Annotated in this window: 58 protein-coding genes, 1 tRNA gene, 1 pseudogene and 1 riboswitch (1 of these 61 cut by a window edge); of the genes and pseudogenes, 42 read left to right on the plus strand and 18 right to left on the minus strand. The window is 40.7% G+C overall.

From position 1 onward, the window contains the following. Positions 1-370 precede the first annotated feature (370 nt). On the plus strand, positions 371-1285 hold the full coding sequence (locus tag ACXIUD_RS06765) for a hypothetical protein (protein WP_458051864.1): 915 nt from the start codon (positions 371-373) through the stop codon (positions 1283-1285). A gap of 377 nt (positions 1286-1662) precedes the next feature. Here the strand turns inward: ACXIUD_RS06765 and ACXIUD_RS06770 are convergent. The 3 genes from ACXIUD_RS06770 to ACXIUD_RS06780 all read right to left on the minus strand — a co-directional run bounded on the left by ACXIUD_RS06770 (position 1663) and on the right by ACXIUD_RS06780 (position 2979). Next, positions 1663-1746 (minus strand) — tRNA-Leu (locus tag ACXIUD_RS06770). 160 nt (positions 1747-1906) lie between these two features. After that, on the minus strand, positions 1907-2209 hold the full coding sequence (locus ACXIUD_RS06775) for a putative quinol monooxygenase (protein ID WP_458051865.1): 303 nt from the start codon (positions 2207-2209) through the stop codon (positions 1907-1909). Continuing rightward, positions 2209-2979: an SAM hydrolase/SAM-dependent halogenase family protein gene (locus ACXIUD_RS06780; RefSeq protein WP_458051866.1), complete on the minus strand. Its 771-nt coding sequence runs from the start codon at positions 2977-2979 to the stop codon at positions 2209-2211. The genes ACXIUD_RS06775 and ACXIUD_RS06780 overlap by 1 nt, the downstream gene beginning before the upstream one ends. A gap of 104 nt (positions 2980-3083) precedes the next feature. Between ACXIUD_RS06780 and ACXIUD_RS06785 the strand changes: the two genes are divergently transcribed. The 14 genes from ACXIUD_RS06785 to ACXIUD_RS06850 all read left to right on the plus strand — a co-directional run bounded on the left by ACXIUD_RS06785 (position 3084) and on the right by ACXIUD_RS06850 (position 15257). Continuing rightward, entirely contained in the window at positions 3084-4085 is a 1002-nt protein-coding gene (locus ACXIUD_RS06785) for a PhoH family protein (protein ID WP_458051867.1), read from the plus strand. Then, positions 4042-4479, plus strand: coding sequence for a GNAT family N-acetyltransferase (locus tag ACXIUD_RS06790; RefSeq protein ID WP_458051868.1), 438 nt, complete (start codon positions 4042-4044; stop codon positions 4477-4479). The genes ACXIUD_RS06785 and ACXIUD_RS06790 overlap by 44 nt, the downstream gene beginning before the upstream one ends. Before the next feature lie 25 nt (positions 4480-4504). Then, positions 4505-5035, plus strand: coding sequence for a DUF3575 domain-containing protein (locus tag ACXIUD_RS06795; RefSeq protein ID WP_458051869.1), 531 nt, complete (start codon positions 4505-4507; stop codon positions 5033-5035). A gap of 84 nt (positions 5036-5119) precedes the next feature. Beyond that, positions 5120-7078: a ComEC/Rec2 family competence protein gene (locus tag ACXIUD_RS06800; RefSeq protein ID WP_458051870.1), complete on the plus strand. Its 1959-nt coding sequence runs from the start codon at positions 5120-5122 to the stop codon at positions 7076-7078. Positions 7079-7124: 46 nt separating this feature from the next. Next, a complete protein-coding gene (locus ACXIUD_RS06805; protein WP_458051871.1) occupies positions 7125-7901 on the plus strand; it encodes an enoyl-CoA hydratase/isomerase family protein in 777 nt (258 codons plus the stop codon). A gap of 1 nt (position 7902) precedes the next feature. Then, positions 7903-9813, plus strand: a complete 1911-nt coding sequence (locus ACXIUD_RS06810) for a RecQ family ATP-dependent DNA helicase (protein WP_458051872.1) — start codon at positions 7903-7905, stop codon at positions 9811-9813. Next, a complete protein-coding gene (locus ACXIUD_RS06815) occupies positions 9813-10412 on the plus strand; it encodes a hypothetical protein (protein ID WP_458051873.1) in 600 nt (199 codons plus the stop codon). The genes ACXIUD_RS06810 and ACXIUD_RS06815 overlap by 1 nt, the downstream gene beginning before the upstream one ends. Beyond that, positions 10409-10960, plus strand: coding sequence for an NUDIX hydrolase (locus ACXIUD_RS06820; RefSeq protein ID WP_458051874.1), 552 nt, complete (start codon positions 10409-10411; stop codon positions 10958-10960). The genes ACXIUD_RS06815 and ACXIUD_RS06820 overlap by 4 nt, the downstream gene beginning before the upstream one ends. 1 nt (position 10961) lies before the next feature. After that, positions 10962-11408 (plus strand): acyl-CoA thioesterase, encoded by a 447-nt coding sequence (locus ACXIUD_RS06825; protein ID WP_458051875.1) that lies wholly within the window; start codon positions 10962-10964, stop codon positions 11406-11408. A 45-nt stretch (positions 11409-11453) separates the two neighbouring features. Next, positions 11454-12164 carry a tetratricopeptide repeat protein gene (locus ACXIUD_RS06830; protein ID WP_458051876.1) on the plus strand — a complete coding sequence of 237 codons (711 nt, stop codon included), beginning with the start codon at positions 11454-11456 and terminating at the stop codon, positions 12162-12164. Next, entirely contained in the window at positions 12164-13150 is a 987-nt protein-coding gene (locus ACXIUD_RS06835; protein WP_458051877.1) for an L-threonylcarbamoyladenylate synthase, read from the plus strand. The genes ACXIUD_RS06830 and ACXIUD_RS06835 overlap by 1 nt, the downstream gene beginning before the upstream one ends. Before the next feature lie 27 nt (positions 13151-13177). Further along, positions 13178-14377, plus strand: coding sequence for a phosphoglycerate kinase (locus ACXIUD_RS06840; RefSeq protein ID WP_458051878.1), 1200 nt, complete (start codon positions 13178-13180; stop codon positions 14375-14377). 188 nt (positions 14378-14565) lie between these two features. Next, on the plus strand, positions 14566-14847 hold the full coding sequence (locus ACXIUD_RS06845; RefSeq protein WP_458051879.1) for a hypothetical protein: 282 nt from the start codon (positions 14566-14568) through the stop codon (positions 14845-14847). 17 nt (positions 14848-14864) lie between these two features. Continuing rightward, positions 14865-15257, plus strand: a complete 393-nt coding sequence (locus ACXIUD_RS06850; protein ID WP_458051880.1) for a hypothetical protein — start codon at positions 14865-14867, stop codon at positions 15255-15257. Positions 15258-15446: 189 nt separating this feature from the next. Here the strand turns inward: ACXIUD_RS06850 and ACXIUD_RS06855 are convergent, their stop codons facing one another. Together ACXIUD_RS06855 and ACXIUD_RS06860 are read right to left on the minus strand one after the other, a co-directional pair. After that, positions 15447-16502 (minus strand): YncE family protein, encoded by a 1056-nt coding sequence (locus ACXIUD_RS06855; RefSeq protein WP_458051881.1) that lies wholly within the window; start codon positions 16500-16502, stop codon positions 15447-15449. Next, positions 16499-18391, minus strand: a complete 1893-nt coding sequence (locus ACXIUD_RS06860; protein ID WP_458051882.1) for a TonB-dependent receptor — start codon at positions 18389-18391, stop codon at positions 16499-16501. Before ACXIUD_RS06860 ends, ACXIUD_RS06855 begins: the two co-directional genes overlap by 4 nt. Positions 18392-18552: 161 nt before the next feature. Beyond that, positions 18553-18768, minus strand: a riboswitch (cobalamin riboswitch). Positions 18769-18882: 114 nt separating this feature from the next. Here ACXIUD_RS06860 and ACXIUD_RS06865 point away from each other — a divergent pair. From ACXIUD_RS06865 to ACXIUD_RS06875, 3 genes are read left to right on the plus strand one after another with little or no spacing between them, the layout of a single operon-like run. Further along, a complete protein-coding gene (locus ACXIUD_RS06865; RefSeq protein ID WP_458051883.1) occupies positions 18883-20025 on the plus strand; it encodes an ABC transporter substrate-binding protein in 1143 nt (380 codons plus the stop codon). After that, positions 20022-21050 carry an iron chelate uptake ABC transporter family permease subunit gene (locus tag ACXIUD_RS06870; protein WP_458051884.1) on the plus strand — a complete coding sequence of 343 codons (1029 nt, stop codon included), beginning with the start codon at positions 20022-20024 and terminating at the stop codon, positions 21048-21050. Before ACXIUD_RS06865 ends, ACXIUD_RS06870 begins: the two co-directional genes overlap by 4 nt. 13 nt (positions 21051-21063) lie before the next feature. Beyond that, positions 21064-22068: an ABC transporter ATP-binding protein gene (locus ACXIUD_RS06875; protein WP_458051885.1), complete on the plus strand. Its 1005-nt coding sequence runs from the start codon at positions 21064-21066 to the stop codon at positions 22066-22068. 437 nt (positions 22069-22505) lie between these two features. On the opposite strand, the gene rlmB is transcribed toward ACXIUD_RS06875, so the two are convergent. Together rlmB and ACXIUD_RS06885 are read right to left on the minus strand one after the other, a co-directional pair. Beyond that, complete coding sequence (rlmB, locus tag ACXIUD_RS06880; RefSeq protein WP_458051886.1) at positions 22506-23279, minus strand: 23S rRNA (guanosine(2251)-2'-O)-methyltransferase RlmB; 774 nt, start codon at positions 23277-23279, stop codon at positions 22506-22508. Then, positions 23252-24502: a GWxTD domain-containing protein gene (locus ACXIUD_RS06885; protein WP_458051887.1), complete on the minus strand. Its 1251-nt coding sequence runs from the start codon at positions 24500-24502 to the stop codon at positions 23252-23254. The genes rlmB and ACXIUD_RS06885 overlap by 28 nt, the downstream gene beginning before the upstream one ends. Before the next feature lie 73 nt (positions 24503-24575). On the opposite strand from ACXIUD_RS06885, the gene ACXIUD_RS06890 reads away from it, so the two are divergent. Beyond that, positions 24576-25355, plus strand: a complete 780-nt coding sequence (locus ACXIUD_RS06890) for a class I SAM-dependent methyltransferase (protein ID WP_458051888.1) — start codon at positions 24576-24578, stop codon at positions 25353-25355. Between the two features lie 114 nt (positions 25356-25469). On the opposite strand, the gene ACXIUD_RS06895 is transcribed toward ACXIUD_RS06890, so the two are convergent. Next, complete coding sequence (locus ACXIUD_RS06895) at positions 25470-28451, minus strand: glycosyltransferase family 117 protein (RefSeq protein ID WP_458051889.1); 2982 nt, start codon at positions 28449-28451, stop codon at positions 25470-25472. A gap of 128 nt (positions 28452-28579) precedes the next feature. Between ACXIUD_RS06895 and trxA the strand changes: the two genes are divergently transcribed. From trxA to ACXIUD_RS06920, 5 genes are all read left to right on the plus strand, one after another. Beyond that, the gene (trxA, locus tag ACXIUD_RS06900) at positions 28580-28924 is read left to right on the plus strand and encodes a thioredoxin (protein ID WP_458051924.1); all 345 of its coding nucleotides are present in this window, start codon (positions 28580-28582) and stop codon (positions 28922-28924) included. An 88-nt stretch (positions 28925-29012) separates the two neighbouring features. Next, the gene (locus ACXIUD_RS06905) at positions 29013-30434 is read left to right on the plus strand and encodes an MBL fold metallo-hydrolase (RefSeq protein ID WP_458051890.1); all 1422 of its coding nucleotides are present in this window, start codon (positions 29013-29015) and stop codon (positions 30432-30434) included. Between the two features lie 136 nt (positions 30435-30570). Next, complete coding sequence (locus ACXIUD_RS06910; protein ID WP_458051891.1) at positions 30571-31953, plus strand: OprD family outer membrane porin; 1383 nt, start codon at positions 30571-30573, stop codon at positions 31951-31953. 312 nt (positions 31954-32265) lie between these two features. Next, positions 32266-32847: a YeeE/YedE family protein gene (locus tag ACXIUD_RS06915; protein WP_458051892.1), complete on the plus strand. Its 582-nt coding sequence runs from the start codon at positions 32266-32268 to the stop codon at positions 32845-32847. 12 nt (positions 32848-32859) lie between these two features. Then, positions 32860-33348, plus strand: a complete 489-nt coding sequence (locus ACXIUD_RS06920) for a DUF6691 family protein (RefSeq protein ID WP_458051893.1) — start codon at positions 32860-32862, stop codon at positions 33346-33348. Positions 33349-33549: 201 nt separating this feature from the next. Here ACXIUD_RS06920 and ACXIUD_RS06925 read toward each other — a convergent pair whose 3' ends face one another. Next, entirely contained in the window at positions 33550-33678 is a 129-nt protein-coding gene (locus ACXIUD_RS06925; protein WP_458051894.1) for a hypothetical protein, read from the minus strand. 68 nt (positions 33679-33746) lie between these two features. Here ACXIUD_RS06925 and ACXIUD_RS06930 point away from each other — a divergent pair, with 68 nt between their 5' ends. Together ACXIUD_RS06930 and ACXIUD_RS06935 are read left to right on the plus strand one after the other, a co-directional pair. Then, positions 33747-34892, plus strand: coding sequence for an MFS transporter (locus tag ACXIUD_RS06930; RefSeq protein ID WP_458051895.1), 1146 nt, complete (start codon positions 33747-33749; stop codon positions 34890-34892). A 712-nt stretch (positions 34893-35604) separates the two neighbouring features. Next, complete coding sequence (locus ACXIUD_RS06935; protein WP_458051896.1) at positions 35605-36066, plus strand: GNAT family N-acetyltransferase; 462 nt, start codon at positions 35605-35607, stop codon at positions 36064-36066. A gap of 182 nt (positions 36067-36248) precedes the next feature. Here the strand turns inward: ACXIUD_RS06935 and ACXIUD_RS06940 are convergent, their stop codons facing one another. Together ACXIUD_RS06940 and ACXIUD_RS06945 are read right to left on the minus strand one after the other, a co-directional pair. Then, positions 36249-38093, minus strand: a complete 1845-nt coding sequence (locus ACXIUD_RS06940; protein WP_458051897.1) for a cystathionine beta-synthase — start codon at positions 38091-38093, stop codon at positions 36249-36251. Positions 38094-38110: 17 nt separating this feature from the next. Beyond that, entirely contained in the window at positions 38111-38335 is a 225-nt protein-coding gene (locus ACXIUD_RS06945) for a hypothetical protein (RefSeq protein ID WP_458051898.1), read from the minus strand. 213 nt (positions 38336-38548) lie between these two features. Here ACXIUD_RS06945 and ACXIUD_RS06950 point away from each other — a divergent pair, with 213 nt between their 5' ends. Continuing rightward, positions 38549-38845: a nucleotidyltransferase family protein gene (locus tag ACXIUD_RS06950; protein WP_458051899.1), complete on the plus strand. Its 297-nt coding sequence runs from the start codon at positions 38549-38551 to the stop codon at positions 38843-38845. Next, on the plus strand, positions 38838-39176 hold the full coding sequence (locus ACXIUD_RS06955) for a HepT-like ribonuclease domain-containing protein (protein WP_458051900.1): 339 nt from the start codon (positions 38838-38840) through the stop codon (positions 39174-39176). The genes ACXIUD_RS06950 and ACXIUD_RS06955 overlap by 8 nt, the downstream gene beginning before the upstream one ends. 949 nt (positions 39177-40125) lie before the next feature. Here the strand turns inward: ACXIUD_RS06955 and ACXIUD_RS06960 are convergent. Next, positions 40126-40722 (minus strand): outer membrane beta-barrel protein, encoded by a 597-nt coding sequence (locus ACXIUD_RS06960; RefSeq protein ID WP_458051901.1) that lies wholly within the window; start codon positions 40720-40722, stop codon positions 40126-40128. Between the two features lie 379 nt (positions 40723-41101). Between ACXIUD_RS06960 and uraH the strand changes: the two are divergent. From uraH to ACXIUD_RS06975, 3 genes and pseudogenes are all read left to right on the plus strand, one after another. Further along, positions 41102-41428, plus strand: a pseudogene (gene uraH / locus ACXIUD_RS06965) (hydroxyisourate hydrolase); the annotation flags it as partial. An 866-nt stretch (positions 41429-42294) separates the two neighbouring features. After that, positions 42295-42456 carry a hypothetical protein gene (locus tag ACXIUD_RS06970; protein WP_458051902.1) on the plus strand — a complete coding sequence of 54 codons (162 nt, stop codon included), beginning with the start codon at positions 42295-42297 and terminating at the stop codon, positions 42454-42456. Between the two features lie 544 nt (positions 42457-43000). Next, positions 43001-43183, plus strand: coding sequence for a hypothetical protein (locus ACXIUD_RS06975; RefSeq protein ID WP_458051903.1), 183 nt, complete (start codon positions 43001-43003; stop codon positions 43181-43183). Positions 43184-43415: 232 nt separating this feature from the next. Here ACXIUD_RS06975 and ACXIUD_RS06980 read toward each other — a convergent pair whose 3' ends face one another. Together ACXIUD_RS06980 and ACXIUD_RS06985 are read right to left on the minus strand one after the other, a co-directional pair. Next, positions 43416-45359, minus strand: a complete 1944-nt coding sequence (locus ACXIUD_RS06980; RefSeq protein ID WP_458051904.1) for a DUF2075 domain-containing protein — start codon at positions 45357-45359, stop codon at positions 43416-43418. 11 nt (positions 45360-45370) lie between these two features. Beyond that, a complete protein-coding gene (locus ACXIUD_RS06985; RefSeq protein WP_458051905.1) occupies positions 45371-45577 on the minus strand; it encodes a helix-turn-helix domain-containing protein in 207 nt (68 codons plus the stop codon). Between the two features lie 94 nt (positions 45578-45671). Between ACXIUD_RS06985 and ACXIUD_RS06990 the strand changes: the two genes are divergently transcribed. Both ACXIUD_RS06990 and ACXIUD_RS06995 read left to right on the plus strand, forming a co-directional pair. After that, positions 45672-46235 (plus strand): hypothetical protein, encoded by a 564-nt coding sequence (locus ACXIUD_RS06990; protein ID WP_458051906.1) that lies wholly within the window; start codon positions 45672-45674, stop codon positions 46233-46235. A 115-nt stretch (positions 46236-46350) separates the two neighbouring features. Beyond that, positions 46351-46560 (plus strand): STAS-like domain-containing protein, encoded by a 210-nt coding sequence (locus tag ACXIUD_RS06995; RefSeq protein WP_458051907.1) that lies wholly within the window; start codon positions 46351-46353, stop codon positions 46558-46560. On the opposite strand, the gene ACXIUD_RS07000 is transcribed toward ACXIUD_RS06995, so the two are convergent. Then, entirely contained in the window at positions 46557-46763 is a 207-nt protein-coding gene (locus tag ACXIUD_RS07000) for a helix-turn-helix domain-containing protein (RefSeq protein WP_458051908.1), read from the minus strand. The two genes, ACXIUD_RS06995 and ACXIUD_RS07000, sit on opposite strands and share 4 nt — an antisense overlap. A gap of 89 nt (positions 46764-46852) precedes the next feature. Here ACXIUD_RS07000 and ACXIUD_RS07005 point away from each other — a divergent pair, with 89 nt between their 5' ends. The 3 genes from ACXIUD_RS07005 to ACXIUD_RS07015 are packed head-to-tail and all read left to right on the plus strand — an operon-like array spanning position 46853 to position 48139. Next, positions 46853-47470: a hypothetical protein gene (locus ACXIUD_RS07005; protein ID WP_458051909.1), complete on the plus strand. Its 618-nt coding sequence runs from the start codon at positions 46853-46855 to the stop codon at positions 47468-47470. 36 nt (positions 47471-47506) lie between these two features. Further along, complete coding sequence (locus ACXIUD_RS07010) at positions 47507-47947, plus strand: hypothetical protein (RefSeq protein WP_458051910.1); 441 nt, start codon at positions 47507-47509, stop codon at positions 47945-47947. A 48-nt stretch (positions 47948-47995) separates the two neighbouring features. Then, complete coding sequence (locus ACXIUD_RS07015; protein ID WP_458051911.1) at positions 47996-48139, plus strand: hypothetical protein; 144 nt, start codon at positions 47996-47998, stop codon at positions 48137-48139. 5 nt (positions 48140-48144) lie between these two features. Here ACXIUD_RS07015 and ACXIUD_RS07020 read toward each other — a convergent pair whose 3' ends face one another. Together ACXIUD_RS07020 and ACXIUD_RS07025 are read right to left on the minus strand one after the other, a co-directional pair. Then, entirely contained in the window at positions 48145-48282 is a 138-nt protein-coding gene (locus tag ACXIUD_RS07020) for a DUF559 domain-containing protein (protein ID WP_458051912.1), read from the minus strand. Positions 48283-48333: 51 nt separating this feature from the next. Continuing rightward, positions 48334-49677: an amidohydrolase gene (locus tag ACXIUD_RS07025; protein ID WP_458051913.1), complete on the minus strand. Its 1344-nt coding sequence runs from the start codon at positions 49675-49677 to the stop codon at positions 48334-48336. Positions 49678-49896: 219 nt separating this feature from the next. Between ACXIUD_RS07025 and ACXIUD_RS07030 the strand changes: the two genes are divergently transcribed. Then, positions 49897-50313 carry a hypothetical protein gene (locus tag ACXIUD_RS07030; RefSeq protein WP_458051914.1) on the plus strand — a complete coding sequence of 139 codons (417 nt, stop codon included), beginning with the start codon at positions 49897-49899 and terminating at the stop codon, positions 50311-50313. A 3-nt stretch (positions 50314-50316) separates the two neighbouring features. On the opposite strand, the gene ACXIUD_RS07035 is transcribed toward ACXIUD_RS07030, so the two are convergent. Further along, the gene (locus tag ACXIUD_RS07035) at positions 50317-52176 is read right to left on the minus strand and encodes a carboxypeptidase regulatory-like domain-containing protein (protein ID WP_458051915.1); all 1860 of its coding nucleotides are present in this window, start codon (positions 52174-52176) and stop codon (positions 50317-50319) included. 92 nt (positions 52177-52268) lie between these two features. Here ACXIUD_RS07035 and ACXIUD_RS07040 point away from each other — a divergent pair, with 92 nt between their 5' ends. The 5 genes from ACXIUD_RS07040 to ACXIUD_RS07060 all read left to right on the plus strand — a co-directional run. After that, positions 52269-53648, plus strand: a complete 1380-nt coding sequence (locus ACXIUD_RS07040) for a hypothetical protein (RefSeq protein ID WP_458051916.1) — start codon at positions 52269-52271, stop codon at positions 53646-53648. Positions 53649-53776: 128 nt separating this feature from the next. Further along, on the plus strand, positions 53777-54499 hold the full coding sequence (locus ACXIUD_RS07045; protein ID WP_458051917.1) for a head GIN domain-containing protein: 723 nt from the start codon (positions 53777-53779) through the stop codon (positions 54497-54499). Between the two features lie 739 nt (positions 54500-55238). Then, positions 55239-55619: a HEPN domain-containing protein gene (locus ACXIUD_RS07050; RefSeq protein WP_458051918.1), complete on the plus strand. Its 381-nt coding sequence runs from the start codon at positions 55239-55241 to the stop codon at positions 55617-55619. Continuing rightward, positions 55598-55921, plus strand: coding sequence for a nucleotidyltransferase domain-containing protein (locus tag ACXIUD_RS07055; RefSeq protein WP_458051919.1), 324 nt, complete (start codon positions 55598-55600; stop codon positions 55919-55921). Before ACXIUD_RS07050 ends, ACXIUD_RS07055 begins: the two co-directional genes overlap by 22 nt. Before the next feature lie 387 nt (positions 55922-56308). Next, positions 56309-56953, plus strand: the 5' portion of a protein-coding gene (locus ACXIUD_RS07060) for an RluA family pseudouridine synthase (protein ID WP_458051920.1). 66 nt of this gene lie beyond the right edge of the window; 645 of the gene's 711 nt are visible here — the first part of the coding sequence; the start codon lies at positions 56309-56311; its stop codon lies off the right edge, out of view.

The raw sequence follows: 56953 nt of genomic DNA on the forward strand, positions 1-56953 counted from the left end.
TTAAAAGCCTCCTATTCCATTCCAAAAAAATAACTTTTGACGGGGGTCAGTTTACATCACCAGCCGGGGGTCGATTTGCATCACCAGCAAGGGGTCAATTTAAATCGTCAACAAGGGGTCAAATTCATCATTTTTTGCACTCATGCAAAGCAATCATTCATAGTAATTCAAATAAGGATAAGTACTTTCTTATGCCGGTTACGAATGAGGAACTTTTCGAATACAAGCCACTTGAAGAAAGCCCTTTCTTGCCTAGCGCTGGACTCCAAGGCTTAGAGGTTAGTTTTAAGGGGAATTGGAGGAACTTATCATTGAAGTTTGAGTTCCTCAAAGAATTTATATCAATCGAAGCAGGAAGGGGAGGTTGGGTATGGTAGATGATTTGAAGTTTGAAATACCTTTTGATCCACCACTGGAATTCAGGGAAAAAGTTTCTTATCCATTTGAGCATGTTGGCTTGATATTCAGCCCAGAGTTTAATAGAAATGGAGACGTTATCCATTATGCTGCCCAATTAAAGAACCTTTTTATTAAGATGACTGCTAGTAAGTTAATTGTAATGAACTCTTGGCATAAGTTTTATAAGGGTAATAATTATTCGGAATTCATCTGGGATGAGTTACAAGAATGTATGCGAGTTTTGGAAGGTTATTTTGGAGAGTATTTCTGGGATTCCCGAATCACCAAAATGACTGTAGGGTTGAATTTTAATTGCGATGTAGCAAAATTTGTTGATAGTTTGATTTCTTATAAGGGCAAGCCCATGGAGCCAATGCGGCCAAGAGACAGTAGAAAGATATATGGGAAAAGGTTTGTTTCCAGTTATTTCAATTTGAAGGTATATGATAAACAATTTGAGGTCTTAAAGGATAACCGTATTCATATTCCTCCAACATTGAGGGTGGAAAAAGAAATGAAGCTTACCTATTTCCAAAAGCGGAAGCAAAATCCGATTCTGATTTTCTCCCCTAGAGACTTGAAGGAGCCAACAGTTCTGGATTACATTAGATTCGAATTGCAGGAAACCATATTTTCGTTTGGATTTGATTATGGGATTGATCCTATGATGACGAAGGATTTTAAGGATGCGTCTGTTGTAATCTTTATGAGTAATCCCGAGTTTCAAAAAGTCCTCAAGAAAAAGTCTAATTACAGGACTTCTAAGAGTTATGAGGCCAGGATGGAAGAATTGCGGTCTGAATTTGAATTCGAAAATTTAAGAGAAATTCTCATTGGGATGGTGGAGGAAAAAATAAAGGGCTATGAAGAATGTCTATGGCATTAAAATCCATGTATTTTTTACATGGATTTTTTTGTTTAAAAAGGCTGTAGAAATTACACTGTTTTTTTTGATCAAAGAAGAAGTTGAAATAACAGATTCGCAACTTGTAGTATAGCAGAGAAAGGTTGTATTTTTTGCAATTCCAAAGGGCTTGGAATAATTACAGTTTAGTAGGTGAAAAAGTGAGGATAAAATGTTTTTGAGGTTTTAAGTTTTGAGAAGATATTTTTAGAGTAAATTGATTGGACTAGTGGTATGTGGTTTCGTCATCTTTGAACCGTTAAAAATTGGAGGATTTGGAGGTTTGAAAATTTGGTTTGCCAATGGTTTGCCAAAAAATGAAAAAACCCCTTCAAAATTGCTTCTGAAGGGGTTTGTTGTACCCAGGGCCGGAGTCGAACCGGCACGAGTGTAACCTCATTGGTGTTTGAGACCAACGCGTCTACCAATTCCGCCACCTGGGCATGGTGTTGCAAGCGGATTTTAACCTTTCCAAGTTTTCTTGACAGATCAATTTAATGATTTGTCGGCGGACAGGTCCGCCACCTGGGCATTTCAATTATCCGCGTTCCTTGCTGAACGGGATGCAAATATGAATACTATTTTTTTTTCCTGCAAGCCCCCTCAAGGTAGTTCCACAATTTTTTTTGAAGAAAATGCAGTGGGCTTGCCTGCAAACAGGGTTTTGGTAAATCCCCAGACTCCTTTAAATAATTCAGAATCACGATATTGATTCAAGGCCTCTTCAGATTCCCAATGACTGTAAGTCATGAAAATATTTTTAAAATTTTCATCTTGCCACAGCTCTAAATGATGGCAACCGGGAAAATTCCTGATTTTTTCCTTGTTGGCGTGAAAATTTTCCAAAAAAGCAGGGATGTGCTCTTCCTCAAATTCCATGCGGACTACTCGAATCAATAACTCCATTAGTTTTCAAAATTTATATAAATGGGAGAGTCTACCCGCAAACCTAGTAACTCCGCCCCATGTCCTTGATTGATGCCGATTTCCATGATACCCAAACTATTGAACAGCACAAAGCAATCTCCGTTGTCAACCTCCTCGTAAGAATGGTTGATCGTGGTCGCTTCTTCTCTTCCAAAGCGGATAGTGAATCGCCCAGGATTGAGCAGGTCAAATACTTCCTTAGGAATATTGGTCAACATATTACCGTAATTGTCGATTTGAAGCACATGGCCCACAATTTCTTGTTTGGTAGCTTTAAACTGTCGTCCAATCATGCGCTTGATTGAGCGTAAAGGCCCGCCAAAATCATGGATGGCAGCCCCACTGGCAACTTTTGCTGCAATAGGCGCCAATAAATCTTTGGTAGGGAATGTTGTGCCTTGTACATGGGCATCTGTCAGTTGCACGACAATCCCCGGCTCCTGTTCGGATAGTAGGCTCAATACCCCATTATTGGGCCCAATGAAAATATGCTCCTCATGTTTGATAGCGATAAAGCCATCTTTTCGCACGTCCGTAGCATTGAGAGCAAGCAGGTGAACCGTGCCCTTTGGAAAGTCTTTATATACCGATTTCAATAAAAATGCTGCCTGGGCCGTGTTGTAAGGCTCAATTTGATGGCTAATATCCACAATGGACAACTGAGGGTTGATTGATAACATCTTCGCTTTGACAGCAGGTACGTAAAAATCACGTTCTCCAAAATCTGAGGTGAATGTTATCAGCGCCATAAGTGCAAGTCTATTAAATTTTTCTATTTTTGTGATAGGTGTGAACAAAATTAGGAATTTATTCTTTACACCATAGATAGAATTCATTAATCAAATACAACATATTGGTAGAGAAAGTAATTACGTTGGAAAACATTCCGCTTCTTGATTTTTTGGGAGCAGGAAATGAAAATATCAAACAGATTTCGGATGCATTTCCCCAAAGTAAAATTATTTCAAGGGGCAATGAAATCCGCATACAAGGTCGAGCACCAGAAATTCTTAGAATCAACGATCTTTTGAATATGCTTTTTCAGCATTTTCACCGCTTTGGGCACTTGAGCCCTGATAATGTGAAAGAGTATCTAGCCTTGGAAAACGCCCCTTTTCAAAATGATGAGGTGAATGATGTAATTGTCTATGGTAATAAGGGTCTAGTTGTCAAGCCAAAATCCGCCAATCAACGAAAATTGGTAGATGCAGCCTTCAAAAATGACCTTGTTTTTGCTTTAGGGCCTGCTGGTACTGGAAAGACATACATTGCAGTAGCATTAGCTGTAAGAGCGTTAAAAAACCGAGAGGTTAAGCGAATTATCATTACCAGACCTGCTGTGGAAGCTGGGGAGAATCTAGGTTTTCTGCCTGGAGATTTACAGGAGAAATTAGATCCATACTTGAGACCTATATATGATGCGCTGAGTGATATGGTACCAGCGGAGAAATTGAAGTATTATCAGGAAACCCGTGTCATTGAAATTGCCCCTCTAGCGTATATGCGGGGAAGGACTTTGCACGATGCCTTTGTATTATTAGACGAAGCCCAAAACACCACCAGCGAGCAGATCAAAATGTTTTTGACCAGAATGGGACCTAATTCGAAGGTGATCATTACGGGAGACCAAACACAGGTAGATTTGCCCAATAGACAAAAATCTGGCTTGAAAGAGGCCTTGAGAATATTGAAAGATGTGAAGGGTATCGGGATTGTGAATTTGAGTGGGAAGGATGTCATCCGACACAAATTGGTAAAATCCATTATTGAGGCTTACGATAGAGAAGAAGCTGAAAAATTAGAAAAAAAAGATGCCTATAACAGTAGAAAAGGTCCAGACGCAGGGACAGTTTGACATCATCTTTGATATTCGAAAAAAGGTATTCGTCATAGAGCAAGAAGTAGATCCTGCGGTGGAATATGACGAGTTTGAAAAGTCGTCCACGCACTTCCTAGCCAACATGGACGATGCGCCTGCGGGAACAGCCCGATGGAGATATACGGACAAGGGTGTGAAATTGGAGCGGTTTGCCGTATTGAAAGAAATGCGCAGAAAAGGCATTGGGCTAGCCTTGGTCAAAGCAGTACTGGAGGACATTGCCGCTCAGCCAGAAGCCAAAGGCAAAAAACTCTACATGCACGCGCAATTGGATGCCATACCTTTATACGCCAAGTTTGGATTTAAGCAAGTTGGCGAACTATTTGAGGAATGTAGCATACTTCATTATAAAATGGAACTATATTTGTAAGGTTTAAATTTTAAAATTCATGAATATGAAAAAGATTTTCTTGATGCTGCTTGCTGCTCTTTTTATTCAGCAAGGTGTTTACGCGCAAAGCATGAATGATCATGCTACCAATGAGGTAAGACTTAACTTTCTTAATTTGATTGCACTTGGAAAGGTGGAATTGGGTTATGAATATTTCTTGGCAAAAGATCAGTCCATAGGTGTAGAACTGCATTTCAATGATCGATTTGCTTATAGAACAACCAATGCAGAAAGAAACTTTAGCGCTACCTCCTTTCAATTATCGTATCAGTTTTATTTTGCGGGCGAAGATGATCATCGCTTGTTCTTATTCCCTTTCTTCAAATATAGATTTGGTGAATTCTCTGAACCAGCTGGAGTTACCAATTTGAATAGCGGATTCATTGGATTAGGTGGAGGTTACAAGTGGGCCTTTAATGATAAGTTTGCTTTTGGACCTTTTGCGAGTATCGCTAGGGGATTCAGTGAGGAAGTAGCGGATCGATTTAGCCCTATTGAATTCAATTTTGGATTCACAGTAGGCTTAAGATTTTAAAATAAACGTTTAATATCGGCGAGAAAAGAGGGATCATTTCCCTCTTTTTTGTTTTCTAGTTAAATTTCAGAAAGCATTGAGCCTATGAAATTTGCAGAGTATCCTTTTGTGCGCTATTTACCTTTTTTTCTGGGAGGAATTCTCCTGCATCCTCGGATACCTGTCGTGCTACTGACGTATATTTCATATACGTTGATTGGCTTGGGGCTAATCTTGGTTTGTTTGGTGATCATTAACCGTTACCGCAGTTTTTATCGGTTCAAGTTGATCATTCCCTTGTTGGCGTATACACAATTGCTGCTTTTTGGGATGTATGTAAAATCCCAGCAACAGGAAAGGTTCAAACAACAACAGGAACTTTCATTGGATGGGATGACAGGCTACGCAGCCATCGTGTTGGAACATGAACAACAAAAACCCAACTCCAAGCTCAATAGGATTCGGGCCAAGGAATTATTTTATTCAGATACTGCCATTCGGACTGATGTGGAGGTGTTGCTTTACCACCGAAGGGAACATCCTCTGAAGCCTGGGGATTTGATATGGGTACCACAGGCTTTTCAGCGAATTGAAGGACCTCGGAATCCTGCTGAATTCAACTATCAAGCGTTTATGGGTAGGCAAGGGGTGTTTTACCGACAGTTTCTTTTTCAAGAAATTGCCATAATCGGCCAACTGCAGGTACAGCCTGTCGAAAACTTCTTCCAAACTTTGAGATTCAGGGTTCAAGCAGCCTTTCATGCACATTTTCAAAATACCCAAGCCAGACAAATAGCCAATGCATTGCTATTGGGGCAAAAAAAAGACTTGGATAAAGAGGTTTCTGAGGCCTATGCCACAGCGGGAGCAATGCATATTTTGGCGGTTTCGGGATTGCATGTAGGGATTATATATGGGTTTTTCTTTTTACTATGGAAGCCATACCGGCTGGCTGCAGGAAAACGAGTATTGTTTTTATCTTTTGTCATTGCCTTGATTTGGTGTTATGCCTTGTTGACGGGGATGTCACCTTCAGTGATGCGCTCGGCTACTATGTTCACCATCATAGCTTTGGCACAAATGAAGTCAAGAAGTCCTTCCATTTTCAACGCCATAGCTTTATCTGCTTTTTTATTGCTGCTTTTTGATCCCAATCTCTTGTTTTCAGTGGGGTTTCAATTATCCTACATTGCATTATTGGGAATTTTATTGATACAGCCCTTACTGGTAAATCTTTGGATACCCTCTCTGAGATCAGTGGAGTATATCTGGCAGATTACCACCGTGGGCATCGCCGCGCAAGTTGCGACCTTTCCGATTTCAGCGTATTACTTTGGAATTTTCCCTACTTACTTCATGCTTTCAAACCTGATTGCTATACCGGGGGCCTTTTTGATTATGTCAGTGGGAGTGCCATATATGCTGCTTTCGGAGATTCCATTGATTGCTGATGCCTTAGGCTGGTTGACAGAGCACCTGATACGTTTGATGAATGCCCTGATTGGTGCCATTCAGTGGTTGCCTGCTTCCCGGCTGGAAGTGGATTGGTCTTTGCCATTAACTTGGTTTTATCTAATTGCTATGGTTCTTCTCTTGATACTTTCTTATCATCCTCAAAAACTGACAGCATTTTTGTTACTTGGGCTAGGAACTGCTTTTGTGGCTTGGACTTGGATCGAAGGAATGCAGCAAGTAAAGCAAGATCCGTATCTTATTTCATATGATTTGAATAAGGGTAAGGTAATAGATGTCTTTGTTCAAGGAAGGAGGTATAGCTATGAGGATGCGAGTGAAGAAGAGTTGGCTTTCAAAGTAGAGCCTTTTAGAAAAAGCTTGGGAGCAAAGGAATCTTTTCCATTGCAACTCATACACAAAGAAGGTCAAAACTTTCTCCTTGTGCCTGGTTTTGGGTTGCTTGCGAAAGATAGTTTGCATACGCTTGCTGAGCAAAGTTGGCAATTTGATGGGGTGAAATGGAAAACTTTCAAACCATTTGCAGAAGAGCGGATGAATTCAGGGGCTGTGAAAGTTAAATTTGCAACTCCTGTTGAAAATCTTAGGTAGTGTATACCTATTTCTAGTATTTTGTGAAAACTATTAAATAAAAAACATGAACCAACCCATCTTAACCCAAGTACATGAACGAATAGGAACCATCATTTTGAACCGTGCGGATAAGCGAAACGCATTGAATTCAGAAATGGTGGAGGCTATGAAGGCCGCCCTCTTAAGTTTTTCCACAGATCCAAATGTTAAAGTTGTCATCATCAAAGCGGAAGGCTCTGCTTTTTGTGCTGGGGCAGATTTGGGATATTTGCAGCAACTCCAATCCAATACCTATGATGAGAATTTGGAAGATAGCCGAAATCTCAAAGAGCTGTTTTATCAAATCTATACCTTTCCCAAAGTGGTCATTGCCCAGATCCAAGGACATGCCTTGGCCGGAGGTTGTGGCTTGGCAACTGTATGTGATTTTTCTTTTGCAGTGGAAGAGGCAAAATTTGGGTATACTGAAGTGAAAATTGGTTTTATTCCCGCCATCGTCAAAGTATTTCTATTGAGAAAAATAGGAGAAGGAAAAGCAAAGCAATTATTGCTAGATGGAGATTTGATCTCCGCTCAAGAGGCTAAAGAAATGGGCTTGATCAATTGGGTGGTGAAGACAGATGAATTGGAGGAAAAAGTAAGGAGCTATGCGCAAAAACTTATCCGTCAAAACTCCGGTCAGTCCATTAGGCTAACGAAAGAAATGATTGCCTTTGTTCAGGAAAAAAGTTTGGATGATGGGTTGGAGTATGCGGCCCAGATGAATGCGAGGGCAAGGGGTACGGCAGATTGTCAAAAAGGGATAGCTGCATTCTTAAACAAAGAAAAATTGACTTGGTAAGATGCAGGAAAAGGCATATCATATCCTCCAGCAGTTTTTTGGGTATTCGGAGTTTCGTCCGGCCCAATTGGGGATAGTTATGTCTGCCTTGGAAGGAAAGGATGCACTGGCCTTATTGCCTACAGGTGGAGGGAAATCCATTTGTTTTCAGGTGCCAGCTTTGGCTATGGAAGGCATTTGTGTGGTGGTGAGCCCCCTGATTGCCTTGATGAAGGACCAAGTGGATAATCTACGAAGGAGAGGAGTATTGGCTTCGGCGATCTATTCAGGCATGAGCCGTAGGGAAATAGATACGGTTTTGGATAATTGCATTTATGGAAATTACAAGTTTCTGTATGTCTCCCCCGAGCGCTTGAAGTCTGAGCTTTTCATCGAGCGCTTTAAAAAGATGAAGGTGTGTCTGTTGGCTATCGATGAGGCACACTGCATTTCCCAGTGGGGCTATGATTTTAGGCCTCCCTATTTGGAAATTGCACTCATTCGTCAGTGGCATCCTCAGGTTCCTTGTATGGCCTTGACTGCCTCCGCTACTCCTCGGGTCAAGCAGGACATCATAGATAAATTGGAGTTGAGACAGCCTCAGGTTTTTGTCCGTTCTTTTTCCCGAAAAAATCTCAGTTACACCGTTCGTTTTGCCGAAAACAAATTGGAGCAAGGGATTCGTATCCTCCAACGAGTACCCGGTACAGCCATCATATACGCCCGCAATCGCAAAGGAACCAAAGAACTGGCAGGTCTCCTCAATCAAGCGGGGATTCCGGCTACTTTTTATCATGCAGGCCTACCGGGTGAAGTGCGTGAAAGTAGGCAGCAGGAATGGAAGTCCAATAAAATCCGGGTAATGGTGGCTACTAATGCTTTTGGAATGGGGATTGATAAGCCCGATGTACGATTGGTGCTGCACTTGGATTTGCCTGAAAATTTGGAAAACTACTATCAGGAAGCTGGCAGGGCTGGTCGGGATGAGCTTAAAGCCTATGCGGTCTTGCTGACCAATGAACAGGATTTGAAGACACTGCGGGATCGGGCAGAAATTGCCTATCCTCCTATAGAATATCTGCGGAAAGTGTACCAATGCCTAGCCAATTATTACCGAATGGCAGTAGGGAGTGGGTTAATGGTTAGTTTTGATTTTGATTTACAAGATTTTTGCCAGACCTATTCCCTTGATTTACTGATTACCTACAATGCGCTAAAAGTCTTGCAAGAGGAAGGTTTTGTGGAGATGAATGAAAGTTTTTTTGCTCCCTCCAAAATCAAGTTTGTGGTCAATCATGGGAAATTGTATGAAGTCCAGATTGCCCATGCCAAATTGGACCCATTGATCAAGGTATTACTTCGGACTTATGGAGGGGAATTATTCACGGAGTTTATGTCCATACAGGAAAACAAACTCGCCAAAGCCATGCAGATGTCTGAAACCCAATTGATACAGGGCTTACAACAGTTGGATAAACTTGGCGTGCTGGCCTATGAACAGCGAAAAGATAAGCCACAGGTTACTTTTTTGACAGAGCGCTTTGATGCGGGGAAATTACCATTACAAAGTAAACGCATTGCCGAACGAAGGGAAAATGCAGTAGAAAAAGCAGATTCTATGATTTCTTATGTTAGGAATGCACAGGTCTGTAGGGCCAATCAGATTTCCCATTATTTTGGAGAAGTTTCAGATCATCAGTGTGGCATTTGTGATGTTTGCATCAAGCAAAAAAAACAAGGCGGAGCACATTACGTAAAGGTAAAAAGTAAGATAATTCAAACTTTACAGGAGGGGAAACGGTTTTCTATGCATACGCTGGAAGAGGTGACGGGATTAAAAAAAGAACAAGAGACCATAGAAGTCCTGCGAGACCTATCTGACGAGGGCTTGATCGTAGAAGAACCCAGCGGTGAATATAAACTCAACAAGTAATGGCCGGAGGATTTATTGATGACCTTTTTGGGAAATTATTTCCCAAAAAAAATACCCCAATACAGGTAAAAGAAAACTTTGTGCAGTCTTCGCAGGATATGGTGGATCTGGAGATTTGGTTGCAGTCTGCTGAATGTTCGTATATACTAGACCTTGTGGGCAAAAATTATCATTTTAAAAAAGCCGGTATCAATGCTAAGCCAGAAGTGCATACCTTGAATAGCCCTTATGCCAACGGATTTGCCATTTCTTATGATCCGCCATTTAATCCTGAAACTTTTTCTAAACTTTTCTTTGCTTTTGGCAGACGAATGTTAGCTTTGGGATATAGACAGGTGAGTTTGGACAGAAAAATCGAAGAAATCAACGATAAAGTCAAAACTACCGAGAAACAATACTTTAAACCACCCCTGCAAGCTGAAGACTTCACCAGTAAAATTGATCAGCTCTATGGAAATGTAAGTGTGGAAAAAGTAACGATTGACAATGAACCCAGTTTTATTAAAGTCTTGGTGACCGTGTACTCCGATCACCTGTACCAAAAGGCAAAACCTTTTGACGAGTTTATTGATCATATCTTTGAAACCAACATACCATGAACAGGCAAACACTCAGAGAAAACCTAGAAAATTACCGGACACCATTTGAAGAGGAAGCAGCGGCTATTAAAGATTTTATTGATTTGACATACGATGAGCTAGCTTTTCGCAGGGAACGTATTCAAGGACATTTCACCGGTTCCGCCTGGATTGTAAACAAACGAAGAACACATGCTTTAATGACCCTTCATAGAAAGTTGAACCGCTGGTTACAATTAGGAGGGCATGCCGATGGGAATGAGAACTTGCGTGAAGTAGCCATGAATGAAGCGTGCGAGGAAAGTGGCTTGACTTCCTTACGATTAGTGGATAGTGGAATATTTGATGTTGACAGACACATTATTCCAAAAAAGGGAGAGGTTCCCGAACACTTTCATTACGATGTGCGATTTTTGATTGAAGCTGAAATTGATGAGCCTTTGGTGATTTCGGAGGAAAGTAAAGATTTGGCATGGATTCCTTTTGACCGGGTGGAAGATTTGACTGGAGGCAATTCCTCCATTCTTCGAATGCTAGAAAAAACGAGCAAATCAGAAATATTAATTTGACATGAGTCAGCAATTAGTCATAAATGGATTGGAGGATGTGAGGTCCTCTTTTTCATTTTCAGTGCCTTTGCAGGTGCGTTTTTCCGATATTGATGGGTATATGCATGTGAATAATGGGGTGTATTTCAGTTACCTGGAACATGCCCGTGCCCTGTATTTGTATCAGCAATGTGGTTGGGATGTGATGGATGTGGGGACGGTGGTAGCTGATTTACATATTTCCTACAAAAAACCTATCCATGCATTTGATCGCGTGTCTGCTTTTGTCCGCTGCAAATCGGTAGGAAATAGTTCATTTGTGTTGGAACAAGTACTAGCGGGGACCATCGAAAAAGGAGAAGAAGCCATCTATGCAACTGCCTCGGTGGTCATGGTGTCGGTAGATATGAAGACTATGAAGCCCACTCCCGTTCCGGATCAATACCGAGTTAAATTGGAGCAGAAGTGAGAGAATCAGGCGTAAAACCTTATCTTTGCAGGAAATTTACGAAACGTGAAGAAGCAACTAGTATTCTGGGTAAGTCTGATTTGGCTGGCATCTTGCAGCCCATCAGCTGACGAGTTATTTCAGGAAGGAATTCGTCAATTGGAAGGTTCCGATTATCAAAAAGCAATCACCTACTTTGATAGAGCCATTGATCAAGATGCAAACTTTGCATCCGCTTTGAATGCCAAAGGCATTGCCTTGATTCAATTGGCTCAGTATGACCGTGCTATTGAAGCATTCAACCGATCCATAAAAATCGATAGCCTTAGCTATAAACCTTACCTCAACCGTGGAAATGCCTGGTTTGAAAAAGGGGAATACCGTGCAGCCGTGATGGATTACAATACTGCGAATGGTTTGGAGCCCGGGATTTTAGATGTGTATTTTAACCGTGGGGTGGCTTTGATGGGTTTGGAATCCTACGAAGATGCAATTTTTGATTTTGATATTGTGATTCAGGAAAATCCTGGAAATTCCCGCGCTTGGTTCAATAAAGGCAAGTCAGAGTTTTGGAATAACGATCCCGTTTCTTCCATCAACTCCTTGACCAAAGCAGTGGACTTAGACAATACCAATGGTGAGGCGTATTACCTGATTGGCACCATACAAATGTCTGCTTTTAATATGGTAGACGAAGGCTGTGTCAATTTCAAAATGGCTAGAAGTTTGGGTTATGCTGATGCACAAACCTGGATTGAAGATTTTTGTAAAGATTAATGGCACAGATAGGGACAGCGCTTGAGCAGGCTGCTGCATATTTAACAGCAGGTGAATTGGTAGGGATACCGACGGAAACTGTCTATGGATTGGCGGGGAATGCCCTGAATCCGGATGCAGTGACCAAGATATTTACGACCAAAAATCGACCGAGCTTTGATCCCCTGATTGTGCATACCTCAGATATTTCCAAAGTCGAAGAATTTATCCAAGATTTCCCAAAGCCTTTGCGCTTGCTAGCGGAACGTTTTTGGCCAGGTCCTTTGACTTTATTATTGTCAAAAAAGCCAATCGTACCTGATTTGGTGACATCCGGATTGGATACTGTGGCAGTACGTATTCCTCGCCATGAACTCACCTTGGAATTGTTGAGACATTTGCCCTTTCCTTTGGCTGCCCCTAGTGCTAACCCATTTGGCTATATCAGCCCAACCAAAGCTTCGCATGTCAATGATCAGCTTGGGGATAAAATACCCTATATTTTGGATGGAGGGGCTTGTGAAGTTGGTTTGGAGAGCACCATTGTGGGGATGTTGGATGGAGAGGTGACAGTGTTCCGTCTTGGCGGTTTGGAAGTAAGAAAAATTGAGAGCATCGTAGGTAAGGTGCAGATGATGGCGCATAGTAGTTCCAATCCTCAAAGTCCAGGTATGTTGAAATCGCATTATGCCCCAACGAAGCCGTTTATCATCGGTAATTTGAAGGAGTTGGTTCAAAAATATCAGGGAGAACATATTCCCTTTGCCGTATTATCTTTTCAGGAGCATTTTTCAGGTTTAGATTCCGGGCAACAAATGCAGCTTTCTTCTCGTGGAAGCTTGGAGGAAGCCGCAAAAAATTTGTTTGCTGCCATGAGAACTTTGGACAGTCTGAATGTTTCCGTAATTTTATCCGAGTATTTACCTGACGAAGGTCTGGGTAAAGCCATCAATGATCGGCTCAAACGGGCTGCCGCTGAGTCCATGGATAAGCTTGAGGATAGTTAGATTTCAAACCTTTTAAACAATAACCATATGAGTAACAAATTCAGAAGTGTTGACAGTATTGAGTTCAAGGGTAAAAAAGCCTTGATCCGTGTGGATTTCAATGTGCCTTTGGATACAGATTTGAAAGTCACCGATGATACGCGTATCCGCGCTGCTTTGCCTACTATTCAAAAAATTTTGGGTGATGGTGGTGCGGTGATTTTAATGTCACATTTGGGAAGACCTAAAGAGGGTCCAACCGATAAGTATTCTTTAAGGCATGTGATTGGCAACTTAGAGGCTTTACTTGGTAAATCTGTCAAATTTGCCAATGACTGCATAGGAGAAGAGGCCGTAAGTTTGGCGGCATCCCTTCAGGCAGGTGAAGTATTGTTATTGGAAAACTTACGTTTTTACAAAGAAGAGGAAAAAGGAAACGAGGAATTTGCAGGTAAATTAGCGAAGCTAGGGGATGTGTATGTAAACGATGCCTTCGGTACTGCTCACCGTGCACATGCTTCTACGGCAGTTATTGCACAGTTTTTTGAAGAAAAAGCAACAGGTTATTTGATGCTGTCTGAATTGGAGAATGCTGACAAAGTATTAGAAAATCCAGAAAGACCATATACTGCTATCATGGGAGGAGCTAAAATTTCCGACAAGATTTTGATCATTGAGCGTTTATTGGAAAAAGTAGATAATCTCATCATTGGTGGCGGGATGTCTTACACCTTCTCCAAAGCCAAAGGTGGTCAAATCGGTAATTCCCTATGCGAAGAAGATAAATTGGACTACGTGTTGGAGTTGATGAAGAAAGCAGAAGCCAAAGGTGTGAAAATCATCCTTCCAGTTGATACCGTGACATCTAAGTCTTTTGCTAATGATGATGAGCAGGGCTTGGCGAGTGCTGGAGAAATCCCTTCTGATATGATGGGCTTAGATATTGGTCCTGAAACAAGAAAATTATTTGCTGATGTTATCAAAAACTCCAAAACCATCCTATGGAATGGTCCAATGGGTGTATTTGAGATGTCGAGCTTTGTACATGGTACCGTCGCTGTTGCAGAGGCAATCGCCGAAGCCACTGAAAACGGAGCCTTCTCGTTGATTGGTGGGGGGGATTCTGCCGCTGCGGTCAACAAGTTTGGCTTTACTGATAAGGTTTCTTATGTATCCACCGGCGGTGGTGCTTTGTTGGAACACATGGAGGGTAAAGTACTTCCAGGAGTAGCCGCTTTGCAGGTATAAGCTGTAACAAAAAAATCACAGAAAGCAGGTTTGGAGACGGACCTGCTTTTTCTTTTTCGAATTATCGGTTTTAAGTTTTAACTTAGGAACGAAAATCATCTTCAACCCTATATGGGTTTGTTATGCGTATGCCATTCGTGAAAAAAATCCTTCCATTTCTTTTTCTGCTGCTCTTATTCAATTCTTGCATGGAGTTTGAAGAAATCGACGGCCCCTGCTTGGTGTTCTTGGTGGCTGATGATGATGGTCGTCAACGTTTTTATGAGATTAGGGAGGACATTCGTAGAAATAAGTCAACAGGAGTGTTTACCTATAGAGATGAAGAGGGTCGACTATGGTCTATTTCTTTAGCAGAAAATGGTCGTTATTATTCCAAAAGTACCAATGAAATTCCTGTTGAGGTGGACCGCATCGAATGTGGAACGAAGATATACAATGAGCGGATGCCTGATGAAGATGATGATGATTGATATACATCCCTGAAGCGATGGAACCACAGGTTATTCCAGCAGTTGAGATTGATAAGGAGCTTTTGACAGAAGCCAAAATACAGGCGGATGTGGAAAAGCAGGTGATTGTTCATGTCACCATACAGTCGTCTTATAGTTGGTGGCAACTGCGTATTTGGCCGAGTACATATTTGATTCCTAGAGAGGGTGGCAGTCAAGCAAAATTATTGAATGCAGATAATATCCCTTTCTTTCCACAATGGCTGCACATTTTTGGATCCAGCCACCGTTTTACTTTGATTTTTGAAGGCCTTCCAAAAGACTGCGAAGTATTTGATCTGGTGGAGGAAATTCCACAAAAAGGAGGGTTTGAGGTCAATGGGATCTGTCGAAACCAATCCGATGTGTACCATGTAGAAATTTTCGATTGATTAAATTTCACACAAGGAGCGCAACGGTTTATCGTCGCGCTCGCTAAGTGAACTGTCCACGAATGACACGAATTGCACTAAGTTTGGTTCTGGGGTATTGATAGATGAAGCATACGTAAGTCTTTTTTCTTGCTTCTTGTATCTTGTTCCCAATCTCTCGTTTCTCGCTTCTAGTCTCTCGTCTCTATTTTACTCTCTAAACTTAAATCCCGACGGTCCTCTTCCAGCAGTGAAGGTTTTCACCTCTTGACCGAGCTCGTTGACGACAATCACGCTGCCATTGCCTTGGAAGCCGTTGTTATCTCCGATATAGATTTCTTTGGCACTTTGGCGGTAGCCGATTCCATAGAATCCTGATCCTTTAAAAAATTCAGGATTGGTGATGACAGCATTATTCAAAGAGATTTTGGCAATAGCGTCATTGTAATCAGGCCAACCGGTAGACGTGATGATGTAAACTGAATTTTCTGAATCCAATGTAAAGCTGCTCGTTGCATTGGTTAAGTTTACTGTAATAGTTGTACGTATGGAAATATCACTTTTATTGATTTCGTGAAAATAGACACGGGATGCGTCATGGGCATAGAGATACAGGTTATTTCCTGCTTCAAAGAAAAAGGAAGGGCGTCCCGTAATGTCCAAGGTTCGGGATACCGCATCTTGACTGAGATTGATTACGCTCAATTTTCTAGCAGCGCTGGATGCTACGAGTAGCTGGTTATTGACCACAAATAGACCTTCCGGACGGCTTTCAACAGGGATTTTGGTCGTTATTGAGCCACCTTTAACATTGTCAACAACTGCAATATATGATTCAGGGCTATTGAAGTTTGCATCGTATGGTCCCCAGTCACTGATGTATAGCTTGTTATTGGTCACAATCGCTGAACGGCTGATATCGAGACCTTCCACCGCTCCTACACTTTTGAAATCGCCTGCATTGACCACTTCAACTTTACCGGTGTTGGCCACTAAATACATATGACCATTATGTTCCACCATGTCTTGAAGAAGTCCTGCAAAGGGTCTGTTATTTGCTGCTTCAAAGATGTTGGGACGGGCAGTTTCTTGGGCAAATTCATAGAAGGAAACCTCTCCATCATTTGAGCCGAATGCGCCTTCATTCATGATCAGGATTCCACCTTTTTCAAATTCACCTAATGGGACTTCATTTCCATCTGGATTACAGGAAATAAGTAAGATAGCAGCCCAAAGGCTCAAAACGAGGCTAGTAAACTTTTTCATAGTGTTATATTACAGTTAAATTGAAAATTTCTTCCGGGCATAGGCCTTAAGCGCATGATATGATATTCTTTATCCAACAAGTTGTTGATATGAAATCCAGCAGTGAGTTTTTTAGTGTTTAGGAAATTAAATTGATAGCGAATGCCTATATCTACCAATTCATAGGGTGCTACACTTGATTGGTTGTCTGTAGCTACAAATCGCTCACTCACCCAATGTGAGCTTACAAAAGCACTCCAATTGCTTCGCTGCCAATCCATCGTGCCCATCACTTTGTGTTCGGGTGTGTAAGGGAGTTGATTTCCTCTGCTTTGGTCATTGGCGGAACTGTTGGTTTGATTAATAGCCTGAACCCAATTGTAGATTCCAGTAAAAGACCATTGATGTGCTCCTATTTTCTTCTCCACTTGTGCTCGATATTCCAGTCCAGAGTTGATGACACTGCGAATATTTTCGGGACTCCAAATATTCCCCCGAGGTAGCCAAATAATCCAATTGTCCACCCACATGCGGTACAAGGTCAGGTGTTGTTTGATTACAAAGCCATTGGAAGTAAGCTCTTGCTGAAGGTTTATTTCTGAGCTGTAGCTATCTTCTGGAAGTAAATCAGGGTTGCCCCCCGGATTCCAAAAACGATCGTTAAGTGTAGGAACTTTGAAACTCCTTGCTGCTGCAAATCCCAAGGATAACTTTTGATGGGTGTGGCGAAGAAAATTCCATTCTCCCCCAATACTCGGGGTAAAAGGCGCCCAATTTCCATCATAAACAAATTGTCGCAGGTTTGCGGTAAGGGTCAGATGAGGGTTGGGAAGAAATTTCTGAGAATGGTATAATTCCCAACGCTGTTCTTGGGCTTCGTATGTGTCCAGTTGTCCATCAATTTGAGTCAATCGAAAACCAGTCCTGCTACTGACCCTTTCAGTCCAATTACGATCCAACTCTCCGCTGAGAAAATATTGTTGGGTTTTATTGACAGCACCAATGTTGAAGATAAGTTCATCAAAGACGATTCCTGCTTTTGCATTCCAGGTATTTTTTCCTTCAAAATACATGTAGTCAAGCATGGCCCGAAGATTCCTGTCCTGCTGTTGGTCTTGAGTATTGGAACCGATGATGGGGATGATTTGCCGGTCTGCTTCATTATACCAAATGGCAGCATGGATTTGTTGATGGGAAGAAATGTTCCAAGCCAAATCCTGCAAAAAGCCTTGTTGGGTCACTACCCCATTAGGCATACGTTCTATGGGCGTGTTGATTCGGGAGAGGTTTCTAAATGGGAAATCATTCTTGGCATGCTGTCGGTAGGCACGGGTTTTGGTTGAGAATGTTTGATTAGAATAGCTATAAGCGAGGGATTGATCCCAGCGGCCAAAACTCCCAACGATGCTTCCTATATCTACGCGGTGTCCTTGATTAAAGAGTTGACGAGTGCCTAAGTGAATGGCTCCTCCAATGGCGTCGGTGCCATACAATGCTCCCGAGCTTCCTAAGTGTATATCCACCCGGTCAATGGCGGCAGTAGGTAAAATAGAGAAATCAGCCTGTCCCAAGGAAGGAGAATTGATGGGGAGTCCATTCCAAAAAACAGCATTATGGCCAGCTGAAGTGCCTCTCATGGTCAAAGAAGCGAGCATGCCAGGTCCTTGTTGGCGTAAAAATAAGCCTGTTCTTCGTTGGAGCACCTCTGTTAAGGCATCCCCTCGAAAGTCTTGCAAATCTTTCTCCCGAAGGGTAATCAATTGTTGCCCTGCTGCATACTTTTCAAGGTCAGGACCTTTGACTTCCACCAAACTCAATTCCAGCGTATCCCCCAGATACATGCGGAAATCGGCCTTCCCTAGAAGTGGGAAACTGATCCAAAGGCTTGCTATGATGAGTACTTTTTTCAAGGCTTTTAATTTTCTTGGGTTCAAAGCCTTGAAGTAGAAAGAGAAGATATAGTATACAATCACTCATTCACAGATAAAATACCTGCAAACAAGACCCACCATTGATGTGTGAATAGTCGTGAAACTAATGCTCTTTCTTCTCGTCCTTTCCACCGAAGGCTTTGAATATGCTGAAAATGGCAGGTCTCCTGGCTTCCCTGAGTTTACCGGCCTTCTCATTCCGAGTTTCGGAACAATGGCTATGGAGGGGTAAACTACTATTCCAACAAATGTCGGAATGGGGTTACAGTTGCGGGGACAGCTTCGGTTTCACACCGAATTCCCTTTTAATCCATGAAGCTCGCCGAGCCTCAGGAACCAATTCTCACCTACAAACATAAGGGCTAGGCATTTAATAATTCAAATTTCCAAAGGATATTTTGTTGAAAATTTTAAAAAAGGTTGGATTGTATGGGAGATTCCTATATTTGGGGACTCAACCAATGATTCTTATGCGTTTGTTTAAAGCAATTTTTCTTTGCTTAGGGACGTTTTTGTTCCTTTTGATAGGATGTACAACCAAGGAGCCCCTTGAAGCTTTGGAATTGGAAAGCTTATCGCTTTCGTATGCCAAAGGTTTTTCTGTAGAAAGGGGAGAAAATTTTTGGGTGGTTACGGTTACTCAGGCATTTCCGGGAGCAAAGGAATCCTTTAGGTATTTGATTTTGGAAGAGGGAAATGCATCATTTGATGCGAAAGGGTTTGATGCGGTGATTCAATTGCCTGTTTCGGAGGTGATTTTGACGTCTACCACGCATGTGCCTCATTTAGATTACTTGGGAAGCACGGATTTGTTGGTTGGCTTTCCCAATTTAGATTTGATTTCTTCTGTACCCATGAGAGCACGCATTGCCAAGGGATTGGTAAACGATTTAGGGAATGCACCAAGTGCCAATATCGAGCGTGTCTTGGAAATTAATCCTGATTGGATGATGGTGTCCACCTTGGGAGAAGATTTGAGCTATTTGGAAATTTTGAAAAAAGGAGGAGTCCCTGCTGTCATCAATGGAGAATATGTTGAGCAGCATCCTTTGGGTAGGGCAGAATGGATCAAATTTACAGGGGTGCTTTTGGGGAAATGGGATGAGGCAGTAGCTATTTTTGAAGAAATCGAGCAAAGTTACCTGCAAACCTTGGCTTTACTATCTATCCAAGAACTTGCTAAACCGACAGTACTTTCTGGGGTGATGTATAAAGATATTTGGTACATGCCGGGGGCGGATTCTTGGGGTGCCCGTTTATTGGCGGAGGCTGGGGGAGACTATCTTTTCCAAGATCAAAAAGGATCTGGCAGCAGTCAGTTAAGTTATGAAGTAGTGCTTGATCGTGGACAGGAAGCAGCATTTTGGATAGGGGCGGCTGATTTTCCAAGCTTACAAGCCATGGGAGAGGCCGAGCCCCGTTACCGTGCTTTTGATGCTTGGAAAAATGGAAACATTTATACCTACACGCAGAAAAAAGGAGAAACAGGAGGTTTGGAGTACTTTGAATTGGGTTATCTACGTCCAGATTTAATTGTAAAAGATTTGATGATGATTTTTTATCCGGAACTATTCTCGGGTGAATCCATGTATTTTTACCAAAAAATTGAATGAGTAGCAATTCCCGACATAGCATCTTCTTGCTTGGTATCAGCATTGCCTGTGGGTTGTTGTTTGTACTCAACATCTCCTCCGGATCGGTTGCCATACCGGTTTCGGAGATTTTTGGAAGGTTTTTTGGTGGGAATTTTAGCAAAGCCTCATGGGAGACCATCGTGATGGACTACCGCATTCCCAAAGCGGTGACGGCATTATTGGCAGGTACAGCCTTATCCATTGCAGGTTTACAAATGCAAACATTTTTCAGAAACCCTCTGGCTGGACCCTACGTGTTGGGGATTAGTTCGGGGGCAGGTTTAGGCGTGGCCTTATTGGTATTGGCAGGTTCAATTATTGGTTTTTCGGGATATGCTGTTGGTATGTGGGCGACCATCATTGCAGCTTCGGCAGGTGCTGTTTTAGTTTTGTTATTGATGAGTTTGACTGCGTGGAAGGTCCGAGATAGCATGACCTTATTGATTGTGGGATTGATGTTTGGATCGGCTGTTTCCGCCTTGATTGCTGTATTGGCCTTTTTTGCGGATGCTGAGCAATTGAAAATGTTCACCATTTGGTCTATGGGCAGTTTGGGAAGCACGCAAAGTGAGCAACTCATTGGATTTATCTTGGCTATTGTGATTGGTTTGATACCTGTATTGGCTATGTTGAAGTCTTATAATGCCATGCTGTTGGGGGAAAATTATGCGAGCAGCATGGGAGTGAATGTCAACAAACTCCGATGGGCAATGATTGTGAGTACTGGGATTTTGGCAGGTTCTGCCACTGCTTTTTGTGGGCCGATCGCATTTATTGGGATTGCTGTCCCTCACATGGCGCGATTGCTGTTTCGTACTTCTGATCATAAACTTCTGCTTCCTGCCTCAGCTTTGATCGGAATGGGTGTCCTATTATTTTGCGATACCGTTGCACAATTGCCAGGTTCAGTTCAGACCTTACCGATTAACGCGGTCACTTCCTTGATTGGTGCGCCCATGGTGATTTGGTTGATTATGCGGAGAAACTTCAGTAAGGAATTTTAAGGATAGAGCAGCTATGAATCCATCGAAATCAACATACTTACTCCAAGCCAGAAATCTCAGTATTGGTTACACTGTGAAAAAAGGTGCTCCAAAACTGATTGCGGATGGGTTAAACTTTGATCTGAAGGTTGGAGAACTTACTTGTTTGTTGGGTCCTAATGGTGTTGGGAAGTCTACCTTGATCAAAACGATTATGGGGAGATTGCCTGTATTAGAGGGAGAGATACGATTGAAGAATCAACTGATTCAATATTATCGATCGGATGCATTGGCGAAGGAGTTGGCCGTAGTGTTGACGGATAAAGTTGGCGGAGCACAATTGACAGTGGAGGATTTGATAGCTTTAGGGCGAACACCACATACTAACTGGCTGGGCAAGATGAGTGCAGAAGATCAAGGGAAAGTGGATGAGGCCATTGAACTGACACATATAGGCTATTTGCGTGGGTCATTGATCGCTGAACTCAGTGATGGTCAGCTGCAAAAGGTGATGATAGCGAGAGCTATTGCCCAAGATGCTGGAATCCTGATTTTGGATGAACCCACGGCTCATTTGGATTTGGTGAACCGCTTTGAGATTATGTTTTTGCTCCGCAAGATTGCCAAGGAAAGCAAGAAAGCTATTTTGGTAGTAACCCATGATTTGGAGATTGCTTTGGAAACTGCAGACCAGTTTTGGTTGATGACTTGCGGGGAACCCTTGCGGACAGGCTTGCCCGAAGACTTGGTTTGCTCAGGAGCAATCAATCAGCTGCTCCCAGGAAAAGAGTTGTTTTTTGATGCTGCCAAAGGCAAGGTTAAGCTTCAATCACCAATGGAAGAGATTTCCATCCAAGGTGACCCCATCAAAGCCCAATGGCTCGCACATGCCTTAGTGAAAAATGGCTTGAAAATACCTGCTGACGTGACGATAGAAGCTACCGATGCTGGATTTTTGTGGCAAGATGATAGGAAAGAGATAAAAGGTCTTTTGCAAATAGCAGATATTTTAGAGAATATCTATTTAAAGATCCGCTGATGATGCTGCCCCTTCAGGGCAGGTGAAATTAGCTGTAGTTATTGGTCCACGGGTCGAGACCCATGGTTACTGTAGTGTTGCCCTTTCAGGGCACTTAAGATTGGCTTGGTTTGGGTAAATTCCCACCCACTGTTCATTCCTCCTCCAATGCCGGGGCTTAAAAGCCACGGCAATTGATGGGTGTATTCTGTAGAAGTTCAAACAAATTTTGTTTCAAAAATTCAATTGAAGTTGTGGGTTAAAACCCACAGACGACTGGCGCATGCCATTATCACTCTTTGCTTCGACTACGCTTAGCACAAGCATTCCCAATTGTGTGCTGCTCACTACTAAGTTTTCACTTTACGGCTATCTGTCAGCCTACTATCATTCCTAATTTTTCATTCCTTGCTTTGACTACGCTCAGCACAAGCATTCCTAATTCCCAATTCCACCCACTATCCTCTCTGTCTTATCGCTTCATAGATGACTACACCAGCAGAGACGGACACGTTTAAGCTTTCAATATTGCCTTTCATGGGGATTTTGATGAAGTCATTGCTGAGGCCCATCAATTCAGAGGAAATGCCGTCCTCTTCGGAGCCCATGATCAAAGCTGTTGGGATGGAGAAGTCGGCTTCATACATCATTTTTTCTGCTTTTTCAGAAACGGCCACTACTTGTAAGCCCATTTTTTGAAGGTCCTTGACGGTGTAGTACAAGTTTTTTACTCTACAAATAGGCAAGTGATTCAAGGCTCCTGCAGATGTTTTTACAGCATCCGAGTTGATTTGGGCAGCACCTTTTTCGGGGATTACGATAGCATGCACACCGGCACACTCTGCTGTACGTGCAATTGCGCCGAAGTTTCTCACATCCGTAATTCTATCTAACACAAGAATCAAGGGAGAGATACCTGACGAAAAACATGTTTCAATGACATTATCTAAAGAAGCATACTGAATAGCAGACATGTGGGCAATCACCCCCTGATGGTTTTTGCGGGTGATGCGGTTGAGTTTGGCATCGGGAACACGCACCACAGGAATGCGCTCGGCTTTTGCTAAGGCAAGCAATTCTTTTGTCAGTTCATTATTGACATCCTTGTCCAGTAAAATTTTATCAATATCCTTTTGCGCATGGATAGCTTCCATGACTGCGCGGGTGCCAAATATGAAATCCTTTTCTTGTTCGCCTTTATTGATTAGAAAGCCATCTGTGCGTTTCTCCATTGTGTGATGCTTTTAAACCACTCCGGCTGCAAAGCTCTAGAGCGGTTGAGTACGTAATAATTGGGTGTCAAAATATTTTTGACGCGTGCAAAGGTAAAGGTTATTTTCGAATTTGAGTTCTCCGGTAAATAAGACCACACCTCTCCATTCAAGCGGAAAAAAACCTCATTGGGAGGACCCATGACGGTGTAGACCATGCCTCTATCAGTTTTCCATCCTTCTTTAAAATCTGTAAACAAGATATTGGCAAATTCAATTTGCTTGAAATATTCGCGGATTATTTTTCTGGATGACTCTTCTTCCTTGGTTAAATTAAACCAATAGAGGTCTAAAGCCTGCTTTTTATCTTCTGCTTCCTTCAGTGCTTCGTGTTCTCTTCGCGTACTGATATAAGCGACCATTTCTACCATTTCCTCGTAGGTTTTAACCTTTGGGAAGGCATCGTGCGTCGTTCGAATCAACATACCTGATGCTGATGTAGTATCTGTTTGCAGGAAATAATATCCCAATTGATCAAAGGACTGCGGGATGTTGGTCAAAAACTCACCTTCATAATTCACGGTCAATTCTCTTGGGACTGCTGCAGGACGGATTTCCATGGGGGGTAAAGGGACATCAAAAACCGTTGGGTAATGAAAATGATGAATACCTATCGTACCCCTGCTTCTAAACTCCAAAGGTTCTGTCATCGTCAGGAAGTTTTGATCAAAGGGAATTCCGTCACTGTAGTATCCCCAAAACTGAGGAAAATCGAAAATAAATGGACTGATAAGGTCTGTATGATAGTAATATTCATCCCCTTGCCTGGTATCTGTCACACGAAGGACAGCAAAAGCCATCTCCTGTTCTAGAGGAATAGTTACTTCTTTTTCAAAATAGAAATGAAACCCTGTTTCTCTTCGAATATCTACATCTCGAAGCTCTGTCCATTTGTCAGCTAAAAGTGGCTCCTGAAAACTGCTGACCACTGCGTAGGAGAAGCGGTAGATACCGTTTTCAATCCCTTCCTCGATTTTTTCAATAGGCATTTGAAGTATAAAAGAGCGCTCGCCGGTTTTCAAAGGAATGATTTTTGGAGACACCCGGGAGTAGCGAGAGTAGCGCAAGGCTTGGTTGATATTTTCTAAGGTTTGTTGGGCCCATGTCTCGATTGCCCCCGTAAAAAGAAGCAGTATCGACAAGATCAAATAAACGTGGAGTCGTTGGTTTGTTTTATATCGCATGGATTTTAGTTTTCGTTATCAAATCACACTCAAATATTATTCCCATATTTGTGACAAAATAAATAAAATTTAGATGGCTACCTATACAACTGAAATAGCTTCTGATAAAATTAGTAGTGATAACCCTATTCATCAACGATTGTTGAAGGCTTACATTGCTGCTAAACCCTTTGTGAAGGGGAAATTATTGGAAGTTGGCTGTGGAGAGGGAAGAGGTGTGGAGGTATTGATGCCTTTGGTAGAGGATTATTTGGGGATTGACAAAATCCAGGAAGTAATCGACACGCTCACTCAAAAGTACCCGAATGTACAGTTTCAACAAGCAGTCATTCCGCCATTCCAAGGTTTGAAAAGTGATTCATTTGATTCCATCATCAGTTTTCAAGTGATCGAGCATATTGAAAATGATCGACTGTTTTTGGAGGAAATCTACCGGGTATTAAAGCCAGGTGGAGTAGCGGTGATTTCCACCCCTAATATTCGTCATACACTATCTAGAAATCCTTGGCATGTACGGGAATATACAGTGGATCAATTGAAATCCTTGTGTGAAAAAGTATTTGATTCAGTAGTTTGCAAAGGCATTGGCGGAAATGCCAAAGTTTGGGATTACCACGAGGCCAACCGAATTTCTGTCAATAAAATCATGCGTTTTGATATTTTGAACTTGCAGTACAGACTTCCTGCTGCTGTCCTACGTTGGCCGTATGAGGTATTGAATAGAATGAATCGCAATAAACTGCATCAGCAAAAAGGGCAAGCAGTCACCGAGATCTCGCATGAGGATTACCTTGTAGAGGATCATGCGGAAAAAGGGCTTGATTTGTTTTACATCTTGCATAAAAAAGTATAAAACCTTAAGGATACATTAGAATTCCAGATACGAAACCTGACTTAAGAATAGGGATAAAAAAAATCCGGTCTCGAATGAGCCGGATTTTTTCAAATTAGATAAACCAAACATTTGTTATCTTGGGTTGATCAGGGAACCACCGCTTCCGGGGCCCAGAAATCGTTCCAAGTCTTTTTTGAGCTGACTGGAAAGCTCTGTATAGCCTCTTTCTTCCAACAATGGAACAAAGAATTTAAGCATCTCAATAGAAATCAAGGCGTCACGGTCATAGTCTCTTCCCGTACGCTGATAGAAATCAATCATTTCAATGGATCGTACGGATACTTTTTCTACTATATCCAAGGCCAAATCATCTTCTCCTACTTCAAATAATAATGGAACCATCTGTCCACTTGCCAAATCGTAAGGAATGGCTTCATGAGGCATTTTTTCCAAGCTAAACTTCAGGATATCCGCAGCACGCTCCAAGTCGTCTTCATCCAGCAAAGCAATGGCAATAGAGTTGATAGCTGAGCGATGATTGGAGGTGAATCGTCTGAATTCATCATCGAAATAATTACTCGGGTCATCCATGCCTCGAAGTGCAAATTTCTCCATGACATTGGTGTAGGCTACATCGGTATTGACCATTTCGGTACGCATGCCCATTGGTTTTCTGACAGGCAATAGACGGTATGTTAAGCCCTCCATCACAACATAATCTTCTAAATCCAAGGTAATCGTCGCCATGGATGTATTGTTGAAGTAGATCGGTCTTTCCCAATTATTGGTAGTGATCAGGTCGATCAACATCATGTTTCCTTTGGTGAGGTAATTTCCTTTGACACGTAGATTCATTTGATCTACCATCAAGTATTCCAACTCCTCTGGAATGATGCCACTATTGTAAACTTTTTCAATATCTACATCCAAAATCAGGTTACGAGAAGGAACCATGTTATAGGTCATACGCCCCCCTGTACCCAATTTCAATAGATCACTGTTGTTTTTGAGTAAGCGTAGATATTCTCTTGCTGAAATGGCATCTAAGCCTTCACGCTCATAGACGTACAAGACATCATTGGTGCCCTTCTTGTAATTATCGTAGGTTAATGAGAATGGCAATGGATCTGACTCGTTGACTTTTCGTGTCATTTGCTCCATGTACCAATCCGTATCAAAATAACTCAATACCACTACACGAACATCCGTACGGAAGCCTTCCACTTCCTGCACATACCAGAGAGGGAAAGTATCATTGTCTCCTCCAGTAAATAAGATCGCATTTGGTGCACAGGATGCAAGGAAATTACGCGCAGAATCCACGGATAGGTATCTTCCCTGTCTGTTGTGGTCATCCCAATTTTGTTGCGCCATCAGTACTGGTACAGGCAAGGTGATCGCAGTAGCAATGGCTGCTGAAGCAACCAAATTCTTGTTGAATCTACCTAAGAAATCTACGATGGCCAATACACTCAAGCCTATCCAAATGGCAAAGGCGTAGAAGGAACCCACATAAATATAATCCCGCTCACGTGGTTCCACAGGCGGTGAATTTAAGTATAATACCAGCACTACCCCCATCATCAAGAATAGCATGGCGTTTACATAGAAAGATTTTGGATCTTTCTTGGCATGGAAAAACAAGCCGATGATTCCTAGAATTAGAGGCAACATGAGGTAATTGTTGTGTGCCTTGTTTTCTTTGATGTAGGTAGGGAATTTGTTTGAGAAGAAATCGGTAATGCCAATCCAAGGAGCATCTGAGAAATCACTTTCTCTTCCTGAGAAGTTCCACATAAAGTAACGCCAATACATGTGACCCAACTGATGGGAAAACATGAAGTAGAGATTGTCACCAAAGCTTGGTTTCTCCCCTTCCCGCAATCCTAGTTTGGAACGGTAGATTTGCTTGTGCCGATCTTGGGTAGAATAGATTCTTGGAAGAATGGTAGTTCGCTCCGGATCGTATTTTTTGACATTGTTGTAATCTACAATCTCATAGCCGTTTGGTGTCTTTAAGTAGATAGGAGAGCCCTCTACTTGGTCTACCAATTCAGCATCGAAGTACTGTCCGTGCAACAAAGGTCTGTATCCGTATTGCTCACGTTTTAAATAAGAGATATAGCTGATGATATCTTTTGGAGCATTTTCATTGATAACTGGATTTTGATTGGCTCGAATGATAATCAAAGCATAGGAACCATAGCCAATCAAAATGAAGGTTAAGGACAGCAGGACAGTATTGAGGATTACTTTTTGCTTTTTAATGGAATACAAAATCCCGTATATCAAGCTTCCTATAAACAGGGCTGAAAACACTACAATTCCCGAACCGAATGGCAATCCAACGCTATTGACAAAGAAAATTTCTATAGATCCTGCGATGCTTGGCAAGCCAGGTATGATGATATTATTGATTGCGATCAAGGCAACTCCACCCAAGAAAAGAGAGATGATTGCACCTTTCAAGTTTGGATTAGGGTATTTTTTGAAATAGTAAATCAGAGCCAAAGCAGGTAATGTCACCAAGTTAAGCAAGTGAACACCTATGGAAAGGCCAACCAAATAAGCGATAAAGATGAGCCATTTGTTTTCCTCTTTCGGATCGGTCAAGGTGTCCCACTTCAAAAATGCCCAAATTACGATTGCCGTAAAGAAAGAGGACATGGCATAAACTTCTGCCTCTACCGCGGAAAACCAGAAGCTGTCCGAGAAAGTATAAGCAAGGGAACCTACGATGCCAGCACCCATCAAACTGAAAATTTGACCTTTGCTTTCCTCGCCTGCTTTTATTTGGAAGATTTTTCTACCAAATAGGGTGATGGACCAAAATAAGAATAAAATTGTCAGGCCTGAAAAGAGCGCTGAACCAATATTCATCCAATAAGCTACCGCCAATTCATTGCCCATGGCAAGGAAGGCAAACATCCGATACACTAATAAAAAGAAAGGTGCGCCTGGAGGGTGAGGTACTTGGAGTTTATAGGAAACTGCAATGAATTCTCCTGGATCCCAGAAGCTAGCAGTCTGTTCCACAGTAAGGATATACACCGTGGTGGCAATCAAAAATACCAACCAACCGGTCAGATTATTGACCTTTTTATATTCAAGCATGCGTATGGAAATAATTGTATCGGGCGAAAATAAGGAATTAATCTATAAATAAATGACTTTTAACAGCTTTTAAGGATTTGTGATAAACATTACTGTAAGGGCTACGGAAGTGGTTTTATCTTTGTTGTATCAAATTTAAAAATAAGACAACCATGAGCGCAAAACCAATGACATTCAACGAACTAATCAATTCCGATCAGCCGGTATTAGTAGACTTTTTCGCTACTTGGTGTGGTCCTTGTCAAATGATGCAACCGATCCTCCAAGATACTGCCCGTCAGCTAGGTGATAAAGTAAAAATCGTAAAAGTAGATGTGGACAAAAACCCCTATGCGGCTAGTAGCTTTCAAGTGAGAGGGGTACCTACCTTGATTCTTTTCCAAGCAGGCAAAGTATTATGGAGGCAATCTGGCGTAGTGCCTGCCCATCAACTAGTAAAAGTGATCGAAGATACAATTACCGTCAAAGCATAAGTTGGAATGTGATAAAAGTCATTTTTTGACAATATCATCTTTCCTAATTTTACATAATCAATAACCTGAAAATAAAAACTATAGCACTATGATTCTAGAACAAATTTACACTGGATGTTTAGCTCAAGGAGCTTATTATATCGAGTCAAATGGCGAAGCTGCCATCATTGATCCTTTAAGAGAAGTTCAACCATATTTGGACAAAGCCGAAGCAAACGGTGCAAAAATTAAATACGTTTTTGAAACACACTTTCATGCTGATTTCGTATCTGGGCACAAAGACTTAGCCGCCAAATCAGGAGCATCCATCGTATTTGGTCCTACGGGAATGCAGATGGGCTTTGATGCCATCATTGCAGAAGACAATCAAATTTTTGAATTGGGTGATATCAAAATTAAAGTACTCCATACTCCAGGACACACCATGGAGAGTTCTTGCTTCTTGCTGATCAATGAAGAAGGAAAAGAGGAAGCAATCTTCACGGGTGATACGTTATTTATCGGTGACGTAGGACGTCCAGATCTAGCCCAGAAAGTAATTGCTGATTTGACTCAGGATAAATTAGCCGCGCATTTATACGATTCTTTGCGAAATAAAATCATGCCTTTGGCAGATGACATTATTGTCTATCCAGCACACGGTGCAGGTTCTGCTTGTGGAAAGAAAATGAGCAAAGAGACTTCTGACACCTTGGGTAATCAGAAGAAGACCAACTACGCTTTGCAGGAAATGACTAAAGAAGAGTTTATCAAGGAAGTAATTACTGGCTTGACTCCTCCTCCAGCATATTTCCCTCAAAATGTGATGATGAATATCCAAGGATACGACTCCATTGACGAGGTATTGAACAGAGGGTTCAACCCTTTAAGTCCTGCTGCATTTGAAGCTGCTGCCAATGAAACAGGTGCAGTAGTATTGGATACCAGAGAAGCGCAAGTTTTCGCCAAAGGATTTGTTCCAAACTCTATTAATATCGGTATCGACGGAAGCTTTGCCGTGTGGGTAGGTACCTTGATTCCTGATGTCAAACAAGAAATCTTAGTGGTAGCGGACGAAGGAAGAGAAGAAGAAATCATCACTCGTTTGGCTCGAGTAGGATATGATTATTGCATTGGTTACTTGAAAGGTGGATTTGAGTCTTGGAAAGCAGATGGAAGAGAAGTGGATACCATCGTATCTGTTTCAGCTGAAGAGCTTTCAAACATCATTGATAAAGAAGGTGCAGTAAATATTCTGGATGTGAGAAAGGCTAGCGAGCATACTTCTGAGCATGTAATGGATGCAATCAACGCTCCCTTGGATTACATTAATGACAGCATGACCAAAGTTGATAAAAATAAAACTTACTATGTGCATTGTGCAGGGGGGTATCGTTCTATGGCATTCGTTTCCATTTTGAGAGCAAGAGGCTATGAAAACCTTATCGATGTGAAAGGTGGCTTTGATTCAATCAAAGATTCTGCCTTGTTCAATGTAAGTGACTACGTTTGTCCTTCTACCTTATTGTAAAATCAACTAAACTAAATAGAGAAGTAATTTCTCTAAGTGGGACTGTTCCTGACAAAGGACAGTCCCATTTTACTTTCAAAACCGATAAAGTGATAAATGTCACCTTTTTCGAAGGTGATAAACCTGAATTTTGAGTATGCTTAGAACTTTGCTTGTATTTGTGTTGCTGACGATAACTGCGACTGCTGACCTTTGGGCAGGAGAAGCGCAGGATACAGTACGTGTACGTGGCAAGTTGGGCGAAGACTTGAAAAAGGGAGAATTTGATTTCCATGCCAGGAGCTTTTTTATGAGCACCATCAATGCAGGAGATTTACTCAATTACGCTACGCTGGCAACAGGTGCTGGAGTCGGGTATACCAGTCCAGAGTGGAAGGGTTTTCAATTACGCTTCAATGGCTTCTTTACCTTTCAGGTATTTGAACAAAATGTGCGTATCCCTGACCCGATCACCGGTGGTGTCAACCGTTACGAACTCTTGTTGTATGACATGAACGACCTGACCAACACCAATAAGTTGGACCGATTGGAAGAGTTGTTTATTGCTTACCGAAGGAATCGCCTGAAATTTACCTTAGGAAGACAAAAGGTCTCCTCTCCGCTTCTTAATGAGCAGGATAACCGCATGAGACCAAATGTTTTCGGTGGACTCTCCATGGTTTATTCGGGTGTTAGTACCAAATGGACGGCTATGTGGATCAATTCCATGACGATCCGCGGAACTGTGGATTGGTACTCGGTGGAAAATTCTGTAGGGGTCTATCCTTTTGGAAGAAATCCTTTTGGTCAACCTTCCAATTATAAGGGAAAAATCAGTTCCAAAGGCATTGGCTTACTGGGAGTGCAACATTATAAGGATGGATTTACCGGTCAATTTTGGAACTACACAGCGGAAAACATGTTTAATATGAGCTTTGCTCAAGCGGATTATAATCTGAATGTAGGAAGAACCAGATTCTATGGGGGCTTACAAGGGTTTTACCAGTTCGCATTGAATGATGGTGGAAATCCAGATCCAGACTTCACCTATATGTTGCCAGATGAACGGGCCTTGGGTTTAGGCGGAAAACTTGGCTTCTTTTACGATACCCATAATATATCGCTCAATTACCTGTGGATATCGGACAAAGGGCGCTTTCTATTTCCACGTGAATGGGGGAGAGAAATCCTATATGCTAGTCTTCCTCGGGAGCGGTATGAAGGAGCTGGAGATTTGAATGCCCTGATTCTGAAATATGACTGGGTAACTCCCTTGCCGAATGTGTTCACTCAATTTGGTGCAGGCATGGTCAATCACTCCAAAATAGATAGCTATGCTACCAACAAGTATGGATTGCCTTCCTATTACCATTTCATTGGAGGGGTAGAGTACCGCTTTAAAGATTACCTGGAAGGTTTAAATCTCAATTTCTTGCTTGTCAACAAAACCGCCAAAGACCGCTCAGTGCTCACAGAAAATCAACGCATCAATCGCGTGGATATGTGGAATATTAATTTGGTGATGGATTATAGGTTTTGAATGAGAAGCGAGAGATGAGAAGCGAGATGCGAGAAGCGAGATGCGAGAAACGAGATGCGAGAGACGAGAAGCGAGAGTTTAGAGACAAGAAGCAAGAAGCAAGAATCCAGAAACAAAGATGTGGTGAACATTTTGAATCATATCTGAAATCTTAGATCTAAAATCTAAAAATGGCTGTGCGGGATTTGTAATCTCGGTCAGCAGATAAATGAGGATTTGCAATCCTCGAGGAGAATTGAATAAAAAACATTGAACTGAAATAAATCTAAAATCATAAATCCTAAATCTAAAATCTAAAATCAAAAATAAAAAATGGAACAATTTATTGCCTGGATTACACAACCGTGGCCTTGGTGGGTGGCGGGACCTTTGATCGGATTGACGGTGCCTACACTGTTGATCATCGGAAACAAATCCTTCGGGATTTCTTCTTCACTCAGACACGTATGTGCGATGTGCGTACCTGCGAATATTCCTTTCTTTCAATACAATTGGAAAAAAGAAATGTGGAATATCATGTTTGTAGTAGGGGTGTTGATTGGTGGTTTTATTGCCACAGCGTTCTTAGCTAACCCTGATACTATCGTGGTTGCAGAATCTACCCAGCAGGATTTGGCTGCTTTGGGTATCACAGATTATTCTAAATTATTGCCAGCAGAGATATTCAACTGGGAAAATCTATTCACAGCTAAAGGACTATTGTTCTTCGTGATTGGTGGATTTATGGTGGGCTTCGGAACTCGTTATGCCGGTGGATGTACTTCTGGTCATGCAATTATGGGAATTTCTTCCTTGCAGTGGCCATCAGTAGTCGCAACCATCTTCTTTATGGTGGGTGGTTTCTTGATGACGCACGTATTGTTGGGTCCATTGATGAAGTTAGTAGGATTTTAATCAGAGAAAAAAATGAACGCAGTAGATAAAAAAGTAGAAACGCCTAAGGATTGTGGTACTCCTAATTTTAAAGAGACCAATGAAAATGGCTTAGGTTTGGTAAAGTACTTGATCGTGGGGATGCTTTTTGGAATCATCTTCGTGAAAGGTGAAATCGTTTCTTGGTTTAGAATCCAAGAGATGTTCCGATTGCAGTCTTTTTATATGTATGGTGTGATTGGTTCTGCAATTGCCGTTGGTGTGATTTCCATTCAATTGATCAAAAAGTTCAATATCAAAACATTGAATGGAGAGAAAGTTGTCATCCCAACCAAAGAATTCAGAAAAGGACAAATCATTGGAGGATTCATCTTCGGTCTAGGCTGGGCGCTTACAGGCGCTTGCCCTGGACCATTATTTGCACAGATTGGTAGTGGATTTACAGTGATCTTAGTAACACTCGTGTCCGCTATTGCAGGTACCTGGGTCTACGGCCGATTTGCAGACAAGTTACCTAACTAATTAAACCATATAGATGCATAAGCAATAGATGGTTTCTATGTGTCCTTCCGGTTCTATTAAAATACCCTCTTGACGATTACTCTGATCATGAGTATGACGATGAGGATGACAGCACCAGCGATTATAAATTCCATAATTTTTGTGTTATGGGATTGAAACCGCTGGTGTTTTGTTTTGTTTATCAAACACAGTATTTCTTTATCAATTCTTCGTCAAGCCCTTTGGGCTCAGAGTTAAGTCTAGCTCTGTGATTTTTCCTCCTGTTTCTTCACTCATTTGGGTGAAAGTAACTGTATCTTTGTAGAGTGGATTGATAATTGTTCGTTTCATACGCTTCAAGTATAAAAAATAGAGAGCAATTAGTAAAGCCTTCGTTTAGTCCCTTATCAAACCTACCTATGAATATCCTACAAAAAAGGAGATTGGCTTTGGGGAGTTTATTCTTTCTTGCCGGTCTTTGTTTCGCATCATGGGCATCCCGGATTCCTGATATCCAATTAAAGTTTCAACTCTCGGAAGCGCAACTAGGAACCCTCTTGTTAGGGCTACCGATTGGGTCTTTGATTGCTTTGCCCGCAGCAGGCTTTTTGGTGCATCGTTATGGGAGTAGATTGGTGATTCTGATGAGTGGAGTTGGCTATTTGATTTTTTTACCCCTGATTGGATTTAGCCCAAGTATTTATGTTTTAGTACCAGTGGTGATGGTGTATGGAATGATAGGGAATATGATGAATATTTCCCTCAATACGCAGGCTTTGGGTTTGGAGGATGAGTATGGGAAAAGTATTTTGGCTTCTTTTCATGGTCTCTGGAGTTTGGCAGGTTTTACGGGTGCGGGAATTGGTGCTTTGATGATTTACTTAGATGTATTGCCAGGATTTCATTACCTCATTATTTCTGCTATCGTGATAGTCGTTTTGCTGTTGGCTCAGGGCTATATCCGCAGTGATTTGCAAAATGGAGGAGGGGGAGGTGGCTTGGTCCTTAAAAAACCAGATGGTTTATTATTGAGAGTGGGGGGTATTGCATTTTTAGGGATGATGGCTGAGGGCTGTATGTTTGATTGGTCAGGCGTATATTTCAAAAAAGTGGTAGCAATTGAAGAGGGCTTGGTGGCTTTGGGTTATGTGTCTTTTATGGGAGCCATGGCGTCCGGTCGTTTTATCACCGATCGTATCATCAATAAGATTGGGCGATTGCCGTTGATCCGCATCAGTGGAGGCTTGATTTTTTCAGGTTTGATCGTTTCTGTTCTATTCCCTGTGCCAGTAGTAGCCACGATTGGTTTTTTGCTGGTAGGGTTTGGAGTGGCGGCGATTGTGCCGATTGCTTACAGTACGGCAGGAAGATCGAAGTTGTACAGTCCAGGTGTCGCTTTAGCTATGGTTTCAACGATCTCATTTTTTGGCTTTTTGATTGGTCCACCCTTGATCGGTTACATTGCGGAACTCTCGAGTTTAAAGACTTCTTTCACCTTGGTGGCTATGGCAGGATTAGGGATTATGGCGCTTTCTTCGGTGAGGGTAGGGGTGTTTGGTGAATAGTGAGTAGTTAGCAGTGAACAGTGGTGAATTTGGAATGAAGAATGAGAAATTAGGAATGAACAGTGTGGACTGGCAGTGAACAGTTAGCAGTGAGCAGTTGAAAGTGAACAGTGAATAGTGAGGAATTAGGAATGAGAAATTAGGAATGACAGTGCGGACTAACGGATAACTGTTAAGTTTAGAGGGGGAATTAGCAGTGAACAGTTGATCAATGAGGAATGATGAATTAGAAATTAAGAATGAAATATGCTTGGTCCCAAAGGCTCAGCACAAGTATGTGAAATAAATGAACCCCATCAATTGTCTCGGGTTTTAACCCACTAACATGACACAAGAAATTGAAAAGAAAAACAATGAAAAAGTTGTTAAGAAATTAGGAATGTGTGAATTAGGGATGAGCGTTTGGGAAGTAGCAGTGAGAAGTGATCAATGCAGTTAGAAATGATGTTGCTTCTCGAAATTTGCAATTTAGGGAAATAGATAATTGGAGATTTGCAATCTTCTGCTGCCAATCCCTAGTATAACAAAATTGTAGGTATCAAAAGCTTGACTATTCGGTGGGATAGAGAATTAAATAATTCTCCTTTGCTGGGTTTGATCCTGAGGCATAGGGGGAAATCTCGAAAAGTATGCAAAGCTGACCCTGCAATTTCCCGATTTCTGGGATTATGAATTATATTCGCCCATTCTAAAATTAATCAAATCAATTTATATGAATCTGAGACATGTCTTCAAAGCTTTCCATGAATTGAGTTTAGAGGAGTTGTATGAGCTGTTACGCTTGAGGAGTGAGGTGTTTGTGGTGGAGCAAAACTGCGTTTTCTTGGATTTGGATAATAAGGATCAGCAATGCCATCATTTGCTTTTATACCAAGAAAATGAATTGGTTGCTTATACTAGGATTGTACCTGCAAGTGTGTCCTATGAAGAAGTTTCGATTGGAAGGGTGGTTTCTTCACCTGCTTATCGAGGGAAGGGATTGGGAAGAAGAGTGATGGAACTATCAATAGACTGCTGCTATCAGCTTTTTGGCCCTTGCCATATTCGCATTGGGGCGCAAACCTACGCCTTAGCTTTTTATGAATCGCTTGGTTTTCAATCTGATGGTGACACTTACGATGAAGATGGGATTGAACATATTGAAATGGTTCGTCTAAAAAAGGATGTTTGTTGATACTGGATCCGCCAAGGGCGACAAGTAATTTTTGGATATTGTTATGATATCATGACTTAATTCTACAGAGGAGCGTTTACAAAATTTTATCGTCTAATTTTATTATCTCAACTTTGTGCCTTCGCGCCTTAGTGGCATTTTAAAACTTTTAGCCACAAAGACACTAAGGCACAAAGAGCTTCTTACATGGTTTGAATAAATTCCATAAACACCTCCTTGTGTCGCTCCAAATCAATATGATGAGACACTGAAGCTCTGATGATGTAATCCTTGTCTCCTTCCTTGGTGGTTCCTTGCGTGGAGGTGGCGGGAATGGTCCAGTAGCAGCCTTTCAATTGCCCATAGCTCACACAGAACTTACTTTCATCGGGAATTTTAGTAATCATCCAATCGATCAACTGGAGGTTCAACTGCCGTTTGTACGCCTCTTTTTCCTCTGGCGTATTTCCTTTGGTAGGAAGGTCTAGTGAAAACACCGAAGGGGTAAAGCCTCTTGCCGCCAGTTCTTCGGAGACAAAGTTGATCTTAGCATGAGGCAAATGCTCCTGAATAAAATTGACAAAATCTCTCGTGTTCACATAAGCCTCTTGAATCCGCTGATTCATGGAAGGTAGCTGCCAATTTAATATTTCATATTGCTGTCCCGTAGCCTCGTTGTCACAAAGGGCTAGATGAAGGCCGATTTTATCCATCATTTCTGCTGCCTTTTGATTGGCTACGCAATAGCCAGCAGTGCATTCTCCCCCACTTGGAAACTTAGATCCACTGGCATAAGCGATGGCAGGAATCGTGGAAAGTGTATCTCCCTCTCCCAAAAAGTGCACATTGGGACAGAAGGTTTGATCCAAAATAAACACGGGTTCAATGGCTGTCTCCCCATCCTTGGTTTGACGCGTTTGGCTCAAGACCTCTTTTAGGCGCTCCAGATCGGGAACTTCCACCCGTGGATTGGTTGGAATTTCGGCGATGATAAAAGGTATTGCATCTTCTTCCGCAAGTTTACTCAAAATCCTTTCAAGACTTTGATTCATGTCATTGCCAGCATCAACTGGTAAGTCTACAATCTCGACATGTGGCAACACTGCCGCCACTCTTCTCGCTTGGTCATTGGTGCCCCCATAGCAGTTGGGTGGAACGATAAATTTGATCGCTTTTCCTGAGTGCTTTTCCATGGCATCATGGATCAAACCCATCATGATGGCATACTGAATGGATAAGCCACTGGAGCCAACCAAGGGTTTGACATCCGTAGCGGTGATGTTGGCAATGGTGTCTAATACCTGCTCTCTTTGACGAGGATTCCGGTCGTCTTGCAGGAGTTGGATGGATTTGCCTGCTAACATCTCCAAAGCCGTCAAGCAATTGGCTGGAGTCATGGCAATCGTTTCCCTTCTTCTTACATGCTGTATTTCTGCAATGTATTCCGTGTGCTCTTTTTTGGTGACATAAATAATACTGCCCAGCGATCCATGGGTGCAAATCACAAAATCACTGTCAAAATCATTTGGCATTTCTCCGATAGCGCTGGATTGTGATATCAACACCCTGCTTCCCTCAAAATTGGCAATGTTCTCTCCCGCACTGACCTGCTTCATTTCAAAGGAATATCCATAGATTTCCCGAACCAATGCTGCTCCGAAGAAATGGGAAATATCTTCTGTGTAGAGCAGCTGTGTTTTTCTACCTAGAAATAAGTTTTTTCGAAGCACAGCCAAGATAGGGGCTGTCTTAGAGGAAAAGCTGATGACATGCTCAGCTGGCAATTGATTCAATGCCCCAATGGCCCATTCCAACACACTGGACAAGGGATGCCCCAAGCGGATGTAATCATAGGCTGTAGGCAGTTGATTGAGTTGCTCAGCATCAAGCGTTCCTGTCTTCAATAGCCTTTCAAAATGCTCTAAAAATTGGGTTTTGGCCAGTCGTTCTTCATAGATATCCAGTCGGTGGGTGGTCAGTTTGAGCCAATCCGCAGGCATATTGGACAAAACCGTTTGAAGGTGCTGTTGTATTTGGGTTTGATTCATGGGGTGTTATTCCTAGCTTAATTCGGTGTTTCTTGATTTTTATCGTTCTTGATCATGGAGTACAGACTACTGCCAAAGGCCGCGATAAAAAGTAGCTGAATGATCAGATAGATGATTTTATTGGTTTGAAAGCCCAAGAAATTGTAGACATCTACCGAGTTCCAATTACTGATAATGGAAACGATATTGCTGATAATCAAAATGGTAAATACAAAATAGAGGATCTTCTTCAGTGATTTCATGGCGGCAAGTTACTAAAAATCGTGCAGCTGTGGTATCGGGTGGGGGATGGGAGAAAAAAATTGGATAGAGGGTGTCACTAATTTCTTAAAAACATTTATGAATCATAAAGAGTTAGTTAAGGCTTATTAATCAAGCTTTCAAAATGAAAACATTCAACCTAGTTTAAGCAGTACACCAAGGACAAACTTTTGTATATTTGAAAAAGGTTTGAAATGACAACAAAAGAAAACATATTATCCACGCTAAAATCTAATAAGCTAGCGCTTTCGAAATTCGGTGTTCAGAACGTTGGTTTGTTTGGATCCTATATTCGCAATGAGCAATCTAGCGAAAGTGATATTGATTTATTGATTGATTTCGAACCAGAAAAAGAAAACTTTGACAACTTTATGGCTGTTTGTGATTATTTTGAAAAGATCTTCAAAAACGAAAAAATCGAAGTTGTCACAAAGAATGGTTTGAGTCCATATATTGGGCCGAAAATCTTAAAAGAAGTTCAATATGTCTAAAGATCCAAAAGAATTTTTAAGACATATCCACGACGAATGTTTATATATTATTTCTGTTAGCGAAAACTTATTGTTTGAAGATTTCATTGAAGATGAAACGTTGAAAAGAGCCGTTGTAAGAAGTTTGGGAATTATTGGAGAAGCTACCAAGAAAATCCCTACGGACTTCAAAGAAAAATGGAATACGATTCAATGGAAAAATATGGCTGGGATGCGGGATCGATTAATTCATGATTATATTGGAGTTAATTATGCGATCGTTTGGGACGTTATGAAAAATAAAATTCCAGATATGAATAAGCAAATTTCAGGATTACTAAACGGAGAATAAAAACTTGGAAGAATGTGTATGGATAAAACCTAAATGGAGGGCTCCGGTATTGCGATTTGGTTCGACAAGCTCACCAACCAGGCTCAGTGACCTAATTGATCAAGGAAGGTATTGGGATTATGCGGATTGTTTAGGAAATATAGCTATGGGGATAAAGAGTTTAGGGTGAGTCCTATTGGTGAAAAAATCTGGTTGATTATGAATGATTTTGATAGCGGTATTAGACCGCTATCTTTTTTTTGGAGTTTTTTGCTTCGGTATTCTGTATTTTTTGCGTGTTGGCCTGTTTTTGAGCAATGGGTTTCCTTATGCTCGGATGAGCTGTTTGAATGGTTTTGCCTTTGGGTTGAGTTTGTTGATTAGACGCATCTAATCTTATGTCTAGCTTCTTGTGTCTTTTTTCTTAAAATAGGTCACTTGAAATTGGTCTATTCCTTGGATAGGATTCATAGAAATAAGTTGGAGTTCTTACAACTGAATTTCACTAAAATTATTAATTTTAGATGAGAACAAGAACCGGAGAACTGAGGAAGGTGGGAGACTTTTTTCATAGCTTGCCCCGCATGGCAGGGGCCTGCCGTTGGGCGGCATCAAAACAGGAATTCCAACATTGTTATGAAATTTGGAAAAATGATATAACTATTTTTGATTGATGGAGACACAAATGGGTGACTGACTTATGAATTATCAAATTGGATTGGTAATTCAATACAAGATTTTGAAACAGGAGAAAATAATTTACGACAGCCCATAACATATAAAGTCTAAACCAAAGTGAAGTTGGACTTCGACAGACTTTTTGACCAAATTTTGGAATTAGGCCTATTTGCTGTTCTTGCAGAATTAATTTGGGAATCTTTCTTAATTCTAAGTTTCTAATGCATACCATCTAAGAATAAAGATGATAAGCAAATCCAAGCATGGATTTCTGACGATGGATGCAGCATGCTTACATTCTGAAAAAATAGTTGAAACCTAAATTGATACTGCCGAAATTAAACCGAAAATTAGAGTTATTACTGATATTTGAGTTCCAGTTTGATTCATATGATACTTCTCCGATCCTTGCATCAAATGCCCATTTCTTGGTTGGCATGAAAGTAAAGATAGGACTTAAAGAAAAGCGAAAGCGGGTTTTATTTTCGTTATCATTCAATATGGCTGGTTCTCTGTTTATTGAGCCAATTAATCCTTTTCCTTCAAGACTGAAAAAGAAATTTTCTGAAATGGAAAAGAATTTTCGGGCAAATAAACCTCCCGCATAACCTGTTATTCTCCTGTCTTCGAATAGATTGGTTACGGGATTTAATGATGGGTTATTACTTGTTGAAAAGTTTACTGCAGGACCGATAGCCCAAGAATCATTTAGAAAAAAGCCAAGTTGGCTACTGATTGAAAATAAGTTGTTTCTACTAGAAATATCATCAGCGAAGTCAATTTTACTTGAATTTAATAAAATGTCTCCTCCCAGATATTTAGTGCCTTTTGCGAACTGACCGAATGAAATCAATGGTAAAAAGAAGATAATAACAAGTAGTTTTTTCAAAATATAGATGGTTTTAGTTAAAATGAACAAAGAAAATTCATGCTTTCAAATGATAACATCCGGTTTAGTGTACGGAACTACTACAATTTTCGCACATACAAAAAAGATAAAAAAAAATCAAAATACAAATAAAGTTAATCCTTTATTTTCTAACTCGGCATAGCCCTTTCATGTCTGCTGCGGTAATCTTAATTTTTTAAAGTTGTAAATTGAATTGCAAGAGGGATAATCCAATTCCCTCCATCATGTTTTGCAAAATTTGTAATAGAAATTCATCCTTTTTATTAGACGATTTTGTAGTTCCAATATGCAGATGTGTTAAAAAAACAGTAGATTGAGCCATTACTGACAAGAGAAATGGCAAGTAAAATTATCAAGTCACATTTTAGACATAACACAAGGTCAGCCTGCTAAAGGTGTAAAAATTAGTCTATCGAAACAAGACAACTCAGGAAAGTGGGAATCTCTCGATGAAAAACAAACGGATAAAAATGGAAGAATAACTGATTTTCTAAAGGTAGAACAAGGAGTCAATCATCAAGGAATCTATAAGCTAACGTATTACACTGCACCGTATTTTAAGTCGTTAGGTCAAGAAAGTTTTTATCCATTTATAGAAGTAGTTTTCGAATTGAAAGATAATAATCATTATCATGTTCCAATTACACTTTCTGAATTTGGACATTCAACTTATAGAGGAAATTAAAGTTAAGGAAATAAAAACAGCTTACATTCGAGGTATTTCTAATTTGAATTGCATGTAATTTTTTAAGCTTTTTAGTAGATTATCGATATTGAAAAAATGGCTTCGGGCGATTCTTTTGCACGGAAGTTCATTTACAGTAGGACTGGATTTATTCAGTCCTACTTTTTTGATGGCTTCTTGGGATCCAAGCGAAAAGGAGGACTTTCACGTATCATTATTGGAATATTCTTGAACTAAGAAAGGGGAGAGACTTTTTTCATAGTTTATCTCGTATCGATGGGGTATTCTGTATTTAAGTTGCGGGTAATGAAAAAATATTAATGATAATCAATATTTTAAATACAAAGTAGAGATTCTTTTTCAGTGATTTCATTGGGGAAAATTTTGCGCGAGTTATTAAAAATCGTGCAGCTGTGGCATCGAGTGGGGGATGGGAAATTAAATTTTGATAGGGGATGTCACTAATTCCTTAAAAACAGTTATAAATCATAAAGAGTTAGTTAAGACTTCTTAATCAAGCTTTCAACTTACTTGAGTTGGAGGCAGCATGGAAAACTAAAAACCCGAACATCACTCATGCCTTTGGTATTTCAGCCTATGGTGCAGATTTTATTTTCCCATGGTATGTGAATGCGACATATAAAATACGGTTTCAAACTGGCAAGAGGTAACTTTGACAGGTGAATACTAATAGCAAATACTAATTTTAGATAACAGCAAGAACCGTTGAACTAAGTAAGAGGAGAGGCTTTTTTCACAGCTTGCCCTTAATGAAGGGGGCCGACGTGTGCGTATGTGCCAAAATGGTTCCTATTCAAAAGGCATTTGCCTTGTCTCTATTAAGAAAATTCAGTAAATTTGAAATAATGGAAAAGCAAATCATAGAGCCAGATATTATTGGCGGTCAAGGTCAATTAACCAAGGAAGAGGAAAGTGCTATTTCAAAATACCTTGCAGCTCAAAAGTCAAAAGGGAAGAGAAAAGTAATTTTGAACCCAAAAACAAAAAAGAGAGAAAAGGTAATTTAAGATGGTACGTTCGCTAGCTTTTAAAGGTAAAATCCAAACGAAGGGAAGCGGTACTTCGATATAGTTTGATAATATAACTAATTGGGCTAAGTTATCAAATTTCAGAATTATCCCCAACTTCGCTTGGTTCCCCGAGCTCAGTGACCTAGTTGATTCCCGGTTTAGCAATTATTTTAGATTTTAGAAGGAGGATTTTAGATTTAATGTATATGTGATTGGTTGATTAGTGGGTTTTTCCTTAAACAATAGCAGTCACTAATTTTTCAAGCTAGTGTTTATTTTGCAGATTTACAGCAAAGAAAAGTTTCAACAATAGGACATTCTGATTGGAGGAACTTTGCAAATACAATACATAAGGCCATCAAATCTTGCTAAAACTCAGGAGAGAAAGAGTCTGACCATTTTGTTGGTATCAACAAAATGATAGAGATTGGCAAAGGTGGGCAAAGAGAAGTTCAAGATATTGCACTCATAAGATATGCATGCTATCTCGTTGCTCAAAATGAGGATCTTGGGAATCATATGCAGATAGCTTCAAGGAGAATTGGCTTGGATCCTAGGTGATTTTATTTTAGCCAATCCAACCTTAGTCTTTTTGGATGGCTTGGCAGATGCACAGGATATTTATGCATGGGTCGATCGCTTGACTTCGAGGATTGTAATGAAGTTTAATGAACAGGAGGAGAGTTTGGGGGATTTTGTGTGGGATTATTTGGAGAATGGGTGAATTCTATTTTTTCATTGATAAGTTTGATTTGAATCACTTAATTAAAGTAGATCTACGGGATTACTTAATAATAAATAAACAACCATAAAAAATCGGAATGAAACACCTGGGAGACTATATCTTCATCAAAGAGGACCGTAGAAAATATCCAAAAAACCCTATTTCCTAAAACAATAAACTAATCCAATAATGTGAATTTGAAGTTTTGGTTTAGAATTTTAAAATCTGATAATCATATCTCTTTTATTCCAATTATTTTAAAGTACTGATATGTAGATTCGTAATTGTCTTTATTTCTTGTATGGTCTATTAAAGAACCTTCAGGAATAAAAATAATTAGACCTTCTCTCGCGCGAGTTAATAAAACTCGATACTTATTTTTGATAAATTGCTTTCTGTCGTCTTTTCTTTCCAACTGCCATTTGGTTCCCTTGAAAGCGTGAAAAGACCAACCTTTTTCCTCTTTTCGAAAGTCATCTCCCCAACAAAGTCCAGCCCAATCTAATTCAAGACCTTGAACTGCAAACTCAGTAGCAGGTAATTCTAGAAAACATGATGATCGAACATCCTCCTTTGGATTTAAAAACCAATTTGCAACATCAATTTTAGTTGTTACATCAAGTCCAAGTGGTCTTAATCGTCTAGCACCAGAGCTTGCGATTAATCCAGACCTTCTGCTTCCTCTATTTTTATTTCTTAGAAATTTTTTTGCAGTGTTTAAATTACGAGTCAGAAAAATGGGATAGTTTTTAAGATGATTTTGTAAAATTTCTTTAGCTTTTAATGGGTTGTCTTCTAAAAGAGCGACAACCCATTCCGATAATTTTTCTGCTTTGTAGGATCGAATGGATACTTTTAAATGTAGTTCAGTTAATTCAGTTATTGAAAGGTGATTAGGTGCAGTTTCAAAGAGTTTATAATTAGCTATATTCGATTTACCCTCTTTTAATTCTGGTGAAATGAAAATTTTCCAATTAGGAAAGTTTTGACTTATGGTTTTACCCCATTCAGCTAGTCCCGCTTCACCAGTGTTTATTTCTTGACCACTTCCAATTAATGCTACGATTACAGCCCAACCTTTATTTCTATTCATTATTTCAAATAGCATTTGAGCTTCAGAAAAATCTCTATCAAACTTTCGTTTTGAGTGTTCTGCATTCCAAGCTCTTTGTGCTTCGTCAAATAAGATAATTTTGTCTTGTGGGATTTGCTTGTTGTCATGGTAAAAATCTAGAAACTGGTGTACATTTTGGACAAAGGCAATCTCTCTTCTTGATTTTGAAATTGGAATTTTATTTCTCTTAGAATTATCTCTAGCTAAAGCTTCTGTTAATACTTTTACCAATGGGCCATTTCCTGAAAGAAACACACCTTTTCCTGAGTTATTTTCAACATTATGAACAATTTTTAAGCCTGCTAAAGTTTTTCCAGCTCCAGGAACACCCGTTATAAAGCAGATTATTTTTTCATTGCTGTTTTGAGCCTGCTTAATAGCATTTAAAATAGCTTCAGTTGTGGAAGTCAAATTCTCTGAACCAGCATGTGATCTAGAGATTTCTTTTACATTTTGTCCTGAAAATAAATGCTGAGCAGCCTCTATGATAGTTGGGGTTGGTAAATATTCACTTGAATTCCATACATCAGGAGTTAATTTTGAATTTGAAGAATTCGTAAAGAATTCATAAGCAGACCAAACCACTGAATGTAAATTAGCATTATTTGCAAATAGTGTTGGTTTTACAAAGTCATCAATATCATCAAATGAGTTTTGTGTTCCTTTGGCTTCCGACGCCCAAACAATTGGAATAATTGACCTTCCAAAAGATTCTTTATGGAAATCACGAAGGTCTAAAGAATAATCTTCGACTTGATTTATAGCGTCTGATGTGAATTTTTTTTCTTTATCCTTAAATTCAATTACGTAAATTAAGTCATGCGCTAATATTATTAAGTCTATTCGTTTTGCCCGTCTGGGAATTGGATATTCAAAAATTACAGTCCATTCTTGAGGTAATTTTTTTAACGAATCTTTTAAAAAATTTATCTGATGGTCCCACGATGTCCTTTGCTGCATCAATAATTGGTGATTAGTCACACCAATTGCTAAATGGCCTAAAACGGTCTCGTTTTCTGAATTTAAAAAACCATGTATACTATTTATATATTTTCCGGGCACATTAAGACTTTTTAAAACTCAAAAAAACTAACCATTGGTTTATCAAGTGCCTTGGCAATCTTGAAGACTGTTTCGATAGAAACATTCCTTTTACCATTTTCTATATCAGAAATATATGTCCGATCCAACTCAGCTAATTCTGCTAGCTTTTCTTGAGAAACATTTTGACTTTTTCTAATGGTCCTTACTTTTTCACCGTAAGCTACTTTGATATCCATATTGCAAGCTGAAAAAATGTAGTCTATTGTACCACGGACTATAGTCTACAAAATGAAGTATTTTGCTATATTTACTATTCCAATTTTATCGAGCATGAACAAAATCATTCCCATCACCACCGAATATATAACCCCATCAAGAACGATTGAAATCTTTTATTTAAAAAGGTTTGAAGAAAACAGACAAGTTTATGTCTACAATTATGAAGGAAAGCATTTTAGAGTTTTTGTTAGCGTAGTTGATTTAATCCAGTTTTTTGCAAATGGGAAAGAGGCTCTTCCATTGTTTGATTCCGAATTTGACTTGGATGAATATTTGGATCGGATGCCGATTGGGGATGGAAAGAAACCTTTAAATCTAAAGTTAAACTACCTGTATAGAGATGGGGCTAATTTCAAACAGTTTGGTTCGGTGGTTTTTGCCAATCCCAATTTCATAACACCTAGGGAAGCGAGTGATAAACTTAAGCTTAAATTGATTTCCAATGAGTTTTTTGTTCCGCAAGATTGGGAATTGCCAAGGTTACATTACCATCCTTATGATTCAGAAATTGATCATGATTATCATGAATTTGTGAATTTTGAATGGACCGAGGATGACGTCACTGACAGTCGAAAAGTAGATGAATTTTTAGAAAGCCTTGTTCAATGTAGGTAACTTCGAGTTCGATTCTTTATTAAATTAGCATATGACAATTATTTTCTCTTACATAGGCACTCACCTCGGCACAAGGTTTCTTTGAGAAACTATGAGGAAGGATATTTAGCAAGCCTTGGCTTTTGAGGGTTTTGTCGCCTTTGATTTTAAAGGGGTTGAATTTATCTCCCATAGTTTTGCCGACGAGTGTTTTGGGAAACTTCTCCTGTCAATGAAAATTGAAGAGTTGAAAAGTAAGACTACGTTTAAGGATGCTAATACCTTGGTAAAGAGAACAATTGCTTTTGCATTTAAGGAACGATTATTACAAGTAGAAACAGCCTAAAACTCCACCAACTCCATCATCCGCACCCCCAGCGCCTCCGCCAACTTCTCCATCACTTCCAAAGAAACATTCCTCTTCCCCTGTTCTATTCCTGAGATATAGGGTCTGTTAAGACCTGATCGTTCGGCCAATTCCTCTTGGGATAGGCCTTTTTCTTTTCTGAGGGTTTTGAGTCTGATGCCAAATTTTTCTTTGATGTCCATAAAATATTTTTGTTTACTATTGTAAACAATTTGATTTTTTTGCTTATCTTAAAATAGTTCCTTTTGTCAACCAAATTAACAAATTGACTATGTATACCACTCATTTCCAAGGTCCGATCAACCCTCATTGGGTGATTGCAGACGATGATCCAGCTAACAAGTATATCGAACTTTTAGGATATAAGGGAGAGTATTTGATTTCCATTAGCTACGAACCAGATGAAAATCCTCAAAATCCCCATTTCCTTAATTTCCAGCAAATGAAAGGGGCTTTCCAAAGGTACGATTATACTGCTTTTGGAGTGGAGTGTTGGTATGCCTCTCCCAGATCGGCTGTCCTTGCTGCCATGGAATTAATGGAACTGGTAGCGCAAAGTTATCCTAAGTTTTCACCGATTTCCCATGAGCTATATGTGGCTCTTGGACCAGTAGCGGATTTTGAGCGAATCCAACGGGAGTTAGGAGGAGTTTTACTGATTTCTTCCGTATCAGGACAGGAATTGGTTTGTAAGCAAGTTCAATTTATGCCTCAGGATACTGATTTAATGGTCACTGCAAAAAAGATCATTCAATCGTATACCTCCTTGTTTCAGTTGGTAGAAACTGATTTTATTGGAGGCCTTTTATGCAATGAAAACGGGCAGTATTTAGGAAGATTGGATTACAACGGACAGGTCATTAGTGAAGAGATTCATACTAACATATAAAAGCGGGGGCAACGCTCTAAATACTGCAAAGATAAAATGAGACCGACTAAAATTGTACAGGTTGTAAGGTTTCATACACCTTATCCTGATGAGGACGCAGATATGATTTATCACTTATTGGATTTTGATGATAGTGGGCGTTTCCCCATTCCTCCAGCAGATATACAGCCAATTTTCTCAAACTTAACTTTTGTCCCCATCAATCGGGTGAAACTTGAGGATTTGGAAGTAGTGGAGTTTGATCTCAAAGATCTCTTGGGCTATCCAGTTGTGATTCTTAAGGAAGACAATTCCAAAGTTTCAGGCATAGTAGAAAGGCTCTACCAAGATAAAATTGTCCCTGAATTGCAGGTGAAAATAGGTTTAGGAGTTGAAACGAATGTGAAGGTGACAATAAAAGACACCTTAGGATCCATGCATACAGGGATGCTTTTCGTTACTCCTGATTTAAAGTTCTTAAAGAGAACATCATACTAATAATCTAGAATCAACTCAATACTTCAATCATTTAAACTTCCAAAAACCATGAAAAAAGTTAAAATAAAAACCCTCATTAAAGGATTAAAAGATGTCCAAAAAAGAGGAGGGCAATTTGTCCACTACGAAGGGACTTTGATTGTCTTAGAGACAGGTAATGAGATCATCCTTACTACGGAACCACAAATCTAAATTGTCTAGGGGGTATTGGATAGTATCTCCAATACCCTCTTCACACACAGCCCCAATTCCTTCTTTACCTCAAAATCCCAAAAACGCAATACCGTCCATCCTTTAGAGCGATAGTAGGCATTGATTGCTGTGTCCCGCTGCATATTGCGCTCTATTTTAGGAATCCAAAAATCCTGATTAGTGATGGCTTTCTTTCAACACTCCTTACTTTCAAAAACCAAGTTTCCTTGATGGTACAATTGCTTGACGGGAGAGAGTCGGGCCACTGCTTCGGCGGAGCAGGAGGCTGCTATTAAATTGAAGCTGGCTTCGTCTCCTACTTTAGGCCATACCTGATTTCCGTCCTTATCCAAGGGAGTAATTCCTTTAGTACCTATTCCATAACATCGGGAAAGTCCAAATTCATGATTGTATCGGTATAATTCGGCCATGGTCTTAGCCTTATCCAGCATACTACCAGTGCCAAATGGCTGCCAGTGGTCAGTGACACAATCTGTACCTGCCATTACAGGAATGCCGTGTTCCAAAAGCTTGGGTATGGGCATTACATTGTACCCAATCGGTACCGTTGTAGTGATGCCAATCTGAGCCTCTGCCAAGGACTCGCAAGTAGCTTCCAAGGTTTTGGGATCCAAAGCTCCCAATACAAAACAGTGGCTAAGATATGTTTTTCCCTTCAGTACAGGGTTTTCATTGACTTTGGAAATAAGGTACTGAACGGTCTTCAGACCAGATTCTCCCGTTTCATGAAGGTGTATGTCTAGGCCTTTATTCTGGTCTAATGCTAGTTGTACGGTAAAGTCCATGGTCTTTTCAATATGGCCATCGATGGAATAAGGATCTACTCCCCCGATAAAATCTATACCCATGGTAGCTGCTTCCCGCATCAAGTCCTGAGAATCAGAATAATAGACGCCGTGCTGTGGGAATGCAACCAATTCTGCTCCAAATCCCGCTTCTTTGGCATCTAGTGCCTTTTGGAGGTTTTTTAATGAGTCAAGTCGGGAAGTTGGTTCTATGTTTACATGGCTTCTCGCAAAATCAGTTCCTTTGGATTGCAGAAGCTCAATCAATTTCTTGGCCCGCTCCGTGGAATGAGGTAAAAGCGTAGGGATGACCTCCTTTTCATGTTCGATAAGTTCTTTTACAGTGCGGAACTTACTTTCCCTTGCCTTCCAAGGACCGCTGTAATAGGTTTTGTCCAAGTGGATATGCATATCTTTCATAGCTGGCAACATCAGGTAACCTCGGGCATCGATGGCATCAGCAGCAGGGCTGTTAGGAAGAATTTCAGTGATTTTTCCATTTTCAACCACCAGAGAAAAAAGCTTGGTTTCTGTGGCAATTACCTCTAGTTCATCCCTTATAAACCCTGTCTCCATTCTGACATTTTTAAATCTTTGGCTAGTAAGGGATGAATGTTGGGTTCTGGGGCTGTCGTTGGTTCCGAAGCTCATTGCTGGATTCAAGATTCCCGCTCCAGTGAGGGCAAGTGTCTGCGTGAGGAAATTCCTTCTATTAAGATGCTTTTCTGACATGATGCTGTGTTAATGATTTAACATTTAAATTGTAAATGCCGTTTAAACACAGTCAATTTTATGTTTTTTTTGAAATTTGACAAACGAAATCCTATTATTTTGCAGAAGCTGTGAATCTGTGCTGTTAATTTTACTGCAAATTGTTCAAATTAATTTTTTTGAGCACTCTCAGGACATCCTGCCTTTGAATCCCGTTTATAATTGGTAACTTGGAAAGAAATGAACCGATTATTCACTTGGCTGATGCTGGGTCTCTTGATGGGCCTGGCAGCCTGTAACGAAAAACAAGACGTGGATCCAGCATTGCTGCAAGGACAATTTACCGGAACTTTTGAGCGCATCGTCGATGGGCAATCATTGGGGGTGGCAAGTATAGGCTTGCTATTGGAAGGAAATAGCTTTTCCGGTAGCGGCGGACCCAATCGCTACCCTGTGATTTGCAATGGAACATTTAGCGTTTCCGAAAACCGCATTACCTTCGAGAATGCTTGCTTTTTTACCGCGGATTTTGATTGGAGTTTGATACTTTCTGGCACTTTCCGTTTGAGCAGGGTAGGAGGTGAGTACATACTCCAACGATCCAACGATAATCTCGTGGATACCTATCGCCTGAGAAGGGTGGAAACTGATCTTTAGCTTTTAGAGCCCCATACGCTCCAAGGAAATACGGACTAATTTTCCTCGTACATTTTCTGTTCCTGGAATCTGCTCATAATCATTGGCTTCAAAACTGATAGATTTTCCATCCAAACTGTGGTAAAGTCGATTCCAAGCAGCTGGGCCTGTTGGGAATCTTTTTTGGACTTGTTTCTGCCCATAATCATAAAAATCTAAGAGATGATTCCCCGTACCATGAATTAACAGGACTTGATTGCTGCTACAGCTTCTGCAAAATTCAACTCGGATAAAGGAGTAACCTAAAAACCCTAAATCAATCCGATTGCCTTTATCCACTACATAGGTATCTCCATCAAACAAGACAAAGCGTTCGGACATGCGGTCCATAAACATGTTACGTGCCGTTGGGTCATTTACACCGCTGGCAATGGTGGTTAATTGATTCAATTGTTCGTCTAACTTCATCAGTCCTCTCATATCTCCTCCAATTCCGTAGAAGTATACATTTTTATCCACTCCATTACTGCGAGGGAAGTTGGTTTCATAAATTTGATGATTTTCCCAACCTTTCCTTGGATGGTCTGAAATCACATTCCCCTGCTGACTATCTAGGGTAAGCCAAGTAATCCCACTACTACCTACCTGATAGAGCTCCATGACTGCTTTCCCTGCCGTGGTGAAGGCCATTTCATGGACATAGTAATTGAAATCCGGTTGAAAAGGAACAGGTGGTAGTGTGATGGTACTGCTGAGGTTGCCCGTAGTACTGTTGAAGACCTGAATGCGTCCATCCATCAAGCCTACATAGACCTGTTGATTGAATGGGTTGTAACTGACGTGACTGGGTTGTTCTGAGGGGATGGGGATGGTTCTGAGGAGTTTAAAATCTGCAAGATCGATGAAATGGAGTCGGGAGGGCCTCTCCGTAAGCATCCAGACCTGATCTTTTCCCGGAACCATTGCCGTGGAAATGACTAATCCTTCAAAAGGGAGAGATTCATCAAAATAGTTGATGTGAATGTTTTTGTTGTATCCATTGTCTCTGTCATCTTTGTATTCAATGATAAATGGATAACTACCTCCAGCCCTGCCACAGCTGTAGGAATAAGTAATTTTTGTTCGGGCTGCATTGATCGTGACGGGTGAATAATTATGCTGACACCAACTGATGATGGGGCGTAACTCCAAGTCTTTGATCGGTCCGGTAAATTCAATTTCGAAGGCAGCTACCCGTTGACTCGTTTCTTCCCCAAAAATCGGAGTGATTTTTTTGATGTTTATTGGGGCCGCTTGCTTGATAGTGACTTTTCGGATTTCTGTTCCGGCTTTGATTTCAATAATTCCTTCTCTAGGGTCGTCACTGGGGTTTGCTACATAAATGAAGTTGAGATTCCTATTGCCTTGCCCCGTTGGTTCTTGAAGGGTAATCCAATCAGCCGTAGTGCTGGCTACCCAAGAAGCATTGGAGGTGACCGCTACCGAAGAAACCCCATCTTGGATATTGGCTTCAAAGGTTTGCTTATCTACTTCTAGAATGACTGTTCCTAATGCCAAACTCACATTTCTCTCAGTTACAATGTTTTCTACAATTGATACGGAGATAGTCCTGGCAATATAGGTTTCGGCACTGATCGAAAGTTCGTAATCCCCGACAGGGATACGCTCAAAGTTGTAACGCCCTTCCCGATTACTCATAACTTTTTGGGAAAAGCCGGAATTTTTGATTTCTACTTGTACTCCATCTATTTTCAGCCCTTCCTCACTGCTGATAATGCCAATCAATTGACCAAATTGTTTGGGTGTATTGCCTTCTTCATCACAGGCCAATAGGAGTGAGAATAATGATAGGAAAAACAGGGAACGTAGGACTTGTAAGCGCATGGGAATGAATTTTATTTGTCAGGGAATCCAAATGTAAAACTATTGTAACTATATTTACCGCATTGGATTATAAAAATTTTTATTTCCCAGCTATGAATTTTTCTAAAACTTCATTTTGTGCTTCTTTCTGGTGCAGTTTACTCTTCCTAGGAGTCATTCTGGCATGCGGTCCTATGAGCGAGTCCTTGGAGGGGCCGGATAGATTAGATGTCAGTCATAATGTTTTGGTGTTTGAAGATCCGGATGAAACTCGAAAGCTTCATATCATCAATACAAGCAATTATCCGGTAACTTGGTCTTTGGAAAGCTCCTCGGAAGATCTCCTCGTTTCCCCTTTTGGAGGAATCTTGGCAGCTAATGGTGTTCAGGAAGTAGATGTTCGCTGGCTTACCGTAGGCTCCAATGGAGAACTCCGGTCTGAACTATTGATTCTGAAGTCTGGGAATATGGTATCTAGGGAGATAGAAATTAGGATACTGGCACCACAGGCGGGGAGATGGATGCTGGAAGATGAAATTTTGGATGCCGTGTATGACCCTAATCTCAATCGTATTTGGGCATTGGCAAGTAATCGTAGGTTGTTGATGATTGATCCTGATGGGAGGTATTTTCAAACGATTTTGTTGGAAATTCAAGGAATCAAGCTTTCCATCGATGCTACTGGAAATCGTATGGTGGTAGGACATCAGTCAGCATTTTCATACCTAGAGTTGCCAACCGGGCAGTTGATTCAGCGGAAGAGTGTTCCTTTTCCAATCCATGACCTTGTATTGGCACCTAATAATTGGGTATACATAACCGACTCTCAGCAGCAGCATTCACACATTTATGCCGCTAATTTACAAGGATCAGAGGCAGATTATTCATATAATGCGCCTATTTACAGTAATGCAACTATTAGCGTGCATCCAAGTGGAGAATACTTGCTTTTAGCAAGTACGACGATAGCGCCCGATGATGTGTATAAGTTTAGAATGGAAGGAGGTTGGCCACGATTGATGTATGATTCTCCCTATCATGGGGATCATCGGTTTGGGGGAAAGACTTGGTTTGACCGTACGGGCACTCGATTTTTTACAAGAACAGGAAATGTCCATCAGTTGAGTGATGAGCAGGTGTGGGATTTACGGTACGTGACAAAATTTCCTGGATCTACTCCTTTTGTGACGATGATTCCAGGAAAGCGCAAACCTCTCATTTACACCATTCGAGATGAAAATGTGGATCGACTATTTTCAAGCAGTACTCAGCCTTCCTTGGCTATTTTCAATGCTTCAGATTACAGGCAGGAGTTGAATGTAACCTTACCGAAACAATCACGCATGGTAAATGGGGAAGTGCAAAGCTATTCTACTGAAATTCCATTCGCTTTTGTCAATTCACAAGAAGATAAAATGTATTTGATTGAAAAAGGCAGAAATCAAGAAAACAATCGCTTCTACTGGTCCATTTTAACAGTTCCGATAAATTGAGTTTCAAAATTCCATTAATGGAATACTTAATTGTTTGTGATTTTCAGTATATTCCGATGGGAGAATTCTAAAAAACTTCCAGAATGTTCGAATAGGAACAATTTTGTATCACTTTTAAACAACCCGCTATGAAAACATATGCTATTCAAGGAATACTGGTACTTCTGCTATTGGTATCGGCCTGTGATGTAAAATTAAAAGAGAAGGAATTTAAAGGAGAAATGGGCAGTAAGGATATGGCCTTATCTGACTTTACTCAATTGGTGCTGAAGGGGGCTTTTGATGTGTACATTTCTCAAGGCGATGATCCATCCATAGAAATCAGTGGGGATGAGAACTTGGTAGAAAAAGTGGAGGTGTCCCAATCTGGAGATATCCTGACAGTTTCCCTCAAGCGTCCAAAAGAAGATGTGAAATTGACGAATGATCTTAAAATCAGTCTCACGGTGAATCAATTGGAGCAGTTAAAGTTTGACGGTGCAGGTCAGATCAAATCTACCCAACGCTTAGGTGTACAAGACTTCAAAATTTCTGGTAATGGAGTAGGGAATATAGAGTTGGATTTGGATGCAAATTCCGTGGAGGCTATATTGAATTTTGTAGGGAAAATGCAGTTGACGGGTGAAACCGAGCGTTTGCTGTTGAAAAACGAGGGAGTAGGGAATATCGATGCCTCGAAGCTGATGGCCAAGGATTGCCAAGTAGAAAGCAGTGGTATAGGGGCGGTTTCCATTCATTGCACCGGGGAGTTATCTTTAGATATGAATGGTATCGGCACTGTGTCCTATAAAGGAAACCCAACCGTGGTCCATGAAAAAGTCTCGGGCTTGGGCTCGGTGAATAGAAATTAATAAATGGAGAAGTGAGACTTGCTTGCTGCAAGCAGGAGCGAGCCCTTCGACAAGCTCAGGGACCGAAGCGAGAGGCGAGAGATTAGAACCAAGAAACAAGAGCCAAGAAACAAGACAGGATAATTGTACCAAGTACAAAGTACCAAGTAGGGATTCGGGTAGTAGACACAAGACACAAGACACAAGATGCAAGACATAAGACTTGAGGCGTGTATAGAACTCGTATTTTTCACACCATTCGGTCTTCGGTTAATAACCTGTCAACCTATTTCATGAGGGGACAAATCACTCTTCAACTGTTCACTGCTCATTGTTCACTAAACCGTGGACCGTGGACTGTCAGCTGTGGACCTCAAGGTACTAATCACTTAATCAACCAATCACTAAAGTGTACCAAGTACTAAGTACGAAGTACCAAGTAGGGATTCGGGTAATAGATGCGAGACTTGCCTGCTGCAAGCAGGAGACGAGAAGCTAGAGTTTAGACACAAGAATCAAGAGACAAGAATCAAGACTCGGATTAACGAGATTGGGAGCAGTCAACTGTAGATGTTTTTCCTCAGTGGCTTTGACTTGGCTCAGCCACTCACCTAATCAGTTCAATTAAACTAATACGAAAAGCTAAATCATAGAATAAAGAATCCGTTGGATAGATTGATGGAGAATAGTTTTGTTTTCTTTTTTCATGTATTTTCTATAAATTCAAGAAACTAATTTAACTATCTTTCTGCGTTTAAAAATGTTGAATATTCAAAGGCAAATAGATTATTGGGTTAAAGGTGCAGAGGAGGATATTCAAACTGCTCAAATTCTTATTGAAAGAAAAAGGATTTTACATGGATTATTTTTTTGTCATTTGACAATTGAAAAATCCATAAAAGCTCATGTTGTAAAAGTAACTTTACAGATAGCACCTAAGTCTCACAATCTTATTTTCTTGTCTGAATTAGCACAACTTGAATTTAGTGAAGAAGAGCAAGTTTTCTTAGGTGTATTAATGAAATATCAGCTTCACGGAAGATATCCTGATTATAACCCTTCAATACCATCCTTAGAGATTGTAATGAAGTATTTGTCTCAAACTGAAGATATAAGGCTATGGTTAAAAGAAAAACTTTAAAAATCATCGATGACTTTATCAAACTGTTGCAAGCAGAAGGGTTCCCGATTTATGACGCATACTTGTTTGGAAGTTATGTGTCGGGGAATCAAAGTGACAGAAGTGACTTAGATTTGATGTTAGTTTCAGATGATGCTGTTGAGGCCAACGATTTGTTAGTCGGGAAAATATGGAGTCTTACGAGAAAAGTTAGTACCAAAATAGAGCCTTTCGTCATTGGTAAAAATAGATTTAAACAATCGCAAGAATCACCTTTAGTGGAGGAAATTAAAAAAAATGGCTTGCACGTTTTTAGCTCGTAAAGGCATGTTTCTAACCACTCAATCAACTAATCACTCTTCAACTGTTCACTGCTCATTGTTCACCAAACCGAGGACAGTTGACCGTCAACCGTGGACCTCTGGTTACTAATCAATCATTCAACTAATACCCCTTCAACTGTTCACTGCTCATTATTCACTATTCTGTGGACAGTTGACCGTCGACTGTGGACCTCTAGCTACTAATCACTCAATCAACTAATAACTCTTCAACTGTTCACTGCTCATTGTTCACTAAATCGTGGACAGTTGACCGTCGACTGTGGACCTTACTGATCACTTAATCAACCAATCACTAATTTTCCCTTCCCATATTTTTTCAACTCGATTAAATTCCCTACTTTTGCGCCCTTATTGGGAAAGGACTGCATGAAAAAAATTGATTTTAAGGACTTGATTCTGTTTGAAAACGAGGATTACCTTGTCATCAATAAGCCTCCCTATTTATCGACATTGGAAGATCGGCATGAAGCCCAGAATATTCTGGAACTTGCCAGAGGTTACACCCCAGATGCCCAGGTGTGTCACCGACTGGATAAGGAGACTTCGGGATGCCTAGTGATTGCCAAACACCAGGATGCTTATCGGAACATCGCTATCCAGTTTGAGGACCGAAAAGTCAGTAAAATTTACCATGCAGTAGTGGACGGGATTCATGAGTTCAGCAATGAATTGGTGGATCGCAATATTCACGCAACCAATAAAGGCATCGCCAAGATAACCAAAGAAGGCAAGCCTGCACAGACGGTATTCAATACCTTGAAGACTTACTTTGCTCATTCCTTGATCGAATGTAAGCCTATCACGGGGAGATTGCATCAGATAAGGGTTCACTTGACCCACCTGAAAGCTCCCATTTGTGGGGATGATACCTATGGAGGAAAGCCACTTTATTTATCTGCCTTAAAACGGCGATTTAACCTTAAAAAAGGCACGGATGAACTGCCCATTATGCAGCGAGTTTCGCTCCATGCGTATGCCATTGGGTTTAAAGGCTTGAAGGAAGAGCCTATT

This window comes from Mongoliitalea sp. (assembly GCF_054166905.1).

Bases quoted from the DNA above. Each gene is read 5' to 3' on its own strand.
- ACXIUD_RS06765 (WP_458051864.1), top strand. From the start codon at position 371: ATGGTAGATGATTTGAAGTTTGAAATACCTTTTGATCCACCACTGGAA.
- ACXIUD_RS06775 (WP_458051865.1), bottom strand. From the start codon at position 2,209: ATGGAGTTATTGATTCGAGTAGTCCGCATGGAATTTGAGGAAGAGCAC.
- ACXIUD_RS06780 (WP_458051866.1), bottom strand. From the start codon at position 2,979: ATGGCGCTGATAACATTCACCTCAGATTTTGGAGAACGTGATTTTTAC.
- ACXIUD_RS06790 (WP_458051868.1), top strand. From the start codon at position 4,042: ATGCCTATAACAGTAGAAAAGGTCCAGACGCAGGGACAGTTTGACATC.
- ACXIUD_RS06795 (WP_458051869.1), top strand. From the start codon at position 4,505: ATGAAAAAGATTTTCTTGATGCTGCTTGCTGCTCTTTTTATTCAGCAA.
- ACXIUD_RS06800 (WP_458051870.1), top strand. From the start codon at position 5,120: ATGAAATTTGCAGAGTATCCTTTTGTGCGCTATTTACCTTTTTTTCTG.
- ACXIUD_RS06805 (WP_458051871.1), top strand. From the start codon at position 7,125: ATGAACCAACCCATCTTAACCCAAGTACATGAACGAATAGGAACCATC.
- ACXIUD_RS06810 (WP_458051872.1), top strand. From the start codon at position 7,903: ATGCAGGAAAAGGCATATCATATCCTCCAGCAGTTTTTTGGGTATTCG.
- ACXIUD_RS06815 (WP_458051873.1), top strand. From the start codon at position 9,813: ATGGCCGGAGGATTTATTGATGACCTTTTTGGGAAATTATTTCCCAAA.
- ACXIUD_RS06820 (WP_458051874.1), top strand. From the start codon at position 10,409: ATGAACAGGCAAACACTCAGAGAAAACCTAGAAAATTACCGGACACCA.
- ACXIUD_RS06825 (WP_458051875.1), top strand. From the start codon at position 10,962: ATGAGTCAGCAATTAGTCATAAATGGATTGGAGGATGTGAGGTCCTCT.
- ACXIUD_RS06835 (WP_458051877.1), top strand. From the start codon at position 12,164: ATGGCACAGATAGGGACAGCGCTTGAGCAGGCTGCTGCATATTTAACA.
- ACXIUD_RS06840 (WP_458051878.1), top strand. From the start codon at position 13,178: ATGAGTAACAAATTCAGAAGTGTTGACAGTATTGAGTTCAAGGGTAAA.
- ACXIUD_RS06845 (WP_458051879.1), top strand. From the start codon at position 14,566: ATGGAGTTTGAAGAAATCGACGGCCCCTGCTTGGTGTTCTTGGTGGCT.
- ACXIUD_RS06850 (WP_458051880.1), top strand. From the start codon at position 14,865: ATGGAACCACAGGTTATTCCAGCAGTTGAGATTGATAAGGAGCTTTTG.
- ACXIUD_RS06855 (WP_458051881.1), bottom strand. From the start codon at position 16,502: ATGAAAAAGTTTACTAGCCTCGTTTTGAGCCTTTGGGCTGCTATCTTA.
- ACXIUD_RS06865 (WP_458051883.1), top strand. From the start codon at position 18,883: ATGCGTTTGTTTAAAGCAATTTTTCTTTGCTTAGGGACGTTTTTGTTC.
- ACXIUD_RS06870 (WP_458051884.1), top strand. From the start codon at position 20,022: ATGAGTAGCAATTCCCGACATAGCATCTTCTTGCTTGGTATCAGCATT.
- ACXIUD_RS06875 (WP_458051885.1), top strand. From the start codon at position 21,064: ATGAATCCATCGAAATCAACATACTTACTCCAAGCCAGAAATCTCAGT.
- rlmB (WP_458051886.1), bottom strand. From the start codon at position 23,279: ATGGAGAAACGCACAGATGGCTTTCTAATCAATAAAGGCGAACAAGAA.
- ACXIUD_RS06885 (WP_458051887.1), bottom strand. From the start codon at position 24,502: ATGCGATATAAAACAAACCAACGACTCCACGTTTATTTGATCTTGTCG.
- ACXIUD_RS06890 (WP_458051888.1), top strand. From the start codon at position 24,576: ATGGCTACCTATACAACTGAAATAGCTTCTGATAAAATTAGTAGTGAT.
- ACXIUD_RS06895 (WP_458051889.1), bottom strand. From the start codon at position 28,451: ATGCTTGAATATAAAAAGGTCAATAATCTGACCGGTTGGTTGGTATTT.
- ACXIUD_RS06905 (WP_458051890.1), top strand. From the start codon at position 29,013: ATGATTCTAGAACAAATTTACACTGGATGTTTAGCTCAAGGAGCTTAT.
- ACXIUD_RS06910 (WP_458051891.1), top strand. From the start codon at position 30,571: ATGCTTAGAACTTTGCTTGTATTTGTGTTGCTGACGATAACTGCGACT.
- ACXIUD_RS06915 (WP_458051892.1), top strand. From the start codon at position 32,266: ATGGAACAATTTATTGCCTGGATTACACAACCGTGGCCTTGGTGGGTG.
- ACXIUD_RS06920 (WP_458051893.1), top strand. From the start codon at position 32,860: ATGAACGCAGTAGATAAAAAAGTAGAAACGCCTAAGGATTGTGGTACT.
- ACXIUD_RS06925 (WP_458051894.1), bottom strand. From the start codon at position 33,678: ATGAAACGAACAATTATCAATCCACTCTACAAAGATACAGTTACTTTC.
- ACXIUD_RS06930 (WP_458051895.1), top strand. From the start codon at position 33,747: ATGAATATCCTACAAAAAAGGAGATTGGCTTTGGGGAGTTTATTCTTT.
- ACXIUD_RS06935 (WP_458051896.1), top strand. From the start codon at position 35,605: ATGAATCTGAGACATGTCTTCAAAGCTTTCCATGAATTGAGTTTAGAG.
- ACXIUD_RS06940 (WP_458051897.1), bottom strand. From the start codon at position 38,093: ATGAATCAAACCCAAATACAACAGCACCTTCAAACGGTTTTGTCCAAT.
- ACXIUD_RS06945 (WP_458051898.1), bottom strand. From the start codon at position 38,335: ATGAAATCACTGAAGAAGATCCTCTATTTTGTATTTACCATTTTGATT.
- ACXIUD_RS06950 (WP_458051899.1), top strand. From the start codon at position 38,549: ATGACAACAAAAGAAAACATATTATCCACGCTAAAATCTAATAAGCTA.
- ACXIUD_RS06955 (WP_458051900.1), top strand. From the start codon at position 38,838: ATGTCTAAAGATCCAAAAGAATTTTTAAGACATATCCACGACGAATGT.
- ACXIUD_RS06970 (WP_458051902.1), top strand. From the start codon at position 42,295: ATGGAAAAGCAAATCATAGAGCCAGATATTATTGGCGGTCAAGGTCAA.
- ACXIUD_RS06985 (WP_458051905.1), bottom strand. From the start codon at position 45,577: ATGGATATCAAAGTAGCTTACGGTGAAAAAGTAAGGACCATTAGAAAA.
- ACXIUD_RS06990 (WP_458051906.1), top strand. From the start codon at position 45,672: ATGAACAAAATCATTCCCATCACCACCGAATATATAACCCCATCAAGA.
- ACXIUD_RS07000 (WP_458051908.1), bottom strand. From the start codon at position 46,763: ATGGACATCAAAGAAAAATTTGGCATCAGACTCAAAACCCTCAGAAAA.
- ACXIUD_RS07005 (WP_458051909.1), top strand. From the start codon at position 46,853: ATGTATACCACTCATTTCCAAGGTCCGATCAACCCTCATTGGGTGATT.
- ACXIUD_RS07010 (WP_458051910.1), top strand. From the start codon at position 47,507: ATGAGACCGACTAAAATTGTACAGGTTGTAAGGTTTCATACACCTTAT.
- ACXIUD_RS07015 (WP_458051911.1), top strand. From the start codon at position 47,996: ATGAAAAAAGTTAAAATAAAAACCCTCATTAAAGGATTAAAAGATGTC.
- ACXIUD_RS07020 (WP_458051912.1), bottom strand. From the start codon at position 48,282: ATGCAGCGGGACACAGCAATCAATGCCTACTATCGCTCTAAAGGATGG.
- ACXIUD_RS07025 (WP_458051913.1), bottom strand. From the start codon at position 49,677: ATGTCAGAAAAGCATCTTAATAGAAGGAATTTCCTCACGCAGACACTT.
- ACXIUD_RS07030 (WP_458051914.1), top strand. From the start codon at position 49,897: ATGAACCGATTATTCACTTGGCTGATGCTGGGTCTCTTGATGGGCCTG.
- ACXIUD_RS07035 (WP_458051915.1), bottom strand. From the start codon at position 52,176: ATGCGCTTACAAGTCCTACGTTCCCTGTTTTTCCTATCATTATTCTCA.
- ACXIUD_RS07040 (WP_458051916.1), top strand. From the start codon at position 52,269: ATGAATTTTTCTAAAACTTCATTTTGTGCTTCTTTCTGGTGCAGTTTA.
- ACXIUD_RS07045 (WP_458051917.1), top strand. From the start codon at position 53,777: ATGAAAACATATGCTATTCAAGGAATACTGGTACTTCTGCTATTGGTA.
- ACXIUD_RS07050 (WP_458051918.1), top strand. From the start codon at position 55,239: ATGTTGAATATTCAAAGGCAAATAGATTATTGGGTTAAAGGTGCAGAG.
- ACXIUD_RS07055 (WP_458051919.1), top strand. From the start codon at position 55,598: ATGGTTAAAAGAAAAACTTTAAAAATCATCGATGACTTTATCAAACTG.